Annotated in this window: 40 protein-coding genes and 1 pseudogene (1 of these 41 running past the window's edge); 24 read left to right on the forward strand and 17 right to left on the reverse strand. The window is 34.9% G+C overall.

Annotation, left to right across the window (positions count from 1 at the left end; translation table 11 throughout):
• The 3 genes and pseudogenes from K8B81_RS02510 to K8B81_RS02520 form a co-directional block, all read right to left on the reverse strand.
• Positions 1–1,165: pseudogene (locus K8B81_RS02510) on the reverse strand (IS1182 family transposase); the annotation flags it as partial.
• Positions 1,166–1,324: 159 nt separating this feature from the next.
• Complete coding sequence (locus tag K8B81_RS02515) at positions 1,325–1,777, reverse strand: MauE/DoxX family redox-associated membrane protein (RefSeq protein WP_223678646.1); 453 nt, start codon at positions 1,775–1,777, stop codon at positions 1,325–1,327.
• A gap of 370 nt (positions 1,778–2,147) precedes the next feature.
• Positions 2,148–2,597, reverse strand: coding sequence for a nuclear transport factor 2 family protein (locus tag K8B81_RS02520; RefSeq protein ID WP_223678647.1), 450 nt, complete (start codon positions 2,595–2,597; stop codon positions 2,148–2,150).
• 126 nt (positions 2,598–2,723) lie between these two features.
• On the opposite strand from K8B81_RS02520, the gene K8B81_RS02525 reads away from it, so the two are divergent.
• Positions 2,724–3,086 (forward strand): winged helix-turn-helix transcriptional regulator, encoded by a 363-nt coding sequence (locus K8B81_RS02525; protein WP_223678648.1) that lies wholly within the window; start codon positions 2,724–2,726, stop codon positions 3,084–3,086.
• 914 nt (positions 3,087–4,000) lie between these two features.
• Here K8B81_RS02525 and K8B81_RS02530 read toward each other — a convergent pair.
• The 3 genes from K8B81_RS02530 to K8B81_RS02540 are packed head-to-tail and all read right to left on the reverse strand — an operon-like array spanning position 4,001 to position 12,771.
• Positions 4,001–5,938 (reverse strand): OmpA family protein, encoded by a 1,938-nt coding sequence (locus tag K8B81_RS02530; RefSeq protein ID WP_223678649.1) that lies wholly within the window; start codon positions 5,936–5,938, stop codon positions 4,001–4,003.
• 2 nt (positions 5,939–5,940) lie between these two features.
• Positions 5,941–6,849: a PorP/SprF family type IX secretion system membrane protein gene (locus K8B81_RS02535; protein WP_223678650.1), complete on the reverse strand. Its 909-nt coding sequence runs from the start codon at positions 6,847–6,849 to the stop codon at positions 5,941–5,943.
• Between the two features lie 57 nt (positions 6,850–6,906).
• Positions 6,907–12,771 carry an Ig-like domain-containing protein gene (locus tag K8B81_RS02540; protein ID WP_223678651.1) on the reverse strand — a complete coding sequence of 1,955 codons (5,865 nt, stop codon included), beginning with the start codon at positions 12,769–12,771 and terminating at the stop codon, positions 6,907–6,909.
• Positions 12,772–13,674: 903 nt separating this feature from the next.
• Here K8B81_RS02540 and K8B81_RS02545 point away from each other — a divergent pair.
• From K8B81_RS02545 to K8B81_RS02590, 10 genes are all read left to right on the forward strand, one after another.
• Positions 13,675–15,219, forward strand: coding sequence for a helix-turn-helix domain-containing protein (locus tag K8B81_RS02545; protein WP_223678652.1), 1,545 nt, complete (start codon positions 13,675–13,677; stop codon positions 15,217–15,219).
• 175 nt (positions 15,220–15,394) lie between these two features.
• On the forward strand, positions 15,395–15,619 hold the full coding sequence (locus tag K8B81_RS02550) for a hypothetical protein (protein ID WP_223678653.1): 225 nt from the start codon (positions 15,395–15,397) through the stop codon (positions 15,617–15,619).
• 352 nt (positions 15,620–15,971) lie between these two features.
• Positions 15,972–16,880 (forward strand): alpha/beta fold hydrolase, encoded by a 909-nt coding sequence (locus K8B81_RS02555; RefSeq protein ID WP_223678654.1) that lies wholly within the window; start codon positions 15,972–15,974, stop codon positions 16,878–16,880.
• Between the two features lie 102 nt (positions 16,881–16,982).
• Positions 16,983–17,855: a helix-turn-helix domain-containing protein gene (locus K8B81_RS02560; protein WP_223678655.1), complete on the forward strand. Its 873-nt coding sequence runs from the start codon at positions 16,983–16,985 to the stop codon at positions 17,853–17,855.
• A gap of 68 nt (positions 17,856–17,923) precedes the next feature.
• Positions 17,924–19,912, forward strand: a complete 1,989-nt coding sequence (locus K8B81_RS02565) for a GAF domain-containing hybrid sensor histidine kinase/response regulator (protein WP_223678656.1) — start codon at positions 17,924–17,926, stop codon at positions 19,910–19,912.
• Between the two features lie 83 nt (positions 19,913–19,995).
• Positions 19,996–20,361 carry a response regulator transcription factor gene (locus K8B81_RS02570; protein ID WP_223678657.1) on the forward strand — a complete coding sequence of 122 codons (366 nt, stop codon included), beginning with the start codon at positions 19,996–19,998 and terminating at the stop codon, positions 20,359–20,361.
• Between the two features lie 10 nt (positions 20,362–20,371).
• The gene (locus K8B81_RS02575; protein WP_223678658.1) at positions 20,372–21,208 is read left to right on the forward strand and encodes a hypothetical protein; all 837 of its coding nucleotides are present in this window, start codon (positions 20,372–20,374) and stop codon (positions 21,206–21,208) included.
• Positions 21,205–22,638, forward strand: a complete 1,434-nt coding sequence (locus K8B81_RS02580) for a glycosyltransferase family 2 protein (RefSeq protein WP_223678659.1) — start codon at positions 21,205–21,207, stop codon at positions 22,636–22,638. Before K8B81_RS02575 ends, K8B81_RS02580 begins: the two co-directional genes overlap by 4 nt.
• 81 nt (positions 22,639–22,719) lie before the next feature.
• Positions 22,720–23,940 (forward strand): DUF763 domain-containing protein, encoded by a 1,221-nt coding sequence (locus K8B81_RS02585; RefSeq protein WP_223678660.1) that lies wholly within the window; start codon positions 22,720–22,722, stop codon positions 23,938–23,940.
• A gap of 187 nt (positions 23,941–24,127) precedes the next feature.
• Positions 24,128–24,334 carry a hypothetical protein gene (locus K8B81_RS02590; protein WP_223678661.1) on the forward strand — a complete coding sequence of 69 codons (207 nt, stop codon included), beginning with the start codon at positions 24,128–24,130 and terminating at the stop codon, positions 24,332–24,334.
• A 54-nt stretch (positions 24,335–24,388) separates the two neighbouring features.
• Here K8B81_RS02590 and K8B81_RS02595 read toward each other — a convergent pair whose 3' ends face one another.
• From K8B81_RS02595 to K8B81_RS02610, 4 genes are all read right to left on the reverse strand, one after another.
• Entirely contained in the window at positions 24,389–25,750 is a 1,362-nt protein-coding gene (locus K8B81_RS02595; protein WP_223678662.1) for a pyridoxal-phosphate dependent enzyme, read from the reverse strand.
• Positions 25,751–25,799: 49 nt separating this feature from the next.
• Entirely contained in the window at positions 25,800–27,767 is a 1,968-nt protein-coding gene (locus K8B81_RS02600; RefSeq protein ID WP_223678663.1) for a putative porin, read from the reverse strand.
• 203 nt (positions 27,768–27,970) lie between these two features.
• Positions 27,971–29,404: a RagB/SusD family nutrient uptake outer membrane protein gene (locus K8B81_RS02605; protein WP_223678664.1), complete on the reverse strand. Its 1,434-nt coding sequence runs from the start codon at positions 29,402–29,404 to the stop codon at positions 27,971–27,973.
• 10 nt (positions 29,405–29,414) lie between these two features.
• Positions 29,415–32,573, reverse strand: a complete 3,159-nt coding sequence (locus tag K8B81_RS02610; RefSeq protein ID WP_223678665.1) for a SusC/RagA family TonB-linked outer membrane protein — start codon at positions 32,571–32,573, stop codon at positions 29,415–29,417.
• Positions 32,574–33,174: 601 nt separating this feature from the next.
• On the opposite strand from K8B81_RS02610, the gene K8B81_RS02615 reads away from it, so the two are divergent.
• Positions 33,175–33,843, forward strand: coding sequence for a ribonuclease HII (locus tag K8B81_RS02615; RefSeq protein WP_223678666.1), 669 nt, complete (start codon positions 33,175–33,177; stop codon positions 33,841–33,843).
• Between the two features lie 86 nt (positions 33,844–33,929).
• Here K8B81_RS02615 and K8B81_RS02620 read toward each other — a convergent pair whose 3' ends face one another.
• The 5 genes from K8B81_RS02620 to K8B81_RS02640 form a co-directional block, all read right to left on the reverse strand.
• Positions 33,930–34,781: a nuclear transport factor 2 family protein gene (locus tag K8B81_RS02620; RefSeq protein ID WP_223678667.1), complete on the reverse strand. Its 852-nt coding sequence runs from the start codon at positions 34,779–34,781 to the stop codon at positions 33,930–33,932.
• Between the two features lie 122 nt (positions 34,782–34,903).
• Positions 34,904–35,644 (reverse strand): SDR family oxidoreductase, encoded by a 741-nt coding sequence (locus tag K8B81_RS02625; protein WP_223678668.1) that lies wholly within the window; start codon positions 35,642–35,644, stop codon positions 34,904–34,906.
• 62 nt (positions 35,645–35,706) lie between these two features.
• The gene (locus K8B81_RS02630; RefSeq protein WP_223678669.1) at positions 35,707–36,282 is read right to left on the reverse strand and encodes a Crp/Fnr family transcriptional regulator; all 576 of its coding nucleotides are present in this window, start codon (positions 36,280–36,282) and stop codon (positions 35,707–35,709) included.
• A 20-nt stretch (positions 36,283–36,302) separates the two neighbouring features.
• Positions 36,303–37,001, reverse strand: a complete 699-nt coding sequence (lipB, locus tag K8B81_RS02635) for a lipoyl(octanoyl) transferase LipB (protein WP_223678670.1) — start codon at positions 36,999–37,001, stop codon at positions 36,303–36,305.
• Positions 37,002–37,159: 158 nt separating this feature from the next.
• A complete protein-coding gene (locus K8B81_RS02640; protein WP_223678671.1) occupies positions 37,160–37,915 on the reverse strand; it encodes a hypothetical protein in 756 nt (251 codons plus the stop codon).
• Positions 37,916–38,239: 324 nt separating this feature from the next.
• Between K8B81_RS02640 and lysS the strand changes: the two genes are divergently transcribed.
• The gene (gene lysS / locus K8B81_RS02645) at positions 38,240–39,943 is read left to right on the forward strand and encodes a lysine--tRNA ligase (RefSeq protein ID WP_223678672.1); all 1,704 of its coding nucleotides are present in this window, start codon (positions 38,240–38,242) and stop codon (positions 39,941–39,943) included.
• Between the two features lie 158 nt (positions 39,944–40,101).
• Positions 40,102–40,581: a hypothetical protein gene (locus K8B81_RS02650; RefSeq protein WP_223678673.1), complete on the forward strand. Its 480-nt coding sequence runs from the start codon at positions 40,102–40,104 to the stop codon at positions 40,579–40,581.
• A 4-nt stretch (positions 40,582–40,585) separates the two neighbouring features.
• On the opposite strand, the gene K8B81_RS02655 is transcribed toward K8B81_RS02650, so the two are convergent.
• Positions 40,586–41,185 carry a hypothetical protein gene (locus tag K8B81_RS02655; protein ID WP_223678674.1) on the reverse strand — a complete coding sequence of 200 codons (600 nt, stop codon included), beginning with the start codon at positions 41,183–41,185 and terminating at the stop codon, positions 40,586–40,588.
• 94 nt (positions 41,186–41,279) lie between these two features.
• A complete protein-coding gene (locus K8B81_RS02660) occupies positions 41,280–42,305 on the reverse strand; it encodes a 2-hydroxyacid dehydrogenase (RefSeq protein WP_223678675.1) in 1,026 nt (341 codons plus the stop codon).
• A 333-nt stretch (positions 42,306–42,638) separates the two neighbouring features.
• Here K8B81_RS02660 and K8B81_RS02665 point away from each other — a divergent pair, with 333 nt between their 5' ends.
• From K8B81_RS02665 to K8B81_RS02710, 10 genes are all read left to right on the forward strand, one after another.
• Entirely contained in the window at positions 42,639–43,088 is a 450-nt protein-coding gene (locus K8B81_RS02665) for a CopD family protein (protein WP_223678676.1), read from the forward strand.
• 26 nt (positions 43,089–43,114) lie between these two features.
• Positions 43,115–44,059, forward strand: coding sequence for a quinolinate synthase NadA (gene nadA, locus K8B81_RS02670; protein ID WP_223678677.1), 945 nt, complete (start codon positions 43,115–43,117; stop codon positions 44,057–44,059).
• Positions 44,059–45,594, forward strand: coding sequence for an L-aspartate oxidase (gene nadB / locus K8B81_RS02675; protein ID WP_223678678.1), 1,536 nt, complete (start codon positions 44,059–44,061; stop codon positions 45,592–45,594). The genes nadA and nadB overlap by 1 nt, the downstream gene beginning before the upstream one ends.
• Positions 45,595–45,762: 168 nt before the next feature.
• Complete coding sequence (locus K8B81_RS02680; RefSeq protein WP_223678679.1) at positions 45,763–46,212, forward strand: hypothetical protein; 450 nt, start codon at positions 45,763–45,765, stop codon at positions 46,210–46,212.
• 476 nt (positions 46,213–46,688) lie between these two features.
• Complete coding sequence (locus tag K8B81_RS02685; RefSeq protein WP_223678680.1) at positions 46,689–47,234, forward strand: RNA polymerase sigma factor; 546 nt, start codon at positions 46,689–46,691, stop codon at positions 47,232–47,234.
• 77 nt (positions 47,235–47,311) lie between these two features.
• A complete protein-coding gene (locus K8B81_RS02690) occupies positions 47,312–48,370 on the forward strand; it encodes a FecR family protein (RefSeq protein ID WP_223678681.1) in 1,059 nt (352 codons plus the stop codon).
• Between the two features lie 159 nt (positions 48,371–48,529).
• Positions 48,530–52,108, forward strand: coding sequence for a SusC/RagA family TonB-linked outer membrane protein (locus K8B81_RS02695; RefSeq protein WP_223678682.1), 3,579 nt, complete (start codon positions 48,530–48,532; stop codon positions 52,106–52,108).
• 17 nt (positions 52,109–52,125) lie between these two features.
• A complete protein-coding gene (locus tag K8B81_RS02700; protein WP_223678683.1) occupies positions 52,126–53,481 on the forward strand; it encodes a RagB/SusD family nutrient uptake outer membrane protein in 1,356 nt (451 codons plus the stop codon).
• A 10-nt stretch (positions 53,482–53,491) separates the two neighbouring features.
• Positions 53,492–55,465 carry a TlpA family protein disulfide reductase gene (locus tag K8B81_RS02705; protein ID WP_223678684.1) on the forward strand — a complete coding sequence of 658 codons (1,974 nt, stop codon included), beginning with the start codon at positions 53,492–53,494 and terminating at the stop codon, positions 55,463–55,465.
• Positions 55,466–55,489: 24 nt separating this feature from the next.
• Positions 55,490–57,671, forward strand: the 5' portion of a protein-coding gene (locus K8B81_RS02710) for an alpha/beta hydrolase family protein (RefSeq protein ID WP_223678685.1). Its footprint extends 416 nt past the window's final position; the window shows 2,182 of its 2,598 coding nt (coding positions 1–2,182); the start codon lies at positions 55,490–55,492; its stop codon lies beyond the right edge, outside the window.

The following is a 57,671-nucleotide window of genomic DNA, read 5'->3' on the forward strand; positions in this document are numbered from 1 at the left end:
TTTTGTCCCATCGGGCACACAAAAAAATCTTTTTCGTGGTTGTAAAAAAGGTTTTGAACCAAAAACGGATTTTGCTGTTGCCTGCGCTTTTGTTCTTTATGAAAGTAATTGTATTTCACATACGCCTCAATTGCTTTTGCTTCCATTAACTCGTAATTTTCTTGGCTGCCGTACCCCGCATCTGCCACGATTTCTGAACTTTGAGTTTGATATTGGCTTTCAAAACCATTCAAATGCCCTTCTAGAGTAGTGGTGTCCCCTGGGCTTTGATGCAGCCTAAAATGAGTGATAAACTGCGATTCGGTACTTATTTGCGCATTGTAAGCCGGTTTTAGCTGTCCGTTTTGCATGTGATCGTCCTTCAAACGCATAAAAGTAGCATCCGGATCGGTCTTGCTATACGAGTTTCTTGGGCCCAAAATCTCAAGCTGTTGCTCGTATTTTTCAAGTCTTGGAAGATGTTCTTCTTGTAATTTATCAAGTTGTTTTTGAGTAGCTTTAGAACGTTCTTTGAGCTTAGAATTCAGTTCTTGCAACTTTTCTTGTAGCGCCCTACTATCAATAGCACGTGGGGTTTCGGACTTATTAAGCGATTTTTGATCGATTTTGACCTGGCTCTCGATATCGGCGAGGACCGATTGGATTTTGGCTTGGAGCTTCTCTTTGTATTTCTCAACTGAACCTTTCCAAACAAAAGTATAACGATTGGCCGGGGATTCAATTTTCGTTCCGTCGATATACTGGACCTCCAGGCTTACATAACCCATTTCTTGCAACATACGCACCACATCAGAAAACAATTGCTGGATTTTTCCGCTTAATCTTTTTCCACGAAAATAATTTATCGTTCTAAAATCAGGGGTACTCTGGCCACTGAGCCACATAAAATGAATGTTCTCGTGGAGTGCTTTTTCTATTTTTCGACAAGAATAAATATTGCTTAAATAGGCGTAAAACAGCACTTTAACCAACATTCTTGGGTGGTAACTACTGGTGCCCCCACCTTTGTATTGCTCAATTAAAGTATCGTGTTCAAGTGGTTGACCACTTCATTTACCAATCGAACGGGATGGTTTTGAGGAATTTTATTAAAAATATCTTCCGGAAAAAGACTTGGACTATTGGCTGGTAATGCCTTAAAATGTATTTTTGAATTGTTTGTCATAGCAACCTCAAAATACTATTTTTGAGGGATAAACACAAAAAAAATCCCGAAAAATTTCGGGATTTTTGCCTTTTGAGACTTTTTAGACAGCCTCTTCGGCGTTTATAGGGCGGAGCTTTTATTTTCGAACCCGGCATCCAAAAACACGGATCAATAGGATCAATGCGAAAACCTGTGGGATTGAAAAATTAAGCATAAATATTTGTTAGCCATTGCTGTTACTGCTAAGGCTATAAATAAACAATTGAAAATAAAATGTTCTTTCCATACCATTTTTTCCAGTATTCCACCGCATGAACAAGGCACAAAAGAGCTGAAGTTTAAGATGAAACAAATATATGCCGTAAACAACACCATTAGTGCAAAAGCAGCCAGAAGACCTACTTTTCTGTATTTGGGAATTGTCAATAAGACTGCTGTCAGGATTTCAAATAAGGGTACTGACCATGAAATTTCTCCAGCAAATGCACTCAATAAAGGCGACTGCCCCAACTGTACCTGAAAGTTTTCGAAATCCAATAGCTTGCTGACTGCTGCATAGACGAACAACAGGACATACAGATAACAGATTATTTGTATCACCATACTTTTAAGACTTTTTTTTGACTCCATACTCTTATCTGTTTACTTTTTATAAATTTGTTCCTAAACTCTAAACAAATTTAGATGGGTGGTTTTTAAAAAGTGTTGTGAAAAACAGGACAAAAGTTGTGAAAAACGCGCCTATTTAACCCTTAAAAATATTCCTGCGGTTTTTTACTATTACCATTGTTCTTTACTGTAATTTTTCAAGCTGAATAAATAAGGAAATACAAAAGCCCATTCCTTAAGAAATGGACAACTACGTTGTCTTACAACTTTTAGAATGGGCTTTAACAGACTCCAATAGACAGATAGCATGAGAACTATCGCGATGGCATGATTTCAAATTAAACTTCCCATACGCTTCAAACGAGTATTTTCGAAGTCAATTACAATATAATCACTGAATTCCGGATTTTTTCTCGATTACGAATGCTTCTAACTCCGCCATTTTACCCTCTTTAAATCGCCAGATGTCACAATAAGTATAGTGAACGTATTCTCCATTTTTATTTTTTAAGGCAATGTTACCTGTTGCGGTTACAAAGTCACCCTCCTCTATTGCCCTTTCCATATCAAATACCGGTGGTGCCAGATAGAATTCGTTTATATATTGTCTTACCGCTTCTTTTCCTAAAAGGGTCCTCTCTCCCACAAAGACCCATTTGGTATCTTCTGTAAGATAGGATAAGTATGCTTCGTATTCCCCTTTTTTTACATGTTCGTTTGCCTTAACTAATATCGTTGTATTTTTCATGTCGCTTTTCTTTTTTAATTTTAGATTTTCATTTTGAGAATACGTATTGAGTACTGTCATCAATACTACTATTTGTGATACTTTTTTTATCATTCCTTTTTTTGATTTAATTTTGAATTTTAGATTATTTAAACAGAAATAGTTCTGCGAAGCTATAACATAAAAGTGATATTGGCTGTATAGACAACCCATTGTAAGGTACTATCAAAAATGTAAGTTATGTCGAAAGTTAAGGTTACAAGCACAAATTTTGAAAATAAAAAAATCCTGGAAGATGAGTGCGCTGAGGTATATGCAGCAAATATCATTGGCGGCCAATGGTCCCTTGTAATTTGTTCCTGGCTGTTACAAGGCAAAATGCGTTTTGGCGAAATAAAAAAGTCTATCCCCAATATCACCGAACGTATGCTAACCCTACAACTGCGGAAACTGGAACAAGATAATATCATAAAAAGAAAGGTATATGCTGAGGTCCCTCCTAAAGTTGAATATGAGCTAACAGAAATTGGATATGAACTAAAACCGATAATCCAGCAAATGGAAGAATGGGGAAAAAGGCACAAATATTTGTATGCTAAATGATGATGTAGAAAATTGTTTATCGACCGAAAGAAAATGGAAAACTTGTGGGGCTGTTTAAAACCCCAGCCTGGGAAATCCACACCCCTTATTTTGAGAAGCGGAATATCTATTTTTACGTAAACAAATGCGAATTTAGGATTGTGGATTTTTTAAACCCACATCATCAGGATCCTAGTCTATTAGGCGGCAAACCTGTTTTTATGAGAAATTACTCACTTCCTGCAACAGTTCTTATTTTAATTATTTAAAATACTGTACGAAACCCACTCTGTACTCAAAGAGGCACGAAATTACTTCTTTTTATTTTATCTAAGATGAAGATACTATTGATTATGCAATCATTTGCCATTTCATTTTTACTTCAGAACATACTTATAAATAATCAAATTTAACTCTATTTGAAAAGGGTTCAACTTTAATTAAAAAGTCGAACCCCTTTATTTTAATTTTGTCTGCTTTTTTTATGCAACTTCCAACTTTTGAAAAGCCCACCATATGCGTCAATCTGCTTTTAAAAGTTGAAATCACTTAATTGTTTTAATTTTTTACAGAACAATTATAAATAATCCCTAATGAACTCAATAAAATTGCTTGTACCAAATTCAGTAAAAAAGACCTGTATTAATGGCTTTGCCAAATCTATTATTAATGAAGCCCAGAAAAATGTTCCGATAAAAATAAGGAGCCAGGTAATTCTATTTATGTGTCTCATAATTTCAATATCTTAATTATATGAAAAAATCTTCAGTTTTTTGAATGCTCACAGAAGTCCGATTAAATAAAATGCCTGATAATTTATCTTCGACGCATACACTTTGACTCCCTTTTAAAATTAAATTAATACGGATAGTTAAATAAATCTGACAAAATGCTAAGTCCTAAATAAGCCTGTCTTTTTGTACCCTATAATTTATTTACTGCATGGAAACAATTACGAATTCGCTTCTTCTGTTTAACTGGTGTTCTTCTTCTGTACAATTTACATTATCTGAACATTTATTGATCAGCTGACTTTCTCCATAACCCCTGCCTGATATTCTTTTAGCAGCAATTCCTTTTTGGATTAACCAGTTGATTGTGGCTTTCGCTCTTTTATTAGACAATGCCATATTGTATTTTTTAGTTTGCCTGCTATCGGTATGGGAACGAACGTCAATTTTCATGGATGGATACTGTTTTAGTACAGCTAAAATCTTTTCTAACTCAAAAGCAGCATCATTTCGGATAAAGGATTTATCCAGATCAAAATAAACAATAGGAATTTCAAGAGTCTTCGCCAAATCAGTCCCCACTCCTATTTCCTTCCTATTTTTTACCAATGCAATATTCAATTCTGATTTATCAGTTGGATGAATTGAAATTTTGGCTTCATTAGTTTCATATTCCTTTTTTGCCGCCCTTACATAATACGTTTGATTGCATTTTACGTTAAAGCTGTAAGTTCCGTCTGCAGCTGATACTACTTCTGCAATTTGCTGAAACTTATCATCAAGCAAAATTACTTTTGCAGTACTCAGCATCTCATTTGTATCAGAGTCTGATATTATACCCACTAATTGTTTATCGCAATTGAGTTTTCTCGTTTCTGTGAATTTATATATATCGTCATTTCCAATTCCTCCTTCTTTATTGGATGAAAAAAATCCTTTTCTGGTATTACTGTCCATTATAAAGGCAAAATCATCAAATTTGGTATTAACCGGTTCCCCTATATTTTGCACCTGACCGAAATCTGAATCAGTATTGATTTTTGAAACAAATATGTCAAGTCCTCCTAACCCCGGACGTCCGTCGCTGGCAAAATAAAGTTCATTTTCTGCGGATATAAAAGGGAACGTTTCACGTCCTTCTGTATTAATTGCCGCGCCAAGATTTTTAGGTTTTCCAAATGTACCATCTTCGTTAATTACAACACTATACAAATCAGACTGCCCAAAACTTCCCGGCATATCGGATGCAAAGTATAATTTTTTTTCATCGGGACCCAAAGCCGGATGTGCCACACTAAACTGATCACTATTAAAAGGTAATTCTGTAATATTGGTCCATTTATCATTAATGAAATCAGCTTTATACAATTTTAACAATGTAATTCTTTTTTCATCTTTTCCTTTTTTTCCATTTAAAAAATTGTTTCTGGTAAAATACATTGTCTTTCCATCTTTGGTAAAAACAGGTGTAGATTCATTAAATTTTGAATTAATTTTTTTCTGAAACCGGATTGGATTCCCTAAAGTCCCATCTGTTTTTAATTCTGCAGCATATAAGTTCGTAAAAGACCTGTTTGTCCATCTAAATGTTTTTTTGCTAACCGTTCCGGTATCACGTGAAGAAGCAAATATTAATTTATTATTTATTATTGCACTTCCGTAATCTGACTGAGTGGAATTAATACCCGTTTCTGATATATCAAACCTACCCGAATTTAACTTAATCTGTTCTAAATAGTTTTTATTATTCTGATATAAGACTCCTCTTGTATCCGTTTTAACTTTTTCATTAAAAGCAGCAAGCATTTCATCTGATTTAGCGTAATCCCCTGTAGATTTAAGAGTCTGCGCATACCTGTAAAAATATTCAGGCTCCTGTTGACTATTTAATGAAAATAATGCATCATACCACTTTGCAGCTTTAGTGAGTTCAGCATTGAAATAATAGGCATTTCCCAGTCTCTGAAACATTTTTTCATCCTTATATCCATTTTCGGCTACTTTTTCATAAATAGAAATAGCATCTATATAAGCATATTGATTATAGTTCTTCTCTGCTTTATTTAGGGCTGTCTTTTGCGCTGTTCCACAAAAAGAAACAGAAGACAAAAAAACGGTATATATTAAATTTTTAATTTTCATAATTAGAAAAATCTTGGTGAAGTTATTCTGCTATACTTATTTAAGAACTCAAAACGGAGGAATATTTCATGCGATCCTGAATTATAATTTACTAACCTGGTTGTTTCACGATCATAAGCATACCCCAGATACAGGCCATCAGTTATCTGAAATCCTGCCATTGCACTCACAGCTGCACTCCATCTGTAAGCAACACCTAAAACAAACTTGTCGTTAAACATAAAATTAGCCGATGCATCAACCTGAAGAGGTGAACCCTCAACCATTTTGGTCAATACTGCCGGTTTAAATTTTATCATTTCATATTGGTCTAAGTTGAATACATAACCTGCTATCAAATAATAATTGATACGACTTTTGTATATAGCCACCTCATTATCGTTATACTGATTTGTCTGGATAAAATTAGGTACAGACAAACCTACATAAGCTTTATCTGTGTGCCAGTAAACACCTGCACCAATATTAGGTGTAAACTTGTTTTTTAAATTCTGAAATTGCTGGTCCCCCTGATCTTCAGGTGTCAGCCTGTTTGGATCAAGATTGAATAGATTTGCTGATCCTTTTATACCAAAAGAAAGTTTAGCTTCAGCCGATGTTGGTATAGAATAAGAAAAATCAGCTGATAAGTTGTTTTCATTGGTGGGACCAATCTTATCGTTTATTAATGAAAGTCCGAGCCCAACATTTTCACCTACTGGTGCATTGACAGAAAAATTACTTGTTTCCGGAGCTCCATCTAATCCAACCCATTGTGTACGATACAATCCAAAAACGCTTATAACTCCTCTTGAACCTGCGTATGCAGGGTTTATATTAATAGTATTGTACATGTATTGTGTGAACTGCGCATCTTGCTGAGCAAAACTGGCAACCGAACAAAACAATAAGATTAAAACTAATTTTTTCATTTATTTTATTTTTAAATAATGGCTTAGCTTTTCACTAAGCCATTTCATTATAAATTATTATTTAGTAAGGTATAAATAGCCTGCTTTCTGTTGCGGATTTGATTGCTTATCTTTATATCTAACGACATAATAGTACGTACCCTCAGGCAACCCGTCTGATGTTTTAATAGTAGCACGACCTTCTGATACACCTGTAAAAGCAATGTCATTATTATTGTAATGATCCCTTTCAAATACTAAAACTCCCCAACGGTTGTAAATCTGCACGGTATTATCAGGATAACATTCCAGCCCTTGTACATAGAATTTTTTGTTCTTTTCATCACCATTTGCGGAAACAGCATTAAAGATTTTAATCACACATCCGCTTAATTCTAAAATGGTTGGTCTTTCTCCTTCATCATCACTAAAATCTGACTTATCTGAAACACTTATTCCGCTTTGGGTAATTCCAGATACTGTTGCCTGGTTACTTATGCTTCCGGAATTCACATCTGACTGAGTTAAAGTATAAGTTCCTGTGATTGAAAAGTTATTGCTTTCGCCAACTGCTAAATTGATAGGGCCTCCGCTCATAATAATGCCCGGCAATGGGTCGGAAACTACTATATTTTCAAGATCAACATTACCTTTATTTGTTATCGTAAAACTATACGTTAACGTTTCTCCGGCTTCCGCATATCCGTTTCCGTTGCTATCGTTTAATATTCCTGTTTTCACTATTGCAATTGCAGGCACTTCAACAAAAATCTCCGCTGTTGCAGTACTACAATTAGAAGGATTAGCCACTTCACATATTTGGTATGTTATGGTGTGTTGTCCTGCTGCCGTAATCGGTGCAACATCTATTGTCCCATCAGCATTAAGGGAAATACCGTTTGGTAAATTTACCCCTGTTACAATAACATCTGAAGGCACAAGAGGATTTCCGTTTAATGTATCATTATCCAAAACATTGACAACTTCTAAAGAACCATTAATTCCGTCTGCTAATTTTACCGGATCTGCTACTGCCTGCAGTAAGGCTTTTTCAATTATTAATGTTATCAATGCAGGACTGGCATCAATACCTCCTTCATTATCAGTAGCAGTAAATGTAAATGTATCATTACCCACAAAGGCTCCATTAGGATCATAAGTAAGCTGTGCTGCCTCAGCCGGTGTTAAAATCTGATTGGCTGTTACCGGAACTCCTGATAAAGCTAAAACTCCATGAGCAGGTAAACTTACTATAGTATAACTTACAATAGTTCCATCTATATCTGTTGCTGTTAATGCATTGATTAATGTTGGCCCTGCTGTTGATAAAACAGGAGTATTTGTGTCATCTAATGCTATTGGCGCATCATTCACCGCATTCACGGTAATGACAACATCGGCTGTATCAGTCAGCACACCATCAGTTAAGGTATAAGTGATCGTTGGCACTGTTCCGTTGTAATTGCTTGCCGGCACGAAAGTCATGCTTCCGTTTGCTAGTATGGTAATATTTCCAACGCCCGGGATGGCAACTGGTGAACCTACAGACTGTGTGCCTGTGATTCCCGCTATGGTGTAATCCTGAACCGTAAGCACGGCAGAGTCGATATCGCTGTCTACTCCTGCCACTGCATCAATATCAGTAATTATGTTTCCGATAATCGAAGCTGCATCCTCAAGGCCGCTGTAGGAATTGTTTTGCGCAACAGGTGCATCATTCACCGCATTAACGGTAATGACAATATCGGCTGTATCGGTCAGCGCACCATCAGTCAATGTATAAGTGATCGTTGGCACTGTGCCGTTGTAATTGGCTGCCGGAACGAAAGTAAGGCTTCCGTCTGCCAGTATGGTAATGTTTCCAACGCCCGGGATGGCAACTGGTGAACCTACAGACTGTGTGCCTGTGATTCCTGCTATGGTGTAATCCTGAACCGTAAACACGGCAGAGTCGATATCGCTGTCTACTCCGGCCACTGCATCAATATCAGTAATTACGTTTCCGGTAATCGAAGCCGCATCCTCCAGGCCGCTGTAGGCATTGTTTTGTGCAACAGGTGCATCATTGACCGCATTTACGGTAATGACAACATCGGCTGTATCGGTCAGCGCACCATCAGTTAAGGTATAAGTGATCGTTGGCACTGTGCCATTGTAATTGGCTGCCGGCACGAAAGTCATGCTTCCGTTTGCCAGTATGGTAATATTTCCAACGCCCGGGATGGCAACTGGCGAACCTACTGCCTGTATGCCTGTGATTCCCGCTATGGTGTAATCCTGAACCGTAAGCACGGCAGAGTCGATATCGCTGTCCACTCCGGCAACAGGATCGGTATCAGTAATCACGTTTCCGGTAATCGAAGCCGCATCCTCAAGGCCACTGTAGGCATTGTTTTGTGCTATTGGTGCATCATTCACCGCATTTACGGTAATGACAACATCGGCCGTATCGGTCAGTGCGCCATCAGTCAAGGTATAAGTGATCGTTGGCACCGTGCCGTTGTAATTGGCCGCCGGAACGAAAGTAATACTACCGTTTGCCAATATGGTAATTTGTCCAACGCCCGGGATGGCAACTGGCGAACCTACTGCCTGTATGCCTGTGATTCCTGCTATGGTGTAATCCTGAACCGTAAGCACTGTAGAGTCGATATCGCTGTCTACCCCTGCCACTGCATCAATATCAGTAATTATGTTTCCGGTAATCGAAGCCGCATCCTCCAGGCCGCTGTAGGCATTGTTTTGTGCAACAGGTGCATCATTGACCGCATTTACGGTGATAAGCTGATTAGCTGTAGCCGTCCCGCCGTTTCCATCGCTGATCACGTAAGGAAAACTGATCGCTGTGCCAGAGTTGAAGTTGACATCAGGCGTAAAGGTAATGACCCCTGCAGCTGATATATTTACTGTACCGTTTGGCACTGTTATGCTTTGGGCTGCGCCAGTCAATGCGGTTCCGTTGATAGAGGTAATTGTAAGGGTATCTCCGTCAGCGTCTGTATCCAAGGCAAGAGGGTTCAGGTTAACGGTACTGTCTTCTGCAACTGTATAAGTATCATCAACTGCAACAGGATTGTCATTCACTGCATTCACGGTAATGACAACATCGGCTGTATCAGTCAGCACACCATCAGTTAAGGTATAAGTGATCGTTGGCACTGTTCCGTTGTAATTGGCTGCCGGAACGAAAGTAAGGCTTCCATTTGCCAGTATGGTAATGTTTCCAACTCCCGGGATAGCAACTGGCGAACCTACTGCCTGTATGCCTGTGATTCCCGCTATGGTGTAATCCTGAACCGTAAGCACGGCAGAGTCGATATCGCTGTCTACCCCTGCCACTGCATCGGTATCGGTAATTATGTTTCCGGTAATCGAAGTCGCATCCTCCAGACCGCTGTAGGCATTGTTTTGTGCAACAGGCGTATCATTTACAGCCGTAACAGTGATAAGCTGATTAGCTGTAGCCGTCCCGCCGTTTCCATCGCTGATCACGTAAGGAAAACTGATCGCTGTGCCAGAGTTGAAGTTGACATCAGGCGTAAAGGTAATGACCCCTGCAGCTGATATATTTACTGTACCGTTTGGCACTGTTATGCTTTGGGCTGCGCCAGTCAATGCGGTTCCGTTGATAGAGGTAATTGTAAGGGTATCTCCGTCAGCGTCTGTATCCAAGGCAAGAGGGTTCAGGTTAACGGTACTGTCTTCTGCAACTGTATAAGTATCATCAACTGCAACAGGATTGTCATTCACCGCATTCACGGTAATGACAACATCGGCTGTATCGGTAAGCGCGCCATCAGTCAAGGTATAAGTGATCGTTGGCACTGGGCCGTTGTAATTGGCTGCCGGAACGAAAGTAAGGCTTCCGTTTGCCAGTATGGTAATTTGTCCAACGCCCGGGATGGCAACTGGCGAACCTACTGCCTGTATGCCTGTGATTCCCGCTATGGTGTAATCCTGAACCGTAAGCACGGCAGAGTCGATATCGCTGTCCACTCCGGCAACTGGATCGTTATCAGTAATCACGTTTCCGGTAATCGACGCCGCATCCTCAAGGCCGCTGTAGGTGTTGTTTTGTGCTATTGGTGCATGATTATTACTAACTACAGGAGTTGATGTTGAGGTATTATTTCCAATAATTGGATCGTATAAATTACTTGTAATAGTTGCTGTGTTGGCATAGTTTCCTGTGGCATTTACAGTAGCAGTTATTGTCATCGTGGCATTCGTACCATTATTTAATGTGCCAATTACCCACACTCCTGTTCCAGGATTAAATGTTCCAACACCTGGTGCAGCACTCACAAAGGTATATCCATTCGGCAATATATCGGTAACTTCAACACCATTGGCATCGTTTGGTCCTGCATTTTCTGCGGTCAGCGTAAAAGTCACGCTATCACCAGGTGCGGGAGTGGTATTATCCACTATTTTATCAATACCTATATTAGCCTGCAAAACTGTTATTTGTGCAGAATTAGAAATTATTGGACAAATTTTTCCACTATGAGAAACTATAGCTCTAAACTGAATTTCGTTTTGACCAATTGTTATATTATTAACTGAAAGTGAGGAAGTAGTTGCTCCACTGTATTGTCCTCCATTATTTACATTAGCCCATGTCGAACCATTATTCGTACTCATCTGCCATTGATAAACAAGACCAGCATTTGTATTTGTTGCTGGCGGAACGTTATAATTGGGAATACCTCCACTAAAAGTAGTCGTATTTCTACCGGTTGCGGTTATTGCAAAAGTAGTATTTGCTCCAACATTTACTGCTGAATTCGATGGATGAGATGTAATATTAAGTTGTGTGGCGACAATTACATTGGCATAATTACCGGTATATGATGCCGTCGTAACCTTTCCTTCCGAGTCTACTCCAGGTGTTCCTGTACCATAAACACCTCCATCTCCTCCATCTGCACTTGCTGAATTATAATATTCATTTGCATCCGAACAGCCATCATTATCAGAGTCTAAATCAAGATAATTTGGCACCCCATCCCCGTCACTATCTACTATAGAATAGTCTGAACAATAAATCATACTTGTAATTCCGGTAGTAACCGTATTACTATTCGTTCCTGTAAGGTTTTTATAAGATCGGATCTCAATTCGTGTAACTTCTCCGGGAATTGTAGTCGTAAAAAAGTTAGCATCAACATTGGCACCACCTGTTGTAACAGCATTTGTAATTTTTAATCCATCTCCTAAATCGTAAACTGTCCAAGTACCAGCCGTACCAAGTGCAGGGCTAAAATTAGAAAGATTGGATGGATTTAATGGAATGGGAGTAGCTCCATTAAAAGCATAAATTTCATAAGCATCATCAGAATTCAATCCGGCAGAAATAAACTGAAAGCCATCTGTTTTGTAAGGAAGCTGCATGGTATATACTGCATAATTTGAAGTATTGGCAGCTGCACCTGTATTATTGGTTCTGGTATTTATAGGCTGCAAATAGATATAATCACCTACAGCTGAGAAGTTGTCTTTTATCTGAACACCTCCTGCGCGGTTTGCATTACCAGACGTACCCGAAGCTGCACCCCAAGTCGCGGTCCCTACCAATGCAGCACTAAAATTTAATGTCCCATTGGAAAGATTGTTAATTGTAACAGGTGTGGTAGTTTGTGCGGCATTAAACAGCGTGTTAAAAGAATATGGAACAGTATTCATACTTGTTGTTACAGAATTTATACACGTATATCTACCCTCGACAATATCTGAAATACCATCATTATCACTATCTGTATCACAACTGTTTGCAAAACCGTCACCATCGGTATCCGGATTAGAGCCCGATGATGCACATTGTGCATTAGCATTAATTGATGTGAAAAAAAATAAAACTATTGTAAAAATAATTTTTGCACAATCAAACAAAAAATCTAAGCTTATATGATTTTTTTGTTTCTTGTTCCTCGTAATTTTCATAGTTACTGCTTTAAGATTATAGTAATTGTATAAAAAATGGATTTTGCGTATGTGAAGTTTTTGCAATTTCCTTCCTGACAGTAGAAACTGTTTCATTATTGCGTATAAGATTTACCTTATTCTCCTGAAAAAAGAATAAATTACCCGAAGAAGATGTTACCTGAAATCCGTGTACCGGAGAGAGAAATAAATACGCTTTTGCGTAACTTTTATTAGCACATACCAGCAATAAAAAGCAGACCAGAAAAATATTAAATTTCCTGTTTTTGATATTTATTAAAATTTTAAAAAAAGTAAAGTTCACCATATATTAATTTAGATTTTGTTGAAAGCAATTTGAGATTCTGATTTAGACCAGTATAAATTTTATGTAGTATTGCGATATCATCTTTTCGCCAGCACATAATTTTTAAAACGACTGCAAAACTGATGAATCTCTTTATACAAAAAGATTAAAGTATTTTACATATTACGTAATAAGTAAAACATAAGGTCTGCAAACAAAAAATTAAAAAACTAACAATCAACACATTAAAGAAAAAAGACTAAAAAACAAAGCTGGAGACGAAATCTTAATTATCATGTATAAAGTCGTACATTTTTATTTTTCTGATGAAGAAAAGAAGTTAAAATGGTTTCATTTTCAAGTGAAGTCGATTGTTTTTTCGACAGGAATTTTATGAAAGTCAGTACTAATAATGAAGTAAAAAGCACATAACGAATCTATATCGTTAAATTATTTAGAGTAATTACAAATAAAAAGCGTTATTTTTGCCCTGTTAAAAATTGATCAGATCATTTGATTAAAAATTCCACTTACTAAAAATTCTACAATCCTGTTATATACTTAAAAAGAAGCTGTTACAATATTTGTAATCGTTCCTTATTATATTTATTTTTTATATGCGCTTAAAATCATTTATCATCCTTGCACTTGTAGTTCTGTCACATCAGGTAAGTTGCGCTCAAGATTCTAAATACGATCGTATTTTCTCAGAGACGTCCCAGATATTGCTTGCTTCAAATCCCAAAAAAGCTTTACAAAACACAGATTATCTTTACAAAATTTCCAATAATAATTCAGAACGCATCAAAGCATGTATGCTAAGAGCTACACTTTTACGTCAGTATGGTTTACGAAACGAAGCTATTTCAGCATTAAAGCGTGCGGACAGTTTAAGCTTAACCGACAAAAACTATAATCTGCAGGCTAGAATCAATGGGTTTATGTCAACAATCTACCGTGAATATGAAATATATAACTTAGGTAAAAGTCATTTAAAAAAGGCAGTTGCTATTAGTAAAAAAATTGAAGATAAAAATGAGATGTATAAATTTCAGGGAAATTTATCCCAGGAAATAGCTTATTATGAGATGAATGATTCTAATTATTCAAAAGCAATCAGCAGCCTCAAAGCAGGAAATAAGTTATTTAAGAAAGCTGGAAAATCTATTGATCAAAATTTTCACACAGCAGTAAATAACGAACTAATTGCTAAAAATTATCTATCATTACATGAGCCAGATTCTGCTTTAGTTTTTTATAATGAAGCGCAAAAAGAACTTATGGCATCGCAGTCTTCAAATAGCCCTCTTAAAGGATTCATCTATAATGGTTTTGCAAATGTGTACATTGCTACTGGAGATGAGAAGAAAGCAATGCATCATTTTAAAATGGCTGAAGAAATAGCAGAAGCTTCGAATTTTTTCACATTGAAGCAAGAAGTTTATAATTCCTTAATGGATTATTATAAAAAAACTGATACTAAAAAATATATAAAGTACAATGAGCTAAACCTGAAATTAAATAAAGATGAAGAACACAGCCGTAAAATTATTGCAGATGATTTAATTAAAACACTCCGCAATAAACAAGTTGTCAACCAATCAAATTACCAAAAAAGTAAAATCATTATTATTGGAAGCTGTATTCTAATTGTTTTGTTTACAATTGGCATCTATATTTATAAAAGAAAGCAAGACTATAAAAAGTTTAAAAAATTCATTACAAAAAGTGAGGTACAGCCTGAAATTGAGAAACCAATAGTCGCTAAAAAAGATAGTACAAGGGAGTATATATCAGAAACAACTGAAAACAGTATCTTAAAAAGTATACAGGAACTTGAAAAGTCTCATTTTTATCTCAATAAGGATATATCCCTAAATTCTGTCGCTGCAGAGCTATCCATCAACCAGCGTTACCTATCTTATGTAATTAACAAACATACCGGTAAAGATTTTGCCAGTTATATAAATGAAATGAGGATTAACTATATCATTGATCGCCTGAAAAATGACAACAGTTACCTAAAATATAAAATAAGTTATCTCGCAGACCAATGTGGTTTCTCATCCCATAGCAGATTTACTGTAACCTTTAAGAAAGTGACCGGCATCTCGCCCATGAATTTTATAACTTATTTACAACAGGAGAAAAACGAAATTTAATCCATTCAAATTAAACAACTTACAGATTCATATTCGAATATATCATAGAAATGCAACTACAATTTAAATAGGGTTGCATTCTTTCTTAAAAAGAACCTACCCTTATAATTATTTAAAATGCTGACTGGATACCCTCTCAGCATTTTTTTATACCTCAAAAGCCAAATACATCATAATGGTTAATCTTATCAGAGTAAAATACCAAACTGATTTTGGGACATCGAAATTAAAATCAATTTACGATCCTATGGTGTACTCAGGAAAAAGTATGGAACAGACAATTGGTGCTATTAGTACTAATGATCATATATGCCTTACTGCTACAAGCTATAATCCTATTTCTGGGATATTGAAAGAAATGCAGCACATTTTGTCTGAATCCTGTAATGTGAGTATTTAGAAATCTATTATTTAAACTAATAATCCTATAATGTGCTAACAATATAGGATTGTTTTTTTATAGGAATAAGTGATATAAATATTGCAGCAAATGCAATCACTTGTCTTTTTATCAGTATTTCATTTCCCTATGGAATCATAATTCCACACTTTTTGTGAACTCGCATGTTCGAAACCACATATAACAACTCAAAACAAGACAGTTAGGTTCGTAAAACCCTTACTTTTTTGCTTTAGGGAAAAATGTACAACGAACTTGCACAATCGTCCATTTCGGCGCCTGTTAGTATTGCTCATCTTTGTACTGTAATAATTAATCAAATAAATAATAGTAACAATTAATCAAAAACAAGATGAAAACATTTTTTTTAACACTAAGCTTTTTATTTATCTTTACTTCAAACCAAACAATCTTCTCTCAGTCAAAAAGAGTTCCTGCATCTGCCGGAAGATTAGAATTTATTGAAGTTGAACCTAATGTAAAACTTCACGTAACAGATTTAGGAGAAGGCCAGCCAATTGTATTAATTCATGGGTGGCCATTAAATGATGCAATGTACGAATATCAATATCAGTATTTTGTACAGAAAGGATTCAGAGTAATAGGAATATCCCTGAGAGGATTTGGAAAATCTGACAAACCATATGGTAAATATGATTTCGATGTTTTCTCAGATGATATAAAGGTCGTACTGGAAAAACTTAAAATAAACAATGCTGTTCTTGGCGGTTTTTCTATGGGCGGTGCAGTAGTTTTGCATTATATGGACAAATACAAAGGTGCGCATGTGAATAAACTGGCTCTTTTTGGTGCAGCGGCCCCTTCCTGGAAACAGCGCAGCGATTATCCTTATGGTGCAACAGATGAGGCAGCTGCGGGACTGATACAGACTACACGAACTAACAGACAACAGTTAATTGAGGATTTTGGTAAAGCTTTTGGAGCATCTGAAACGTCACTTTCCCCAGCGATGTCACAGTGGCTGGCAAGTATTAACTCCGATGCTTCACCTTATGCAACCACTCAATCTATAATTGCCTTAAGAGACCTTGATCTTCGTCCGGCATTATCAGGAATTAACGTACCTGTCGCCATATTTCATGGAGCAAAAGACAAACTGTGTGATTTTGTATTTGCAGAACAATTACATAAAGGTCTTAAAAATTCTTATATTGTGAAATTTGAAAACAGTGGTCACGCCTTGTTTATCGAAGAAATGGAGAAGTTTAATACCGAACTTGAAAAATTTGCAAAAAAATAATTTTCTGGCAAATTTATAGTGTCAGAAGATAATGATAATAAGTTATTTTCAATAACCTGGCCGGTCTTTAAAACAGACCGGCTTTTAATACGAAAAAAAATAATGAAGCACCACCTTTTTGATTTAAACCTGAAGAAAATAGGCATGTTAAGAATCGATAATGACAGCGTTGATATCATCAATTCTGAAACTTATAAGTCTTATATAAAAGTACTTTATCTTCCGTCAGGCTGTGAAATTAAAGTAGATTTCAGCTTGTATACAACTTCTTCCCCTTCCCTCTTTTTTATAAGTCCCAATCAGGTTTTAAGTATCAATAAACATGGTGATGAATCAGGCTACTTCATATTTTATAACATGGACTTTTATTGTATTCAAATCCATGATGAAGAAGTAGCATGCGACGGATTACTTTTCAATAATATTCATAACATGCCCATGACAATTGTACCAAAACAGGAGTCTGCATTTATAGATTATTTATTTGTTCAGATGGAAGACGAATTTATTTTAAAGGATTCTTCACAGGAAGAAATGATTCGTACTTACCTGAAACAAATCTTTATAAAGTCAACAAGATTATGGAAACTCCAACACCTTGATGGTGTATTGGCGCAGCAGCATAATGATCTTGAATGTTTCAGAAAATTTACTCAGTTAGTTGAGGCCAATTATAAAACAAAGCATACTGTCGCAGATTATGCAGATCTATTAGCTATGGCACCAAAGACCTTAACCCATAAGCTAAAGAGAATGAATCTGCCCCAGCCCAACGAAATTATCAAAAGCCGGATTATCCTGGAAGCCAAAAGATTATTAGTTCATACTTCTAAAAGTGTAAAAGAAGTCGCATATGATCTTGGATATGAAGATCCTGCTTATTTTAGCAGACTTTTTTTCATAAAGACCAATGAAACCCCTTTTGGATTTAAAAATAAATACCTGAGCCTTCAAAACTTAGAAGAAGAAATGTAACATTTCAATTTCGAATTTATTGAAAGTTCAATATCAAATTATTATATTTATACATTTACCTTTGCTAAATGAAAAATATAGAACTTCCAATACCTCACAACGAAAAAGAACGCTTAGCAGCATTAAAAAGATATAACATTCTTGATTCATTACCTGATCATGCTTTTGATGACGCCACAAAACTTGTTTCCTATATTTGTGGTGTACCCATCGCCTATATCTCCTTTATAGACGAGAGCAGACAATGGTTTAAATCGGAAATTGGTATAGGTGTAACAGAGGTCCCTCGCGAAATTAGCTTTTGCCAGTATACCATTATGGAATCAAAAATGGTTGAAATCCCTGACACACTTTTAAACGAAAGATTTAAAGAAGACCCTAACGTTACAGGAGGTTTTAAAGTAAGGTTTTATGCGGGTATCCCGCTAACAACACCAGACGGTTATAATATAGGAACCATTTGTGCTATCGACCACATCACTAAGGAACTCAACGAAAATCAAAAAAATGCACTGTCAATTATTGCCAAACATGTAATAAATCAGTTAGAATTATCAACGAAAAACATTGAGCTGGATGCCCAGAAAAAAATTGCTGAACGTGCTGTATTAGCAAAAGATAGTTTTTTGGCTAATATGAGCCATGAAATCAGAACACCTTTAAACGCTATAATTGGTTTTACAGACCTTTTGGCGCAGACAAAATTAGATACTACCCAAAGAGATTATATTGATAGTGTGCAAATTGCAGGTGAGAACCTACTTCTGATTATCAACGACATTCTTGATCTTTCTAAAATCGAATCAGGCAATCTGACTATTGAGGCTCAGCCATTCAATTTAAAAAAGATACTTAAACATGTCTATAATTTATTAAAAATCAAAGCATCTTCGGCGGTAGAATTCAATTTATTCGTAGATACCGAATTGCCTGAATTGGTCATAGGCGACCAGGGGCGATTGAATCAAATATTGGTTAATCTTACTGGAAACGCCCTTAAGTTTACCGAAGAAGGAGAAGTTACAGTATCAGTAAAAAAGGTTAACGAGACCGATGATGATTATTCGCTTCGGTTTTCGGTTAAAGATACCGGAATAGGGATACAAGAGGAAAAACTCAAGACTATATTTGAACGTTTTACCCAGGCCGAAGAAAGCACAACCCGAAGATTTGGCGGTACCGGACTTGGCCTCAGCATTGTAAAACAATTAGTAGAACTGCAAAACTCTGAAATCCATGTAAAAAGCAAAGAGGGCCGTGGTTCAGAATTCTCTTTTGTCCTTACTTATAAAAAAGCGGATTACGTTGAAACTCCAATTGAAAAATTGCTGGAAGAACATCTGGGCAAACTGAAAATCCTTTTGTGTGAAGACAATGCCCTGAATCAGAAACTTGCAAAAAGTGTCATTGAAAATTTTGGATTTGAATTAGATATTGCCGAAAACGGCGAAGAAGGAATCGATTTGTTATCCAAAAACAACTATGATTTAGTACTAATGGATCTCCAGATGCCTGTCAAAGACGGATACCAGACAACAGAGTATATCAGGAAAGAAATGAAACTAACCATTCCGATTATAGCTATGACTGCACATTCGCTTGTAGGGGAACAGGAACGCTGTTATGATGTAGGAATGGATGCCTATGTACCTAAGCCTTTTAAACAGGCAATGCTTTTAGAGACTATAAAAACAGTCCTGACGAAAGATACCAACCAGCCGCCAAAGAGAAAGATCGATTTATCTTTTTTAGATGAAATGTCCTGTGGTAACCCAAACTTTAAACAGGATATGATAGATTTATTTATACAAAAAATCCCAAATGAGCTGGCCCAGCTGGAAGAGGCTTTTAATAGTAACGATATGGAAAGTGTAAAGAAACTGACTCATAATATGAGATCCAGTCTGGATATTTTCATGCTAAAAGATCTGTCTAATTTCTTATCCATTATCGAACAGGAAGCAATTATGGGCAAATTTACCACTGAAAGTTTAGATAAGATAAATATTTTACATTGTGGAATTATTGAGGTCGTTAAAATTTTAAAGGAACTATGATAAAAAGAAAATATGCTATAGCTTTACGTATTCCCATATTTTTTTTATTAAATTAATTTGTTCAAAGATAAATATTCAAACCAATGAAAATAGTTTTAGCTGAAGATAACGAAATCTTACGCAAATCATTATCTTTTTTCCTGACTTCTAAAGGATTTGCGGTTGATCAGTTCTCTGATGGTCAGGAGGCACTAGATGCTATTGAAAAGAATACTTATGACCTCATCCTTACAGATATTAATATGCCAGGCAAAAGCGGAATGGAAATTACACAATATGTGAGACAAAATATCCACTCTGACATTCCGATAATTATATTTACATCATCAGGGGTTGAACAAACAGAACTAGACTCTTTTGATATAGGTGCAAATGAATTTATTGCCAAACCTATTAGCCCCGCTGTACTCTTAATACGAATTAATAAATTACTGAATATCCGTTTGTAATAAAGTCAATATGATGAATATCTGGGAGCTTTATAAAAACAGTAACTGGGTAGAACCTTTTCTAATGGGTTCAATTTGCTTATTTGTTAGTCTATCAGCTATCCTGTATTTATTAATTATAGAAAGCCGCAACAGAAAAATAAAACAGGAAAAACTCAGAAATGATTACGAGCAAGTCATTGTAGAGTTAATGTATTCAGTAGTTTTTATGGATACTCCTTTTTCTTTGGTGAAAGAAGATTTAAATTATGCGCCTTTTTTAAAGAATACTTACTTCAGAACAGTGCTGGCCGAATCTGTTATCAATCTCCACAAAAATTATGATGGCGTTTATGCCCTAAAACTGGAGCAGTTTTATAAAGATTCTAAATTAATAAATAATTCTTTTAGAAAACTTAAAAGCCATAAATGGGAAGTAAAATGCAAAGGAATTACGGAATTGGCTGAAATGAATATTACAGAAGTCTTTGATACTATCATTTCTATTTCCAAATCCAAAAACAAAACCTTAAAAATCACAGCGATCAATGCTTCCATTAAGCTAGAAGGAATAAAAGGAATCATACATCTCACTGAACACCCCTATCCTGTTGATGACTGGACGCAGCTCAATATTATAAATGCTTTCAAAAAACACGACATTGGTGATGTCCAGGGCGTAGAATATTTGCTTGAATCGAAAAACACAACAATTGTGGCGCTGGGGCTGAAACTCATCAAAGAACTTAAGCTTACGCAAAAACTACATCATGTAGAACAATTGACACAAAAAGCTCCCAGTACACTCATACAATATGAAGCACAAAGTGTATTACAAGCGCTAACCGTAAATCTTGCAAACGAATGAGTTTTTTTACTAGTGAAACCATATGGTTTTTAGATGCTTATATACTTCTAATTCTTGGATATGCCATCCTAATCATGTCATCTTATCTCATATTAGCCTATCTATCTACAAAAGCGCTAAGGAGTTATCTTAAAAAAAACAGTTTTGTAGATTACGAAGTATTGCTCACCAGTGAATTTGCACCAAAACTTTCGCTGATTGCCCCTGCGTACAATGAAGGGTTTACTATTGAAGAAAATGTAAAATCATTACTTTCTTTAAATTACAATAATTATCAGGTAATTGTGGTCAATGACGGCAGCAAAGACAATTCGATGGAAATCCTGGTTAATACCTATGACCTTGTACTGACAGAACTTGAAGTAGATTTAAAAATCGAAACCAAAAAAGTCAGAGGAATATATACTTCCAGAAATTCTGCATTTAAAAAACTGATTGTTGTCGATAAAGAAAACGGAGGTAAGGCTGATGCTCTGAACGTAGGCCTTAATATTGCACAAAATCCTTACGTTGTCTGCATCGATGTTGACTGTATCCTGGACAAAGACTCTTTATTAAAATTAGCAAAACCTTTTTTAGAATCTCATGGCAAACGTATCATTGCTACCGGCGGTGTTGTAAGGATAGCGAACCAGTGTGTGATCCGGAATGGCCGTCTTGTAGAAGTACACATTCCTGATGCTATTTTACCAAGGATACAGGTTTTAGAATACCTTAGGGCTTTTCTTTTAGGAAGAATGGCCTGGGGCAGACTTGACGGACTATTGCTTATCAGTGGGGCATTTGGGGCATTTGACAAAGAAATAGCATTACTATCAGGCGGTTATGACACCAAAACGGTAGGTGAAGACATGGAGCTTGTAGTCAGAATGCGCCGATATATGGTTGAAAACAAGCTACCCTACTCTGTTAGCTACATACCCGACCCGCTTTGCTGGACAGAAGCGCCAGAAGATTTCAAAATATTTAAAAAACAACGCAGCCGATGGATGAGAGGAACAATTGAGACACTTACAATTCACAAAAAAATGTTCCTGAACCCTAAATATAAACTTCTGGGCATCGTTAGCATACCATACTGGACATTTTTCGAATTTCTGGCTCCTGCCATAGAGTTTATAGGGCTAATTATAACCTTATTATTTATACTTTTTGGTTTTATTAACTGGCATTTCTTCCTATTGCTAGTGCTTTTTGTTTATACCTTTGCTGTGTTCTTTTCAGTTATAGCCTTGTTTAGCGAAGAGTTTACTTATCATAAATATCCAAAACAAGCCGATTTTTTCAAGCTTCTGCTGGCTGCTTTCATAGAACCGTTGTACTTTCATCCGCTTACAGTATATGCTGCCTTAGTGGGGTATAAAGAAAAAATTAGGGGAACTAAGGGCTGGGGTGAAATGACAAGAAAAGGTTTTACAAAAAAAGAATAATTCATATAAATTAGTCCAATTGCTGCTTTAATACATTAAAAACATTTTTTCGTATTTTTACAGCATCCAAAATCCCTTCTCATGAAACGTTCCGGAACAGCAGATCTTCCATTGCATTATGGACATGTACCTTTATGGCTTGCCGAACGTATGTCTAAACTTGGCTTCGCAATAGTTGAAACTATTGCAATGGAGTTTTCTACATCAGAAGTGATCAGTAAGCTGAGTAATCCTTTCTGGTTCCAGAGTTTTGGTGCTGTTATGGGGATGGACTGGCATTCGTCCGGTATTACAACTTCTGTACTGGGTGCCTTAAAAAAATCTGTAAATCCACATTCAAAAGAACTGGGCATTTATATCTGCGGTGGTAAAGGCAAACATTCTATGCTCACACCTAAAGAACTTTTATTTGTAGGTGAAAAAACTGGGCTTGATGGCACTAACCTGGCAAATTGCAGCAAACTAACTGCAAAAGTTGACAATACAGCCATTCAGGACGGATTTCAATTATACCAGCATAATTTTATTGTTGACAACAAAGGACAATGGGCTGTTATTCAGCAAGGGATGAATCCTGACTCTAAAACAGCCAGAAGATATCACTGGCATTCTCAAGACCTGAAGTCTTTTATCAATGAGCCGCACACTTTTATATATGGCGAAAATCAGGGAACGATTTTAAATCTTACAGCAAAAAATGCTGAAAAATCCAGAGAAGGAATTTTAGAACTTTCAAAAGAATCCCCTACAAAAATCATGAAAGAAATGCAACATCTTAAAATGCCCGCACATCATGATGTCAGGATGGAAAATGTCAATATGAAAAGGCTCGGAGCTATGTTATGGGCAACCCATGAGAATAATCCGGAAGATTTTGAGGAACTTTTACTTTTAAAAGGTATGGGGCCAAGAGCTCTTCAGTCATTAGCATTAGTAAGCGAAGTAATTTACGGAACTCCAACCAGATTTGAAGACCCTGCCCGATTTTCATTTGCGCACGGTGGAAAAGACGGACACCCTTTTCCTGTTCCTGTCAAAATTTATGACGAAACAATTGACACTTTACAAAGAGCAATTAACCGTGCTAAAATTGGCAATAGTGATAAAATAAATGCCATACAGAAATTATCAGAAATTTCCAGAAAGGCCGAGGAAAGTTTTACACCCAACTCTAACTTTGATGCACTGATTCAAAAAGAGCGGAATGATTCGTATAAGTATGGTGGAAAAACTGTTTTCGGCGATGCTAAACCTTCTAAAAACAAACCTATTAATCCAAATAACCAACTGGAATTATTTTAGTCCCAACAATAAAAACTCTTAAAACCATTTCAATATTAGTCTCATAATTATATAAATACAAATTTCAATCTTATAAAAAAAGAACCTGCTTATCCATTTAATTTTACATTATGCACAGAATGGTTTGAACTTAAATGGCAAAAGAAGCTTTTAAAAATTCAGCCAAAAATAATTAAAATTAAAAGTCATGGTCGAAAAAAATTATGATCCGGATAATGATAATTGTCCTGAAAAAGACACAATAGAAAATCTTTATTTGCAAAAGCAATCAGAGAAAAATAAAAACATACAGACAGTTGAAGAATTTATAAACGATAGTCCAAACGGAACTTCAAAAAAAGATAATCCGAACCATACCGTTTCTGATTATTATGAAGAAAAAAGCAATAATTAAAAAAAGGCATACCTGTTTAGAATGTATGCCTTTATAATTTCCGGAAAGACTGTTTTATTTTATAGCCCCTATAATATCGTATTTCGTAATAATATGATGATTTCCATTTCCTAAATCTATCAAAACAGCATCATTTTCCTTTGTAAACAGCTTTGAAACCTCTTCAATTGAAGTACCTAATTTGACAATCGGAAAAGGTTTTCCCATTACTTCTTTAATTGGTTTTTCGGCAACATTTTTGTCAGCTACATAACTTCTGAACAAGTCTGTTTCGTCAACTGACCCCACAAACCCGTTAATATCTACTACCGGAATTTGTGAAATTTTGTATTTACGCATACGCTCAATAGCATGCGAAACCAATTCTTCTGTACGAACAACAATTAATTCTTTGTCAATATGATCTTTGATAACATCTTCTGCTTTTGTTACATTTTCATCCAGAAAACCACGTTCCCGCATCCAGTCATCGTTAAACATTTTACCTACATAACGGCTTCCCGAATCGTGAAATAATACCACTACAACATCATCTGTCTTGAAATGTTCTTTTAACTGCAACAATCCTTTTATACAGGCTCCTGCTGAGTTCCCAACAAATATCGCTTCTTCTAATGCAAGTTTTCTGGTATAAACCGCAGCATCCTTATCTGTTACTTTTGTAAAACCATCAATTAATGAAAAATCAACATTCTTAGGCAATATATCTTCTCCAATTCCTTCAGTGATATAAGAATAGATTTCATTTTCATCAAAAATACCTGTTTCATGGTATTTCTTAAATACAGAACCGTAGGTGTCGATACCCCAAATTTTGATGTTTGGATTTTTTTCTTTTAAATATTTCCCCACTCCTGAAATAGTTCCACCGGTTCCTACTCCTACTACAAAATGGGTGATTTTTCCATCTGTCTGTTTCCAGATTTCAGGTCCTGTCTGTTCGTAATGCGCAAGAGAATTTGATAAATTATCGTATTGGTTTACATACCATGAATTCGGTGTTTCTTCTGCCAGTCGCTTTGAAACCGAATAATAAGATCTTGGATCCGTTGGCTCAACATTGGTAGGACAAACAACTACTTTGGCACCCACAGCACGCAAAATATCCATTTTTTCTTTAGACTGTTTGTCTGATATCACACAAATCAGCTTATACCCTTTTATGATTGCCACAAGCGCCAGTCCCATCCCGGTATTCCCTGAAGTTCCTTCAATTATGGTTCCGCCCGGTTTTAAACGTCCATCTGCTTCAGCATCCTCAACCATTTTCACGGCCATTCTGTCTTTCACAGAATTTCCCGGATTAAAAGTTTCGACTTTTGCCAATACCAAAGCATCAATCCCAGCCACAACTTTATTAAGTTTCACTAATGGTGTATTGCCAATGGTTCCTAAAATATTATTTGAAAAGTCCATATCTGTATCTGTATAATTTTGCTTTAATATAAAAAACAAATTTCGTTTTTTATTGAAAGAAATTCCAAACTAAACCAAAGCGGATAGTAAAATCGCGATATGGGTTATTTGGAGCTGAATAATAATTGCTTTCGCCAAAAGTCGAATTAAAATGCTCTGCTTTTAAATAAATTCTGGTCTGGCGAATTTTTGCATTCAGGAAAAAATCAAAAGTTGGATAACCTCCTATCTTTTTAGTGTTCTGAACAAACATTTCTGCCACTACTGGATTGTAATCATTTGCATAGTATTTTGTAAAGTAATTAAAAATAATTCCGGTTTGGATAAACAGTGCCTTATCAAAGAAATAGGCCGAATAATAAAACGTATTTCTGGTTACAAAATCCGGAACATTTAAAATCAGTGCTGATTGTGTTACCTTCTGATATAAAAAGGTATTATCGAAACCAAAATCCCCAAATTTAAATTCTCTGTTTGCTTTTACGGATAAATAGTTAATTGTGTTCCCGTATTGCGCCGGATTTACGATTTGAGTTCTGCTTTCTTTTTGTTCAGGCGTTGCGACATCTTCAAAATACAAATGATCGTTTAATACAGAATACTGAGCCTCCCCATTAAGCCATGGTGTATAAATTTTTCCGCTGAACGAATTAATTTTTTCATTTTTAAAATCTTTCCCCCAATTATACTGTACATAACTGCTTTGGTAAAGTTCATAATTATTATTGGGCAGTTTGCTTATGTTTTGGTAACGAAAATCAAACTGAATTTTTTCGTTTAAATTATATCGCAGCTTAGCATCTAAATCTGAAATGGTTTCTTTTGTAATAGACCTTGTCAATAAAAACCTTCCGTTCCATTTGTTTTTTTGATATTCATACTGCCCTCCAATATTATTAACCTGTCTGTATAAATTGTCATTAACAGCGACATTTCCTTCCTCATCAAGAATAATACGGTAATATTTATAATTTGAACGGTAATCATCAATGAAAAAATTAAATTTCCCAAGCAGTACATTCTCATAAGTCAACCCTGCTTTATTATACAGTTTTTCAAAACGGGTTTGATCCTTAATGTTACTTGTAACGTACGATTCCCCAAATCGCTCTACTAATGTATTTTCTACTGTTGATAAAACTGTAGGCTGTTTGTATTCAAAAAATTTATTTTCAAAATTAAACTGGTGCGTAACGTATAAATTATTGCTTGCTTGTTTAGGATTTATCCTGAATGCATGATCAAAAAACAGCCTTTTCCCTTTTAAGAAAGATTCGGCATCAGTAAGATAAACCTCCAGTCGCTGACGATTTGTAAAAGTTGGATCCCCGCTTTCAAAATCATCAGGCGTTGTAATACCTCCATTTTCTTCATTTAAAACATCCTGGTAGGTATAATGGGTATATAAAACATAACGTTTATCCGTTGTATTATAACTTGCTCCAATCCTGAAATTTCCAATACTGGTTAACTGGTTAATATATTTCCCTTCTGATCGCAAACCCCTGTAAGCTGCAAAAAAATTGAGATTTTTTGAAGTATTCAGGGTAATGAAAGAATCTACATTTTGTCCTTTCCCAATAGAGGTATTAAAAAACAATTCTGTCAGTGGTGTTGCTACATGGTAGTAACGAATATCACTGGCACTCATAAAATTAAAATGCTTTCCCTGAAAACCCATATCAGGATAAGGAGAAAAATCAGTCAGGCTGTATTGCAATACATTATAGGTTTGCCCAATATTAGAAAAAGGCAAAAGTCCGAAATTATCTCTTCTAAGGTAATTTTGTCTATAGGCACTCTTTATCGTTAAAGAAGTATCTACAATAGTCGTATCATGTTCTATCGTAACAATTTGATATTGCTCAATCTTAGCTACAAGCGCTTTTTTCTTTTTTACAGTATCCGTAATACTTGAATATTGCGAATTCATATCTAAATTCTTTTTAGGAGTTACTTCCTGAGAAAACAATAAAGAAGGCAGAACTAACAGATATAGAAAAAAAAGTATTCTCATTTTATAGCGTATGTATGTGTAATGATTCAATAAAATTGCTAAAGCAAAGGTAAATTATAAAAACGATTAGACACTTAATAAATTATAGATTTGCATTGCAAATATAAGTCAAAGCTTAAATTATTACTAAGTTTACTTAATACAATAAAAAAAACCGAATTTGAAATTCATCAAATTCGGTTTTTAAACTAATTACAAAATATTTATCTACCGTCATTTACTGATGGTTCAATAAATGGATTAGCATCAATTTCGGCCTGAGGAATTTTAAGGAAAAATTTCTTGTCATCCACCGTTAAATTAGCAGCTGCTCCTACTCTATGATTGCCTGTTCTGGTAATACCCCTTCTTAAACGTTTTGCATCAAACCATTCTATTCCATTTTCAGCATACAATTCTTTACGTCTTTCAACTAAAATTTCATCTAGAAGAGCAGCTCCAGTATTTGTAGATTTCACAGCATTGACATCTCTGTTTTTTTGCAAAATGTATAATAAATCATGAGCAGGAGATGTTTCACCTTGCATGTATTTAGCTTCTACCTCAATTAAAATCATTTCAGGAGTTCTTATAATTGCATTATCTCCATCAAAACTAAATTTAAATTTAGTTGTTATCCAATATCTAAAATCGTTAATATTGGTAATTGTAGCGCTTTTTCTTTGAAATCTGGCACGAACATCTGTTGTAGAAAACAAACTAACGAATTCTCTGTTAACATAGGTAGCTGAATATGATGTCGTTAAATGATCAGTCATGGAAGCTGGTGCATTATAATAATAATTTGATTGGTCAACACTTTGAGCACTACCCCAAATCCATTCTGTGTTTTCAATATTATCGAAACCTGTACTATATTGAGCTGCATTTAATACTGCTGTTGGATTACCACCATAAGCAGCGATTGCAGCCTCCTCAGCTTCCTGCCATTTACCCATTACCTGATAAACTTGTGCCAAAATAGCATTAGCTACGTTTTTATTAATATATGATTTACCTAACCTATCTTCAGTTAATCCAGCGACAGCTTTTTTAAGATCCTCTACTATAAAATTATAAACCTCACCAACAGTAGACATTGGATTTCCTGTTATAGAAGTTTCCGTATAAATCGGAGGAGCAGGAAAATTAGCATCAATAGAGTATGTAGGACAAAATTCTAATGCTAACTGATGATAGAAAAAACCTCTTAATGCATATCCGTAAGCCGCCAATTCAACTTTATCTGATTGACCTAAAGCCGTACTTTGTTCGACTCCTTTGATTAAAACATTCGCCTGATTGATCATATAAAAACAATAATTCCATGAAAAAGTTGTTCTTCGATAAGTGGGTTCACGGTTATCATTAGCATAATCAAAACCGAACCAGTTATCAGCCTGAATTATATCATTTCCTTTTACCGATCTGGCAAAAAAGATAGAATTTAATCCTGCTGCATCTGTATTTGTGTATTGACCTCTAAATCTTCTCATAATTCCTGAGATAAAAGCCTCAACCCCTTCCCTTGTTCCAAAAACAACATTTTCAGAAACGGCATCTGTTGGCTGCGGCTCTTCCAAAAACTCGTCGCTACACCCAGTTAACATCATCACAGCTAAAAAAGTGATGAAAATTTTTGATATAATATTTTTCATAATTATTGTTTTAAAATTCCAAGTTCAATCCAAATGACAATACTCTTAAGTTATACGATCTACTGTCTGTAGTACCCGCTATACTTTGTTCCGGATCAATTCCTTTATGTGTTTGATATGTCCATAAATTATCTGCCTGGAAGTATAATCTAAGCTTAGACAAATGAACTTTTTCAGTTAAACTTGCAGGGAAATTATACCCAAAATTTAAAGCTTTCAATCTCACATAATCATTTTTATATAAGAAGCGCGTAGATTGTGTATTAAAATCATTGTTAGAAGCTAAAACCAATGGAACATCAGTAATATCTCCAGGATTTTGCCATCTATTTAAGATATCAACACTAGCTACTCTGCCTGCTGACTCGAAACCTCCCATTAAACTTGCATAATTACTGTCATATACATAAGAACCAAAACTGAAATTGAATAAAATATTCAAATCAATATTTTTATATCTGAAATAGTTTGTAAGTCCTCCAACAAAGTCTGGCAGTGACTCTTTTCCGGTATAATATCTCGTTGCTTCAGAATATAACTTAGTAGTTACTCTCTCGCCAGTAGGTTTTCCGTCAGCACCCAAAACATCCTTATACCACATTCCATAACCTGTTGCAGGATCTACACCTGCCCAATCCTGCAAATAGAATTCATATAATGATTTTCCAACTTCCCAACGCTTTGTCCCATTGATGAATGATGCTTGCGTTAATTCAGTAATTTCATTTTTATTCAAAGTCACATTTATATTTGAGTTCCAAATAAAATCTTTAGAAACAATATTTCTGGTATTCACCGCAAATTCCCAACCATAATTTTTCAAACCTCCAACATTTGTTGTGACACCAGTATTTCCAGTTGATCCTGGCAATGGCTTATTATAAATCAAATCAACTGATTTTTTTTGGTAATAATCAACAGTTCCTGTAATTCTGTTATTAAAAAAACCAAAGTCAAGACCTAAATCTGTAGAAGCTGTTTTTTCCCAAGTTAACCTAATATCTGCAGCTGCCCCTAAAATCACTCCTGTATTCGCTAATTCATTCCAACCTGTTTCAAACAATTGCTGGTAAGGAAAATAATTTTGTACATTTCTTCCATCTCTTGGATCAGTATTTACTTGTAATGTTTGATTATTTCCTAATTGACCGTATGAAGCTCTTAATTTTAAAGCACTAATCGTGTTACTATCCTTCAGGAAATTTTCTTCAGATATCAACCATGACCCTCCAACAGAATAGAAGTCACCCCATCTTACAGCACTATCGAAGCGTGAGGAACCATCTCGTCTATATGAACCTTCAACAAAATACTTCTCGTTATAGTTGTATGCTAAACGTGCCAAATAACTCGAAATTCTATCTTCTGCAGTATATCCTGAAACACTAGATGGTGTAGTACTTCCTGTTAAAACATAAACTCCAGGCAAAAAGCCTTCACCCTGAGCTCCCAGCGCATCATATTTATATTGGTAAGACTCCTGTATTAAATCAGCGCTAACATTATGTAACCCAAAAGATTTTTTATAGTTTAAACTATTAATAAAGTTAACTCCGGTAGTAATATCCCTATCTTGGGTGACACGGCCTCCTGCACTTGCAGCATAACCAACTTCATTACTAGCATATTGATACGAATCATACAAATATTTATCATAAGCTAAATTTGTCTTAAAAGTTAAATCATTTGTAATATTAAATTCTAAATAACCATTTGCCGTAAAATTATCACGTTTGTAACCAATTTTATACATATATAGCGAACCATAAGCATTTTCATTGTTAAATACTGGTCTTGTTGCATTTAACAATTGCCCTGGTACACCAGCTCCATAGTCATAAATCTTATTACCGCTTGCATCAAATACTAAATCGCCATTTCCATCATGTCTGTATACCGGATAGATTGATGGCACGTTATATATCCACTGAATTGCACTTTGAAAACTTGACCCGCTTTGCGAAGGAAAATTCTGGTCTGAAGTAGAATAAAACATCGTTGCTCCAGCTTTCATCCAATTATTAATCTTGCTGTCAACACTCAAACGCGATGTTATACGCTCGAATTTAGATGTAACTACATTACCTTCCTGGTTTAAATAATTGGCATTAAATGAATATCTTGTATCACTACTACCACCTGAAAATGACAATGTATGTTCTTGTCGTACTGCAGCATCATTTAACAGTAAATCTTCCCAATCAGTATCCCATTTTTTATTTGTAGAAACCAAATTACCATTTGCATCAACAGGAACTGCTACATTATAAGGATTATATCCTAAATTTGCTATTAAGTTAGTAGAAGCGTTCTGACCTGCTAAAGCAGAATTTTGTCCTGAGACATATTGATTAGCATTTCTGATTCCTTCCCAGCTTAGTTTCATGTAGTCATCTGTACCTAATCTTTTATGCAAAGGAACGGCATTATTTGCAAAACCCACTAATGTATTAAAACTAACTTGTGGCGCACTATTATATTTACCTCTTTTGGTTGTAATTAGAATAACCCCATTTGCTCCTCTGGATCCATATAACGAGGTAGAAGCTGCGTCTTTCAAAACACTCATACTCTCAATTTGATCTGAACTTATTGTATTGATATTTCCGTTAAAAGGTGCTCCATCAACAACAATTAGAGGCTCAGCAGACGCATTAATAGAATTAACACCACGTATGCGAATAACGGGATTTTCACCTGGCATACCACTTGGCGCAATAATATTAACCCCTGCAACACTTCCTTGTAATGCCGTCATTACGTTAGTTGCTTGTTGCTTTTCCAAAACATCAGCACTAAGTGTTGCAACAGAACCAACAATTTCCTTAGCCTTCTGCTTACCATAAGCAACAACAACAACTTCATCTAATGTCTTAGTAGAAGATTCCAGTGCTACATTCAATTTATCTGATGTTCCCACAATAACTTGTTTATCTTCCATTCCAACATATGAAAAAACTAATACATCTCCTGTTTTAGCTTTGATAGCATATCCTCCATCAAAATCTGTTTGCGTACTAGTGTTTGTTCCCTTAACAACAATATTTACACCGGGAATGGCAAGTCCGCCATCTGTTACTACTCCGGAGATTGTTTTCTCTTGTGCAAAAGAAAACTGCATAGATAACGCTATAAATAGCGTAAAAATCCATTGTAATTTCAATTTCATCTTAATTTATTTTGAATTAGTAAGATGTAAAAATCTTAATTATTTATTAAAATAACAAATATCAATTACGTTTTTTATTGAAATAACTTTAAAGAACTCAAACTTTAATTAAATAAAATCAACTAAAAACAGTTAAAAACGAGATATTTTTCAATAAAACGGAAAAGAAAGTTATGTCTTACTTTTTTAAATTAACACTAAGTTAACAACGATTTAATTTTTAAATTTTAAATTTTTTATAACATTTTAATAATTTTTAGTGATTTTCCCAAATTAACTCCACAGCTATTTTATTTTTAAAACAGCATCAAATTGTTAAAAAAGTATTATAAATTAATTACGGTGTTTTAAAAAAAAATTACTTGATGAGCATGTTTTTTATTCTATAAGTAATTTTTTCATCAGTAATTCATACCGCTAACAAGAAAAATCTTTATTAAAAAATAATCTCTTTTCTTAGAATATGTCATCATTTCCTCCCTCACTTGACATTTTTATAAATTCCAGCTAACTGATTCGCAACTCTATAAAACAATGATTTATTTCAAGATGTATCGTTTTAATTATAAAAAATATATTTTTGCTACTTAAAACTATAAGAATGCTTCAGAAAAATTTTTCAGGATATGTTTTCGAAACTGGCACCGATGAAGCCGGGCGAGGTTGCCTGGCAGGTCCTGTTACTGCTGCAGCTGTAATTTTACCTGCCGATTTTGAGCACTCATTTTTAAATGACAGTAAGCAGTTATCTGAAAAAATAAGGGAATCCTTAAAACCGATTATCGAAGAAAAAGCAGTTTGTTTCGCCGTAACACATTTACATCCGGATGAAATCGACGAAATTAATATCCTGAATGCTTCGATGAAAGGAATGCAGGAATGTATTTTGAAATTAAAACAAACACCCGAGTTTATCATTGTTGACGGTAATCGTTCACTGAATGCAAAATTAGGCCTGAAAAATACTTTTGGAAGACAGTTTTCTGCTACTGAAATTGAGTTATTAAAATCAATTCCAAATCAAAGCATTATAAAAGGTGATTCAAAGTTTTTAAGCATCGCTGCAGCTTCTGTACTGGCAAAAACATACCGTGATGAATTTATGAACGAAATTCACAAAGAATTCCCGATGTATAACTGGAAACAAAACAAAGGTTATCCAACCAAAGAACATCGCGAAGCCATAAAAAAATACGGAACTACAAAATACCACCGAATGAGCTTCAGGCTCTTGCCGGAGCAATTGGAACTGGATTTTTTTGAGGTATAAAAAAAGTACTTGCTGTGTTTTTTTAATCAAAATGATGCATTTTTTACCCTACGAATACTGATTATTCTTTTAAATTTACGTATCCATTATTTTTTGCTCTTCAGAAATTCAGCAAATTGTTTGGTGTCAAAATAAAAAGGCGTGATCCCAGTAATTTTTCCGTTTTTCAAATCAAAATGTTCGGAGATTGGCATCGAAAGTGACTTACCTGATTTTTTTGCCTTGCAGTTTATGGTAAAATAAACAATGACCTCATTTTTGGAAGCATCACTAAAATAAACAGGTTCTTTTTCTATCTGCAAATCAAAGAATTCAGCTGATTTTGCAAACATTTTAGTCCATTGATCAAAACCTTTATACGTTCCGCCGTATGGAAGTCCTGTTGCCTGGTTGTAAACTGCACCGTCTTCGATTAAAGAAGCTATCGCATTGAAATCTTTAGTTTTAAAAAGGCTTTCAAAATATTTTTCAACTACTTTCAAATTATCAGCTTCCAGATTCTTTAAAACATCCGCCTCTGACAAGGTTGCATCTTTGTTCCAGAAACTAATTATCTTACTGATTTGACCTTTTCCGTTTAATCGGGCAAACTCACGGCCTCCCATTATCAGTTTATTTTTAGAATCCTGGATTTTCCAGTCCCAGCTTACATAATTGTCTTTTACGATTTTTGGTTCTGATGTCAATACAGCATCCGGATATTTTTTATAAAATTCATTAATCACATTATTAAATGCAGTAATACCTTTTACTGAAGCTGAAGGATCTTCAAAAGTACTGTCGTCAAGCCAGATTGTTTTTATCATTTTTAATCTTGCATCGCTGTTACGCTCCTGCCATATCTTTTCATACATCGTAACCGGATATAATTTATCCTTTTTTTGAGCCAAAATCCCATTACAAATAAAAAGCAAACAGATAAAGTAAATTTTTCTCATAAGTCAGACAAGTTTGATTGATAGAAGATTATAAGCATGAATAATCTCAAATTTACCACAAATACCGGGAAGAATTGCAACAAATCAGTAAATTAACTTTTAAATCCTGTATCCATAAAAAATTAGCTAACACTATTTATTTTTTTGAAAGCAAATTTGGGCGCTAATCTGTAAATAAAATAGAGCAGCTTCACTTTCGAAACCCTGATTTCAGTTTTGTTGCTGCTGATTCCTTTTAGCATTTCAGAAACCGCTTTCTCAGGTGTTATTGCTATTTTAGGAGGATTTCCATCGTGCCATGGCGTATCAACTACCGGAAATAGCACTTCTATGACCTGAATATTTTCGCCTCTAAGCTGATATCTTAAAACTTGTGTGAAAGAATGTAATGCCGCTTTTGCCGAATTATAAAAAGTATAAACCGCTCTTGGCACATACACCAAACCTGTTGTAATATTTATGATTTTCGAATGACTGTTCTGAATTAATACCGGATATAATAATTTAGTCAGGCGAAGCGGGGCAATAAAATTTGTGCAAATCTCTTTATTCAGATTTTCCAAAGCTAAGACATCTTCAATAAAATTGTTTTTAGTTACAATTGCGGCATTATTGATCAAAACATTCGCTTCAGGATGATTTTCTATAATCCAGTGTGCGAAAGATTTACATTCTGTTTCCTGAGCTATATCACAATGATAAATAATTAAATCGGGCAATTGTTTTTGTGCAGCAGCAAGTTTCTCCAGTGAGCGACCACAAGCAATTATTTTATTACCCTTTTTGATAAGCTGTGTGCACATTTCGAATCCAATACCAGAACTTCCGCCGGTAATGATAACAGTACTATTTAAGATTTCCATAATTGTTTTTTAAATTATGAATCAAAAATAGTTTACTACCTAAAGGCATGCATTGACCTATGTTAAGTCCTGATTTTTCTTTTGAGCCGGCTGAAGGATTCCGGCTGAATGCCTAAATAAGACGCGATGATTTGCTGTGAAACACGATTTTCAATATTCGGAAATTCAGCAGTAAAGATTTCGTATCTTTTTTCTGCGTCCAAAAGCAGTAATTCTCTTTCTCTTTTTTCTTTAATGTAAAAAGCTTTTTCAAGAATTTGGACTAAAAATGCATTCCAAAACGGATTCTCTTCTTTTATAGCTAACCAATCAGCATAATCGATTTCAAGAATTTCGGAATTTTCCATTGCCTCAACAGCAAAATAGGAAGGTGTATTATAAATCATAGCCGAATATGAACTGACAAAATTATTTTCGGCTATAATATTTTTAGTGAATTGGTTTCCGTTTTCGTGCGTGTAAACATATCGGAATAAACCTTTGATTAAAAAAGCCATTTTGTGAGGCACCTGACCTTCTTTGATAAAATAATTTCCTTTCTGAATTATTTTGTGTTGTGAGATATTTGCCAACTCCTGTAATTCCTTTTCCGGCAGTCCTAAGTGACTTAAAAATGATTTTTTATCGTCATCTTCCATAACTGAATTACTTTTAAATCTTAAATAAATTCCGCTTCGAATAACTCCTTAAGATGTTTGATGATTTTAGCTTTCACTTCTTCTTCATTTACTTTTTCAAAACCTAGTTCAACGTTCAGAGAAGTAACGCCTTTTCCGCGGATTCCACACGGAATAATATTATCAAAATACCCTAAATCAACGTTTACGTTTAAGGCAAATCCGTGCATGGTTACCCAGCGGGATGCACGAACGCCCATTGCGCAGATTTTGCGAGCAAACGGAGTTCCAACACCTAGCCATACACCTGTTTCTCCTTCGCTCCTGCCCGATTCTAATCCGTATTCTGCCAGAGTTAAAATAATTGATTCTTCAAGTAAACGCAGGTATTTATGAATATCAGTAAAGAAGTTTTCCAGATCCAGAATAGGATAACCAACAATTTGCCCGGGACCGTGATAAGTAATATCGCCACCCCGGTTGATTTTATAAAAAGTCGCTCCTTTGGCTTCGAGCTGTTTTTCGTTTAACAGCAAGTTTTCAAGATCGCCGCTTTTTCCTAAAGTATAAACATGCGGATGCTCTACAAATAATAAGTAATTTGGAGTAGGAATTTCAGTTTCTTCCCTTCTGTTCTGGATTTTCAAATCGACTATTCTTTTGAATAATTCTTCCTGGTATTCCCAGGTCGTTTTGTAATCTTTAGCTCCGAGGTCTTTTAGCTGGATGATTTTGTTCATTGTATTATTTTGAAGTGCAAAAATACAATTAAATATTGTGATTCAATATGTAAGGTCTTAAAGGTACAACTTACATAAATTTTACCGCAAATTCGCAAATTCTATTTTAAAGCCAGAAACAAAATTTGAGAATTTGCGGTTTTAAAAAAATTCTCATATTATTTTTCAAACTCAACATCAAAGTTAAGTTTGTCCGGGTTCTCCATATAATCCGTAAAAGGGTATTGAATTGTAATTGTTTTTCTGTCTTCGCTGAACAAAGCATTCGGATTCGAAACTTTCTTTATTTTTTTAGGAAAATGATACTTTAAAATATAATTAGACGATGCAAAGATCATTTTTGACATATCAGGAGCAGAATCTTTTGCTTTTTCAGCCAGTTTTTTGGTATCGATAACTGCTTTTCTGCTAAACTTTTTTCCGTCATAAGTATAACTTAATTTACTGTTGTTATTGCCAAAATTACTCCCAAAAGGCGATGATGCATTTCCGCCTTTTTCTAATTGTTGTAACACACTTAAAGTTTGCAGAATATCCTGCATTTCGTTAACATTTTTAAAATCACTTGAAAGTGTCATTAAAAACTCTTTCTTTTCAGAACTCATTTTAGTATTCACCACAAAATTTTCTAATTTTTTCAGCTCTTTCTGAACTTCCGGGGAAAGTTTTGCTATAGTGTCTTTTTTCGCTTCGAATAATTGTTTGAAGGTAAAAGAAGAGTCAATTTCTTTTTTTGCTTCGGCCCCCATTTGCTGGGTCATCTGGTCTCCTGCCATAGCCATTAATGATGAACCGTCCATATCTACAGAGAATTTTCCGGTTCCGTTATCGTTGATTGTAATGTTTTCAGTAAAAGTACAGCTTGTAAGTGTTGACAGTAAAAAAGAAAAACTAAGTAGTTTGTATAATTTCATCGCTATGTAATTTTTATCAAAGATACGAACTTTTTTAAGCTACTAAGGTTCTGATATTTTAAGTTGCTAAGTTTTACAGCCAGTTCAATACTTTTATTGGTAACACCTCCAACTAAAACGTGTTTTGAAAATAAAAATCTCTAATCTAGCCCCGATAGAAATGGAAATCCTTTTATGCCGGGGTTCGGCATGAAAGATTATAATGGATAGCGGGACAAAAGTTCATGAAAAAACCTCAAATTTCTGCTGCAAAAAACCTTAACACTTTGAGTTGAAACTTGAAACAAAAATTTTATCTTTGCAGACTTAAAAAAAGAGCACAAAATGGCATTATCAGAACAAGAAATCATCAGAAGAGAAAAACTTCAAAACTTACGCAACTTAGGAATCAATCCTTATCCGGCAAATCTTTTTCCTGTAAATCATACATCTAAGCAGATAAAGGAAACTTTTGAAGAAGGTAAGAAGGTAATTGTTGCAGGACGTTTGATGAGTGTTCGTGATCAGGGTAAAGCTTGTTTTGCTGAGTTACAGGATAGCGAAGGACGTATTCAATTGTACGTGAACCGCGATGTTTTGTGTGAAGGTGACGATAAAACTTTGTACAATCAGGTTTTCAAAAAATTAACCGATTTAGGTGATTTTATTGGTATTGAAGGAGAATTGTTTACGACTCAGGTTGGTGCAAAATGTATTCGTGTAAGCGGTTTTACTTTTTTGAGTAAAACGTTACGCCCGCTACCTTTGCCAAAAGTGGACGAAGACGGAAAAGTATTCGATGCTTTTAACGATGCTGAATTGCGTTACAGAATGCGTTATGTAGATTTAACGGTAAATCCGCAGGTTAAAGAAACTTTTATCAAGCGTACCAAGTTATTTACTGCAATGCGTGGTTATTTTAACGATGCAGGATACCTAGAGGTTGACACTCCAGTTTTGCAATCGATTCCTGGTGGAGCTTCTGCACGTCCATTTATTACGCACCATAATTCGCTTGATATTCCGCTTTACATGCGTATTGCAAACGAATTGTATTTGAAAAGATTAATTGTTGGTGGATTTGAAGGTGTTTATGAGTTCTCCAGAAACTTCCGTAACGAAGGTATGGACAGAACGCATAATCCTGAGTTTACCGCAATGGAAATATATGTAGCTTACAAAGACTACAACTGGATGATGGAATTTGCAGAAGGCTTATTGGAGCATTGTGCAATTGCTGTTAACGGAACCAGCGAAGTGACTTTTGGCGAGCACACCATCAACTTTAAAGCGCCTTACGCTCGTGTTACGATGACCGATTCTATCAAACATTTTACTGGTTTTGATATTTCTGGTAAAACAGAACAGGAATTGTTTGAAGCTGCACGCGGCATGGGAATCGAGGTTGACGAAACAATGGGTAAAGGAAAATTGATTGATGAAATTTTTGGAGCGAAATGCGAAGGAAATTATATTCAGCCTACTTTTATTACTGATTATCCAAAAGAAATGTCGCCGCTTTGTAAAGAACACCGCGATAATCCGGACTTGACGGAGCGTTTTGAATTAATGGTTTGCGGTAAAGAAATTGCAAATGCGTATTCTGAATTGAATGACCCAATTGACCAAAGAGAGCGTTTTGAAGACCAAATGCGTCTGGCTGCAAAAGGTGATGATGAAGCAAACGGAATTATCGACGAAGACTTCTTAAGAGCTTTAGAATACGGAATGCCTCCAACATCAGGAATGGGAATTGGAATGGATCGTTTGATTATGTATCTGACGAATAATGCTTCTATTCAGGAGGTTTTATTGTTCCCGCAAATGCGTCCGGAGAAAAAACAAACCGTTGAACTATCTGATGAAGAGAAATTTATTATTGATTTATTGAAAGGAAATGACAATAAAATGGATCTTCAGCAATTGAAAGTTACGGCAAATTTAAGCGGTAAAAAATGGGATGCCTCTATGAAAAATTTATCTAAACACGGTTTGACTAAGGTTGCTGTGGAGGGTGAGTTTAAGTTTGTGGAATTGGTGGGGAATTAAAATTCCAATTTTAGAAAATTCCAAATTCCAAAACTGGACTTTATAATATTCAAACCCGACAGGTTTTAAAAACCTATCGGGTTTTTTATTTAAATTCGTAAACAAATAATTTGATTAAAAAGTATCGAATTAGAAATAATAAATTTAAACACCTCAGAATGTCTTACTTTACGATAGCTCTTGTCATCTTACTATTTGCTTGTTATATTTTTTATGTACAGCAAAAATTTGAAATGCATCCTGCTTCAGAAAGAAGGCAAAAAATGTTTGAATTATTAAACCAGCAGTATGAAGGACTAAAAGAAAACAATCTTGGTTATTTTGAATATTCTATAAATAATAAAAATATCTTGTTTGAATACAAAACCTATAGATCTAAAACTGTTGTAAATATTTTAAAGGTTTATGTTGACATTTCAAATATAGAAGAAGACATTAGAAAACTTTGCAAAATTCATTTTTACTGTGTAAATATTGATAATAGAGATTGGGTAGAAATGCCTGTAGATGTTATCTTTGATACATTAAATAATTTAGCAAAAAAATCAAACAAAACCGTCTCTAAAATAATCTCTGAAACCGAAATCTATATTTCAGAAAAAAGAACAGAAAGAGATAAGAAAAAGCTATTTGCTTAGAATTTTAAAACGAATACTGCTCCAATTTCTTCCCCTGAATATCCAAAACCTTTGAACTTCTTTTCGGGAAATCTCCTACATGTTCGGGCTGGACAGATGGATTTGATGGATATTTTCCGTTTTTGAATTTTATATGATGAAACTTTCCGCTGCTTTGCATGATTAAATCATAAAACTTTTCGGTTGGATTTGTCGTGACATAAATCGGGAAATCGGTTACGGTAAAAGAATTAATCAGGTTTCCGTCATTGTTCAAAATATAACCGGAACAGCCGCCGCTTCCGCAGAAGTACGAATTTGAGAAACCTACAAAATATTCGTGTTTCTGATCGTTATTTAAATCGAAAGCTTCGTAGTAAAAGTAGCGGTCTTCCTTCGTCATTGCAGGAAGATCTTTTTTTAATAAAATCTGCAATTGTTTACGAATCAATTCGACCGCTTTCTGATCATTTTGCGCATCATCACTTACATCTGCTGTACCGCCGAGTGTTTTCGATAACGTATCCTGAACAATGGCTTTGATTATATTTTTAGATTCCTCTCCTTTGTTTCGGCAGGAATATAATATTGAAATCCCGGTTAAAATTAGAATTATACGCTTCATAATTTGTATTTTAAGTAATTAAGATACAAAAAATATCCGAAATACTAAATCTAACAGGTTTTGAAAACCTGTTAGGTTTCTTCCACAAATTATTTTAAACCAATAACGCAGCTTTATTTTCAATATCATGCTGTGTCAAAAGAGATTTTATAGTATTGAAAGTGACCAATGCAATCTGAGTCAAAGCTTCATTGGTAAAAAACGCCTGATGGGCTGTAACGAGAACATTCGGGAAACTCATCAATCGCTGGATTGCATCATCCTGAATAATATCATCTGACAAATCCCTGAAAAACAGTTTTTCTTCCTGTTCGTAAACGTCAATTCCGAGATACCCTATTTTTCCTTGTTTTAAACCTTCGATCACACAGGCTGTTTCGATTAAACCGCCACGACTGGTGTTGATAATCATCACATTTTCTTTCATTAAGGCAATAGAATCTTTATTGATGACATGTTTGGTCTGATCGTTCAGTGGACAATGCAGGGAAATAATATCACTCGTTTTGAAAATCTCTTCTAAACTTACAAAAGAAATTCCATCTTTGATCATTTCATCGTTTTCTACAATATCATACGCTAAAACTTTACAACCAAAACCTAAAGCGATTTTAGCGAAAGCTTTCCCGATATTTCCCGTTCCGATGATTCCGATTGTTTTTCCGAATAAATCAAAACCCAGTAAGCCATTTAAGGCGAAATTTTGTTCACGAACTCTGTTGTACGCTTTATGTGTTTTTCTGTTTAAGGTTAAAATCATCGCCATGGCATGTTCTGCAACTGCCTGAGGGGAATAAGCTGGCACACGACAGACTTTTATATGGTATCTTTTTGCGGCTTCTAAATCGACGTTGTTAAAACCGGCACAACGCAGAGCAATAATCTTTACGTTCTTTTCTGCCAGTTGCCTGATCACTTCTTCATTGACAATATCATTTACAAAAACACAAACAATTGCTGCGTTTTCAATCAGGATTACTGTTTGCGGATTCAGCTGTGTTTCAAAATAATCCAATTCATAACTAAATTCATCATTATACTTATTGAAAAAAGTTTTATCATACGGCTGAGTGGAGAAAAAAGCAATCTTTTTTTTATTATAAATAGAATTTACGCTCATAATTACTGTTTTAAAATTTTTGATTACCCCATGACACATCTTATCATCAAGCCGTAATTTACTTTTTTCCAGTACCAACAAAGTTACTAATTTACAATATTCTAAATCAGAAAACAATAGAATTACTCCTGTTTTTACTTAACTGATTAAAACAAATTAATACCATTTTTAAAAGGAAAAACATGATAAAAGTCATTTCTTATTCCTTTTTAAAATTGTAAAATTACATTCCTAAAAAAAATATAATTCAACATAAAAACCATGAAGAAAAACAATTAATAATTAAGATAAAACATCTTAAACCCTGAAAATAATTCCCGAAAAATAAAAATTATGAACCATCATCTTCTCTTAATCATTCATCTTTTGGGCGCAGCCATTTGGGTTGGAGGTCATATACTGCTTTGTGTCGCCTATCTCCCGAAAGCATTAAAAGAAAAAGACCCAAACATTATTCTGAATTACGAAAAGAAATACGAACCTGTAGGCATGACTTCCTTGTTTTTACTGGTCGTAACAGGTATTTTGATGACTTATAAATATGGCGTAACCTTAGATTATTGGTTTCAGTTTGATACTCCAATTGAGAGCGTTGTTTCATCAAAATTAATTTTATTGCTCACCACTGTAGCTTTTGCCTTAAGCGCCCAATTTCGGGTTTTGCCTAAACTGAAAACCAATCCGCGTAAATTACCAGAGATGACTTTTCATATCGTATCGGTTACCATAATCGGTATTCTAATGCTGATTTTTGGTTCCTTTATTGGGTTTGGAGGTTTCTAATCATTAAATAAATAATTTTTTAAAAAATGGATACAATCGAAATACAAAATTTAAAAGAGCAGATTATAAAACTTAAAAAAGAAAAAAACGCTGTCCTTTTAGCACATTATTACCAGCGGACCGAAATTCAGGAAATCGCAGATTATGTTGGCGACAGCCTGGGATTATCTCAGGAAGCTGCAAAAGTCGATGCCGATATTATTCTCTTTGCCGGAGTTCATTTTATGGCAGAAACAGCAAAAATTTTAAATCCTTCCAAAAAAGTAATTCTGCCGGATGAAAATGCCGGATGTTCACTGGCTGAATCGTGTCCTCCTGATTTATTTAAAAAATTTACGGATCAGCATCCTGACCATCTTGTGATTACGTATGTGAATTGTTCTGCAGAGGTCAAAGCCCTGACAGATATTGTAGTGACCTCTGCTAATGCCGTAAAAATTGTAGAATCGATTCCCAAAGAAACGCCGGTTATTTTTGCTCCGGATAAAAATCTCGGGAAATATGTGATGAGCAAAGCAGGAAGGGATATGGTTTTGTGGGATGGTTCCTGTGTCGTTCATGAAGCTTTTTCATTAGATAAATTACTTGAATTGTATAAAGAACATCCGGATGCCAAAATCATTGCGCATCCCGAATCTGAAACTCATATTTTGGCTGCTGCCAGCTATATTGGCTCCACTTCCGGAATGATCGATTATGTAAAAACCGATTCCTGTAATAAATTTATTGTCGCTACCGAATTTGGGATTTTACATAAAATGCAAGAGGAAGTTCCTGAAAAAATATTGATTCCCGCTCCTGCGAAAGAAGACAACACCTGTGCCTGCAGCGAATGTGGTTATATGAAAATGAATACGCTCCAAAAAGTATACGACTGTTTAGTAAATGAAAGTCCTGAAATTACCGTACCCGAAGCTATTATCCAAAAAGCATTAATTCCGATTGAAAGAATGCTTGAGTTATCCAAATGATGATACATACAAATTACTTAATTATTGGCTCCGGTGTTGCGGGACTGACACTTGCCCTTCGACTGGCAGAAAAATTTCCGAAAAAAAATATCACTATTGTTACTAAATCAAACGCTGACGAATCTAATACGAAATATGCCCAGGGCGGTATTGCCATTGTGATTGACACAAACGAAGATTCCTATCAGAAGCATATAAGTGATACGCTTATCTGCGGAGACGGATTGTGTGATGAAGCCGTCGTAAAAATGGTGATTACCGAAGGGCCAAAACGGTTAAAAGAATTGATTGAATGGGGTGCAAAATTTGACAAAAATCCTGATGGCAATCTTAATTTAGGTAAAGAAGGCGGCCATTCTGAAAATCGGGTCGTGCATCATAAAGACCAGACAGGCTATGAAATTGAACGGACTATTTTGAAGCAGGTATTCCAAAAACAAAACATTACTGTTTGCGATCATCATTTTGCTGTCGATTTAATTACCGAAGAAAACTGCTGTCTGGGAATTACTGTTTTAGATGAAAAAACAAAACTGCTGCAAACTTACAAATCAGACTTTACAACATTGGCCACCGGAGGAATCGGTCATCTTTACGGACATACAACTAATCCTGTAATCGCAACGGGTGACGGAATTGCCATGGCTTATCGTGCCCGAGCAGATATTAAGGAAATGGAATTTATACAATTTCATCCTACCGCTTTTTATGAAGCCTATAGCGGTTCTAAATTTTTGATTTCAGAAGCAGTTCGGGGTTTTGGCGCCTATCTGCGTACCAAACAAGGACATCGTTTTATGATGGATTATGATTCAAGGCAGGAATTGGCTTCAAGAGATATTGTATCGCAAAGTATTGACCTTGAACTAAAAAAATCAGGCGATGATTGTGTTTATTTAGATTGTACCCATCTTGATTTGGAAGCTTTTAAAAATCATTTTCCGATGATTTACAAGCACTGCTTAACAGCCGGAATTGACATAGAAAAAAAATGGATTCCGGTAGTGCCTGCACAGCATTATCTTTGTGGCGGAATTGGAGTTGATACTAATGGTAAAACATCTGTCCATAACTTATTTGCCTGTGGCGAATGTTCTCAAACCGGTCTGCATGGAGCAAATCGATTAGCATCCAATTCATTACTGGAAGCTTTAGTCTATTCCGGCAGAATTTTTGAATATTTAGCCCATCCTGATTTAGAAATAAAAACAGCTGACTACAAAATTTCAGAACAGAAAAAAACAGATAAACCTGAAATTGATTCTGAATACCTGAATGAATTGAAAACCAAACTTCAGCATTTGATGCGAAAAAATGCAGGGATCGTAAGATATGATAGTGATTTACAAAATGCTAAAGAACAGCTTTTAAAATGGAAAAATGAAATGGAGCAGATTGAAAGAATGCACCAAATTAGTGCGACTTTTTACGAATTATTAAATATGATTACTATTGGAATTCTAATTGTTTCACAATCTTTAGAACGACAGGAAAACAAAGGTGGATTTGTTAAACTTAAGAAGCTTTGCGTTTAAAAATCCTAAAAAAAGTATTTATTGAATCCCTTACAAATAGAGAACATTCTAATCAAAAAACCAATTTAACCAACCTTCAGCTAAATAAAAAAATAAAATTATGTTAAATAATTAAACCTTTTGTTGTATTTATTGTCTTACATCTGTAAACCAATTAAAAAACAAATTATGAAAAAATTAGTTATGGCGGCTTTACTATTCGTTGGAATAGCAAGTTTTGCACAAGATGGTGATGGAGAAATGGATCAAAAACCAATGCGTGAACAAAGAGAGCGAATGACTCCGGAACAACGTAATGAAAGACAACTGAAAAAATTAACCTCTGACTTAGCCTTAGACGCAAAACAGCAGGAACAGGTAAAACAACTTATTGCTGAAAGAAGTGTTAAAGCTGAAAAACTGAGAGAAGCCAGAAAAGAACAAAGGGAAAAAGGCACAAAATTAACTACTGAGCAAAGAGAAGCTCTCAGAAAAGAAATGACAGCTGAAGCAGATGCAAATGATGTTAAAATGAAAGAGATCCTAACTGCCGACCAATACACCAAATGGAAAAAAAATCAGGAGGAAAATAAAGATAAGGCAAGAGACAGAATGAGAGAATACAGAAAAGACAACTAATAATTTAATTAAACCTTCCCGGTTAACTGAACTGGTTCCTGCAGATAAGCACTCCTCATGTCAGGTTTAAAATAACAGTTAAAATCATATATTAAATTTCCCATATATCTCGTTTCAAACAGGACGATTTATATGGGTTTTTTAGTTTCAGATGTTTTTAACTCATTTTTGTTCGTATAATTTTCCACTTTCTTCTAAAAAAAGCTTGGACAAATTAAAGCTTTAGAGTATTCTGGCAATAAAATTCCTGTAACAATCGCTTGTTTAAAATTTAAAGTTTACTTCAAAAACGTATTTATCGTAAGTATAGGGTCAGAATAAAATCATTGTAATAAAAAAACAATTGATTTTAACAAAATAATCTTTATTATTTGAATCAAAACAAAGAAAATCATGCGAAATATTTGAAACATCCCCCATTTAACTGATAAAAGTTAGTAGATTTGCCAGTGAATACCAAACAATTCATTCCATAAATGGAGAATACCATTACAGATATATATTTATGGCAACAGATTAAAAAAGGCGATATTCCCGCTTTTGAAACGCTGTATGATATCTATGCTGATGTTTTGTTAACCTTCGCTTTACAGTACACTAAAGATACTACAATTGCAAAAGATGCTATTCATGATGTTTTTCTGGATATTTACAAATACAGAAGCGGTTTGGCTGAAAGTGTAAACGTAAAGTCTTATCTCTTTAAAATTACCCAGCGAAATATTCTAAAAAAAAATCAGGCCTCTCAGAAAATATTCCACTTAAATACTGAATACGATTATATTACGCCCAAAGAAGCATCATTTGAAGATGCTTTAATAGATCAGGAAAACACTCTTGAACTAAATTCAAAACTGGCTTTTGCCATGCAGGAACTTACCGAAAAACAGCGTAAAGCATTATTCTACAGATTTAACGAGGACAAACCTTATGAAGAAATTGCTTCTATTTTAGAAATCTCAATCGAATCTTGTAGAACACTGATATACAGATGCTTGAAAGAACTTCGAAAAAAACTTTAAAAAAAGGTTATTTTTTTGTCTATGTTTTTGACTTTTGGTTCTCTATGTAATTATAGAGAAACTAAAAGAAGAATATTTTGCACCCAAATTTCAAAATTTTACCAAAAGAAGTCAAAGCTGATTTAAAATCAAAAATTGCAGAAAGTATTGCTTTTGAAAAAAAACGAGCCCGACGTAAAAAACTTTATGTGCTTTCATCGAGCGCCGCAGCTGTATTTTGTCTGCTTTTTGGACTTGTTACAATTTTTAAACAAAAGTCACAGTCGTTAGAGATAAATGCAATTGAGGAGTTTGCAAAAAACACTGCCAATGAAGTTTCTTTTGAAAAAAACAATAAGGTTAAGTTATTACTCTCAGATCATGAGGCTGTAACGGTTGGAGACAGTACCACAATTGCTTATGATGCTTCAGGAAATAAAATTAATGTAAACAACAAACAGATTAAACAGAAAGTTTCTAAAAAATCTCAATACAATACAGTTTTAGTTCCTTATGGTAAACGGGCACAGCTTAGCCTTGCAGACGGAACACAGGTTTGGCTGAATTCAGGATCTAAGTTAATTTATCCGACAACTTTTGATGCCGAAACCAGAGAAGTATTTTTAGAAGGAGAAGGAATTTTTGACGTATCACATAATGCAGCAAAACCTTTTTTTGTAAAAGCTGCTAACAGTTACAGTGTACGTGTCTTAGGAACCCTTTTTAATGTAAGTTGTTATGCTAAAGATGCAAAAGTTTCGACTGCTTTATTAAGAGGAAAAGTAAAAGTAGCGTATGCCAAAAAAGGTTTTTTCGGAACAGATACTATTCAGACCATTCTTAAACCAGGAATGATTGCTGCACTGGATAAAAAGAAAGAAACAATGAAAGCAGTTGTACAAGATGTTGAACCTTTGTTTTCATGGAGAAAAGGATATTATGAATTTTCGCAGGAAAGATTATCGCTGGTATTAGACAAATTAACACGCTATTACAATGTCGATTTTGTTTTAAATAAAAAAATAATTACAAACGAAACCTACTCCGGGGCTTTTAAACTGAATGATGATTTGGATAAAGTAGTTGAAACATTAGAAGCTACAACAGGCTTTGAATTTGTTTACAATGAAAGCACCCGGGAAATAACTATTAACTAATATTAACAACAAAAAACATAAATGCCTATGATTTAAATGAAGACCTGAAATAAGCTAACATAACCTACCAAAAACAAAAAAACCAAAAGATGCTGGAACATCTTTTGGCTATGTAAAATTTTAATTGCAGATGCAATTATTGATAACTAAAACAAAATTATGAATAAAAATCATGATAAAGGCTTTCTATTGCCTAAAAAAATCATCAACCTTACTTTTATTTTCCTTATGAGAGTATTCATTTTAGTTCTGTATTTAGGAATAACCAGTATTTATGCAAATGGCGTAGAGGCTCAAAATGAAATATCGGTAAAAGTACAGGGAGCTTCTCTGAAAACTCTTTTTACGACAATTCAGCAAAAAAGCGATTACGTCTTTTTTTATAATGATGATTTGCTGAATACTTCTAAAAAAGTGAGTATAAATCAATATAGTACTGTTCCGGAAATCTTAAATACGGCTTTAACTGATACAGGTTTGACTTATACTATTATTGATAAGCAGATTGTAATTAAAAAAAGTAAAATTAAAACTTTATCAAACGAACTGGAACCTTATGAAATTAAAGGAACGGTAACCGATAAAAAAGGAAATCGTTTAGTAGGGGTGAATGTTATGCTGGTAGGAACCCAAATTTGGGATATTACCCGCGAAAAAGGAGATTACAGAATAGAAGTTATTGCTACAGACTCGCTTAGATTTTCGTATTTAGGTTATAAAACAAAAACGCTGGCAGTTAAGGATAAAAAAGTGTTAAACGTAATATTGGAGCCTCAGGTCGAATTACTGAAAGATTTAGTTGTTGTAGCTTCAAACGGATATACAGATTTACCTAAAGAAAGAGCAACAGGATCATTTGGAGTGATTGGAGCCAAAGAACTGGCTGAAGTTCCAACCGTAGATATCCAATCAAGAATAGAAGGAAAAATGGCGGGTGTAAAGGTTGACCCTAGAACAGGCTCTATATCTGTAAGGGGAACTAATAATTATGGTGGTACAGGTAGTCCTTTAATTGTAGTTGATGGTTTTCCTCAGCCCGAAGATTTTGCTTTTAGTAAAAGAGGAGTTCCGGGATCTTCTATTTTGAGTTATATGAATCCTGATGATGTAGAGAGTATTACCGTATTAAAAGATGCAGCAGCATCTTCAATATGGGGAGCCCGTGCAGCAAATGGAGTAATTGTAGTAGTGACTAAAAAAGGTAAAAAAGGAGATCCAGTTATTAGTTTCAATACGACTACTTCTATAAGTGAGAGAATGGATTTAGGCAAACTTCGTGTTATGAATACAGCTCAGTATATTGATTACGAGAAAGACTTGGTTAATGGTGGGTTTGTTGCAGATAATATTAATAATACAATAGGTTCTGGTAATGATAAAAACCCTAGTGCTGCTCAGGAAATTATGTTCAGACAGAAGAGAGGGGAAATTTCTTTGACACAAAGAGATCAGTTACTGGATCAGTTAGCACAAAATGATAATTTAAGTCAGATAAACCGATATCTGCTAAGGAGCTCAATCACCAGACAATATGACTTGTCTGTAAACGGAGGAACTGATAAAAGTACTTATTATTTGTCGTTAGGATATAATAATGATGAAGCAGTGTTCAGAGGCAACCAGTCTGAATCTTACAATATTACATTAAATAATTCATTTCAGCTTAAGAGCTTTTTGAAATTAAATACAGGCGTAAACTACGTAAATTCAACTTTTCAGGTAAATAATACGGCAAATGAAGCGCTATCTAATGTTTCAGACTTTGCTTTGCGCCCGTATGATATGATTGCTAATACTAACGGAAATGGCATTGACCGTTATATTTCTTTGAGACCAGAAGTTGCAAAAAAATATGAAGCTAAAGGATATTTACCATGGGCTTATAATTATTTAGATGAGTTAAACTATTCTAATGTAGTAACAAAAGGCGGAAACATCAGATTGAATGCCAGTTTAACAGCTACGGCTACCGACTGGTTAAATTTTGAAGCTTCTGGAATGTACAATTCGATAGGAAACAAAACTAAATCACTGAGCGAATTAGATAGTTATTATACGAGAAACATGATTAATCTTGCTACTTCGGTTAATACAACAGGTAAATTAGTTTACGGCATACCTGTTGGTTCCTATTTGTATAATACCACAACTGCAAATGAGTCGATAAGCATGCGTCTTCAGATGAATATCAATAAAAACTTTAATGATAATAATAGTTTACACTTTCTTGCTGGTGCTGAAACCAGAGAAGAAAAAAGAGAAGGTTCTAGTCAAAGATATTATGGCTACAATATAGATACAAATTCAGGAGCTGCAGTAAATCCAACAGCATATTATACAACTATTTACGGATGGCAAAGTATGATTGGAAGTTCAGATAACAGTATCAGTAGATACAGAGACCGATTTTTATCTTACTACGGTTTAGGATCTTATGATTTTATGAACAGATATCATATATCTGGAAGCGCCCGTTTTGATGATGTTAATTTATTAGGTGCCACAAGAAAAGACAGAGCTAAGCCTTTTTGGTCTGTAGGAGGTAAATGGGATATTAACAAAGAGTTTTTCTTAAGAAACGTAAATTGGTTAAACGACTTAAACCTGAGGGTTACCTATGGTATGGGAGGAGCTCCTCCAGGAGGAGGTTTTGGTAGCACCAGAGCTGTTATAAGTGTAGGATCAGTAGATAACGCTACCAACTTGCCAACTGCTTCTATTTCATTACCGCAAAATCCGGATATTACATGGGAGATAACCAAAACAATAAATTTTGGTTTAGATTACGGTTTATTCAATAATCGTTTACGAGGAGTTTTTGATGTTTATTCTAAAAAAACAGATAATATCTTAGCCACTGTCCCTTTTAATCCAACAACGGGTTGGTCAAATTTATATTATAATACAGCTTCATTAAAAGGCCATGGTTTTGATGCTACTTTGTCTGGTGTAATTGTAAACTCTGGTTTTAAATGGAACAGTAGTATTAATTTTTCGTACAACACGAATGAAGTAACAGATTCTCGTTACAAAGTTACTTCTGCTAATCAATATTTAGGTTCGCAAGCTATTTTAGGAGAGATGATTGGAACTATTTACGCTTACCATTGGGCAGGTTTAGATGCTGCAGGACAATCTACTGTTTATAAAAAAGATGGTACAATTGTAAACCCATCACAAGGTATTAACAATATTGATAAAGACGATCTGAAAAAAATGGGAACTACTTTCGCTCCTTATTTTGGAGGAATAATGAATGATTTTTCATATAAAAATTTCAGATTAGGCGTTCAGATTACATATTATGCAGGTCACGTATTTAGAAATACGGTACTACAAAACTATCCTTCTTATTCAGGACTTCAGTATGGAGCTGTTGCTAAAGACGAATTAGTTGCACAAAGATGGAGACAGGCTGGCGATGAGGCTTCAACAAATGTTCCGGGACTTGCAAACATTAGTTATAATAGTTTGAACCGTTATCAAATGGCAGATATTAACGTGCTTCCGGCTGATAACGTAAGATTACAGCAAATTTCATTAGGATATAATGTTCCAAATAAATGGATAGAAAAAACTTTTATTAAGTCGTTAAGTTTCAATTTTGCGGCTAGAAATTTAGGTTTGTTATGGGTTAAAAATGATTTAGGAATCGATCCGCAATTTCTGTCAAACAATAACTATAATACGCTTGCACCACAGCGTAACTATACTTTACAGTTTAATTGCAGTTTTTAATTTAAAAAAATAGACTTATGAAATTTCTAAAATCCACACTATATATATTACTTCCGGTACTTTTATTAAACTCTTGTCGAGATTACGTAGAAGTAGAACCGATTGGAAACAACAGAGTTTTAAAATATACCTCTGATTACAGAGGCTTGGCTAATAATTACAGCACGATAGCAGCTTCTGGAGGGATTTATTTATTAGCTAATGCCGATGTCGAATTTCCTGTAACCTATCAAAATACTGTAAATACAATTTGGGCAAACAGTTATACGTGGCAGGACAAAATCTACGATCCTTCTCAGGGAGACTCAGACTATATAGGATTATACAAAGCCGTTTATTACAGTAACGTGATTCTTGATGGGGTATGGAGCAGCGAAAAAGGAACTGATGCAGAAAAGAAAGAAATTTATGCCGAAGCTTTTGTGCACAGAGCCTTTGCCTATCTGCAATTAGTTAATACTTACGGACCACAGTTTGATCCGGCTTCTACTAATTCAGAAAAAGCAGTTCCGTTGTTATTAAAACCTGAATTATTTTCATCATTAGACAGAAATACAGTACAACAAGTTTATGATCAGATCATTTCTGATTTAAAAAGTGCTTTAGCAAATGATATTCAGGACACTCCTGATTTCAATGTACTTCCTTCAAAAAGAGCTGTTTATGCTTTATTAGCAAGAACTTATTTATTAATGGGTCAATATCAATTGAGTCTTGAAAATGCTGAAAAAGCATTGCAAATGCAAAATGGATTGATTGATTTAAAAACATTTGCTTCTGGTTACAGTTATCCTGTTTTAATTCAGAATCCTGAAGTGATATTTTCTAAAACTTTATTGTTAGGATATAATGGAGCTCCTCTCGCTACTGAATTATTAAATAGTTTTGAAAACAATGATTTACGTTATGATTATTACACCATTGCAGGAAATTCATTCCGTCCAGTTTATACAGGACGAGGTTTTGGAATTGCTACCTACAGTAATACAAACGGAATTAACGTAGGCGTTTCGGTTCCAGAGATGTATTTAATCGCTGCTGAATGTTATGCCAGAGCGGGACAAACTCAAAAAGCTGTAGATTACCTTAATATTCTCAGGGCAAAAAGATTCAAAGCCAACACTACATATGAGGTAAGTGCGGCAACAAGTACTGAAGCTCTAAATCTTGTTTTGACAGAAAGACAAAAAGAATTCATAGGAAGAGGTTTCCGCTGGTTTGATCAGCGAAGATTAAACCTTGATCCGGCTTTTCAGAAAACATACACACGAACTTTTAAAGGAAACACATTTACCCTGGCTCCTAACAGCGATGGATATGTATTTCCAATTCACCAAAATTACATCGATTTAAACCCGGAACTGGGTAACTAAATACATTCCAATGTTAAAAAAAATAAATATCAAACTTTTGGTACTAGCGTTTTGCGCCCTTACCATACAAATTACCGCCCAAGAAGCTACATCCAGATTGCAGGGAATGGTAGACATTCCCATACCTGGAATGACTTTCAGCATGACGTATGATCCAAAAGGAGGCCCTTTAGAAAACGTCAAAAATATCAACGGCTACGCATATGTTTTCAATGATTACAGATGGGAAATCGAAGATATTAAAATGAAAAGAAATGGCGCTGTTTACAGCGCCGATTTTACAGTTCCGAAAAACTGTGCTTTTATGGCTTTCAAATTCTACGGAAATACCGAAAATGGATTAGTTACGGATACAAACCAGGACAAAGGTTATATGCTGGTGGCATTTAAAGAACCAAAAGTAAAAATGCCCGGGGCAGATTTGGCATGGGCAACCTTTAGAAACAAAAACTTCAACGGAGAATTTAATGGTTATTTCAAAGATTTTTCTATTGATGCAGATGCGACTGAATATTGGTTAAAAAAAGAAGTTCAAGACCATACGGACAGATTTCCAGAATTTTTTGATACTTATATTAAAATCCTGAAAAAACAAAAACCGGAAAAATTTGATGAAATTGCTCCTAAAATTTTAACGCAATTTTCAAAAAATACTACCGGAATGCCAGAAGAAGTTTTCGTTAAACTTCGCAGCATTTATTTGTATGATTTAAAAAACACAGCAAAAGCAGATTCTCTGGAAAATATAATTCAAAAACAGTTTCCAAAAGGCGCCTATTTCAGATTCAAAGCTTATCAGGTATTTAGCCGAATTCCTGACGTCAATGAAAGATACAAAGCAGCAGAACAATTTTTAGCTGAATTTCCATACAGCAATGAAGTACCGACTGAACAACAGTATCTCTATGATAACATTGCAAAAGCAAAGTTCGAATATTTTTTCCAGGCCAAAGATTACAAAAGTATCCTGAATTTAATTCCAACGATGAGATTTGCTTCATTGAAAGATGCGTATCATCAGAACATTTCTAAAGCTTTGTATTTAAAAACCGTTACACCTGAAGTTTTAGAAACAATGGCTGTTCCGATGATCCAATTAATGGAGCAGAAAATAAACGACATGTCTTACATTCAGGGAATTTACTGGTCGCCAAATCAGGCAACCGAGAACGCTAAAAATCAATTAAATACCGAATTGATTATCCAGATTCGTATGTTTGATATGCTGAAAAAATACAAAGAAGTAGTAGAAACATTCGAAAAACTACCAATCGAAAACCGTTATGAAAAAGCAGGTGTCAATGATATTCATGTGAGAGCTTTAGAAGCATTAAATAAACCCATCATTGAGGTCTTAAAAAATGCAGCAAAAAGAAACACTTTATCTGAAGGAATGACTGCTAAACTGAAAGAAGCTTATTTAAAAGAAGGTAAGAAAGAAAGTGATTTCCCTGCTTATTTAGAGCAATTGAAAAAAGAAAACAATTCTGAAGAAAAAATCGTTTTAATTGATATCCCTGCTCCTGCCATTAAAGTTCAGGGAACTGACGGAAAAACAAAGCAACTGGATTTAAACAGCGGTAAAATTATCGTAATCGATTTTTGGGCAACCTGGTGCGGTCCTTGTAAAAAGGCTTTTCCGGCGATGCAGCAATTGGTTACCAACTTCAAAGAAGACAAACAAGTTGAAGTGTACTTTATCAGTACACAGGAAAATCATGAAGGGTACAAAAAAGCAGCTGTTGCTTATTTAAAAGAAAAAGGACTAAAAATAGATACTTATTTTGATTTAATGCCAAAAGGCGGTGCCACAAACACTGAATCATTCTCGAAATATGCAAAAATTTTCAAGTCAAGCGGTATCCCTAGAAAAGTAGTGATCAAAAATGGTAAAATTCGTTTTACTTCTGAAGGTTATTCTGGAAATCCGGGACAATTAGTCGATGAACTTACAGCAGTGATCAACGCTTTAAAGAATGAATAATTCGCTTTCTGAAATCTAACTTATATGAAAAAAATATTCTTACTATGTACACTCGCTTTGGGTGTACATAGTTTATCTGCACAGAAAAAAACAGTTGACGAATCGGCTTACCAGTCATGGAAGAGAGTTGACAGCAAATCTTTATCCTATAATGGAAAGTGGATAGCTTATAATACCGTATTTCAGGATGAAGGAAAAGAAAACAAAAAGCAGCTTATTGTTCAGCAGGCTCCAAAAGGAAAACGTCTGGTTTTTGATAATATCAGTGATTTAAAATTCATCGGGAAAAAAGACTGGATTCAGTACACTAAGAATGACAGCACACTGCTTCAAAATTTAAAAACAGGAGTAAAAAAACTTTGGAAAACCAAGCATTATACCAATGCGCTTGAAGGAACTGATTTTTTATATTATACTCGGCCGGAAGCTGAAAAAGGACCGTTTTTTCTACAGCGTCTGGTTTGTTACAATTTAGAAAGTAATGACAGTATTGCTGTTAAGAACATCAAATCATCCCGTTTTTTGAAAAACAATTCAATTGTATATACACAAATTGAAAAAGATCAGGTATTGCTAAAACATGGAATGCCAGGCGGTAAACAAGAAATCATATTTACTGGTAAAGCTTCTGAATTTGGAGATTTTCAATTAAACGATAAAGAAAACGGTGGAACTTTTACTTTGAAAGGAAGTAACAGTGCCGATTTTAATATGGTTTATTATTTTAATCTGAATAACAAGTCAACTAAAGCTTTATTCAATTATGATGATATTAAGTTAGGTGAAGCTGGTTATTCGGTTTCAAAAATGGCATATGGATTAAATGAAAACAGCCGTTTTATAACATTATCTGTAAATTCTAACAAGCGCCCGGAAAACACACAGATTGCAAAATTAGGTGTTGAAATCTGGAAATCGGATCAGGCTACTATGGCACGCAGACAGGAATTGTTGAGAAATTCAAAAACACTGCCAAGCGAGCAGAAATTTCTTTATGACATCCAAAATAAAAAAGTAGTTAAAGTCGCTTCAACTGGCGAATTTGATCAGGTTTTAATACCTGAATCGGGTAACTATAAAGGTGTTTTTGCGATAGATAAAAAACCTTATACTGTAGAAGTTGACTGGACTTTTAACGAACGTAATGATGTTTACTGGATTGATACTGAAACTGGAAAATCTACAAAAGTACTAACAGGTGTTTTTGGAGGCCCAACCTGGAATCCACAGGGAAGTTTTGCTGTTTTTTATGATGAAAAAGAAAAAGTATGGACGGTTTTTGACAGCAATTCAATGCAATTCAAAAATATCAGTTCACAGATTCCTTTTCCTGTTTCAGATGATAACGTAGATATGAAATCGGCGAACACTGCTTATGGATTTGCAGGCTGGTTAAATAACGGAAATACAGTCGTTTTATACGATCAGTTTGATATGTGGGCCATTGACCTGACCAATCAAAAAAAGGCGTATTCGATTACACAGCAGTATGGTAGAAAAAATAATATTGAACTGCGATACGGAGAACAAGGCTATATTGGAAATTTAGACAACAGAAAATTCATTACTTTAAGTGGTTTCGATACGAAATATAAATCGAAAGGTGTTTACAAATTAGTTGATACCAATGCTGTTACAAAAGTATTTGCTAATTCAGAATACAGCGTAAATATTGAAGCCGTTTCAGGAGATAATTCAAGTGTTTTATTTTCTAAAAAAAGCTATACTATTTTTCCGGATTTATGGTGGGGAACAGAAAATTTCAAATCACAGCAAAGAATTACCGACATTAATCCACAGCAGAAAGAGTATGCATGGGGAACTGCAAAGTTGCTGACATGGAAGAGTTTTAACGGAAAAGAAAACCAGGGAAACTTATATCTTCCGGAGAACTATGACAGTAAAAAAACATATCCTGTAGTTGTTCATTTTTACGAAAAACATACCGAAGATTTTAATCAGTATCATGAACCTGAAACGAGCACTTCTAATATAAATATCCCAACTTTTGTAAGCCAGGGTTATATTGTGTTTCAGCCAGACGTGCATTACACTTATGGTGATGTTGGAAACAGCGTTTACAATGATGTCATCAGTGGCGTTGAATATTTAATTTCAAATGGCATTACTGAAAAAGGTAAAATTGGAATTCAGGGACATAGCTTTGGGGGTTATGAAACTTCTTTCTTAACTACAAAAACAGATT

This window comes from Flavobacterium hibisci (assembly GCF_020026925.1).
GTDB lineage: Bacteria > Bacteroidota > Bacteroidia > Flavobacteriales > Flavobacteriaceae > Flavobacterium > Flavobacterium hibisci.

Coding starts and splice junctions, on each gene's coding strand:
- K8B81_RS02515 (WP_223678646.1), bottom strand. CDS start 1,777: ATGGAGTCAAAAAAAAGTCTTAAAAGTATGGTGATACAAATAATCTGT.
- K8B81_RS02520 (WP_223678647.1), bottom strand. CDS start 2,597: ATGATAAAAAAAGTATCACAAATAGTAGTATTGATGACAGTACTCAAT.
- K8B81_RS02525 (WP_223678648.1), top strand. CDS start 2,724: ATGTCGAAAGTTAAGGTTACAAGCACAAATTTTGAAAATAAAAAAATC.
- K8B81_RS02530 (WP_223678649.1), bottom strand. CDS start 5,938: ATGAAAATTAAAAATTTAATATATACCGTTTTTTTGTCTTCTGTTTCT.
- K8B81_RS02535 (WP_223678650.1), bottom strand. CDS start 6,849: ATGAAAAAATTAGTTTTAATCTTATTGTTTTGTTCGGTTGCCAGTTTT.
- K8B81_RS02540 (WP_223678651.1), bottom strand. CDS start 12,771: ATGAAAATTACGAGGAACAAGAAACAAAAAAATCATATAAGCTTAGAT.
- K8B81_RS02545 (WP_223678652.1), top strand. CDS start 13,675: ATGCGCTTAAAATCATTTATCATCCTTGCACTTGTAGTTCTGTCACAT.
- K8B81_RS02550 (WP_223678653.1), top strand. CDS start 15,395: ATGGTTAATCTTATCAGAGTAAAATACCAAACTGATTTTGGGACATCG.
- K8B81_RS02555 (WP_223678654.1), top strand. CDS start 15,972: ATGAAAACATTTTTTTTAACACTAAGCTTTTTATTTATCTTTACTTCA.
- K8B81_RS02560 (WP_223678655.1), top strand. CDS start 16,983: ATGAAGCACCACCTTTTTGATTTAAACCTGAAGAAAATAGGCATGTTA.
- K8B81_RS02565 (WP_223678656.1), top strand. CDS start 17,924: ATGAAAAATATAGAACTTCCAATACCTCACAACGAAAAAGAACGCTTA.
- K8B81_RS02570 (WP_223678657.1), top strand. CDS start 19,996: ATGAAAATAGTTTTAGCTGAAGATAACGAAATCTTACGCAAATCATTA.
- K8B81_RS02575 (WP_223678658.1), top strand. CDS start 20,372: ATGATGAATATCTGGGAGCTTTATAAAAACAGTAACTGGGTAGAACCT.
- K8B81_RS02580 (WP_223678659.1), top strand. CDS start 21,205: ATGAGTTTTTTTACTAGTGAAACCATATGGTTTTTAGATGCTTATATA.
- K8B81_RS02585 (WP_223678660.1), top strand. CDS start 22,720: ATGAAACGTTCCGGAACAGCAGATCTTCCATTGCATTATGGACATGTA.
- K8B81_RS02590 (WP_223678661.1), top strand. CDS start 24,128: ATGGTCGAAAAAAATTATGATCCGGATAATGATAATTGTCCTGAAAAA.
- K8B81_RS02595 (WP_223678662.1), bottom strand. CDS start 25,750: ATGGACTTTTCAAATAATATTTTAGGAACCATTGGCAATACACCATTA.
- K8B81_RS02600 (WP_223678663.1), bottom strand. CDS start 27,767: ATGAGAATACTTTTTTTTCTATATCTGTTAGTTCTGCCTTCTTTATTG.
- K8B81_RS02605 (WP_223678664.1), bottom strand. CDS start 29,404: ATGAAAAATATTATATCAAAAATTTTCATCACTTTTTTAGCTGTGATG.
- K8B81_RS02610 (WP_223678665.1), bottom strand. CDS start 32,573: ATGAAATTGAAATTACAATGGATTTTTACGCTATTTATAGCGTTATCT.
- K8B81_RS02615 (WP_223678666.1), top strand. CDS start 33,175: ATGCTTCAGAAAAATTTTTCAGGATATGTTTTCGAAACTGGCACCGAT.
- K8B81_RS02620 (WP_223678667.1), bottom strand. CDS start 34,781: ATGAGAAAAATTTACTTTATCTGTTTGCTTTTTATTTGTAATGGGATT.
- K8B81_RS02625 (WP_223678668.1), bottom strand. CDS start 35,644: ATGGAAATCTTAAATAGTACTGTTATCATTACCGGCGGAAGTTCTGGT.
- K8B81_RS02630 (WP_223678669.1), bottom strand. CDS start 36,282: ATGGAAGATGACGATAAAAAATCATTTTTAAGTCACTTAGGACTGCCG.
- lipB (WP_223678670.1), bottom strand. CDS start 37,001: ATGAACAAAATCATCCAGCTAAAAGACCTCGGAGCTAAAGATTACAAA.
- K8B81_RS02640 (WP_223678671.1), bottom strand. CDS start 37,915: ATGAAATTATACAAACTACTTAGTTTTTCTTTTTTACTGTCAACACTT.
- lysS (WP_223678672.1), top strand. CDS start 38,240: ATGGCATTATCAGAACAAGAAATCATCAGAAGAGAAAAACTTCAAAAC.
- K8B81_RS02650 (WP_223678673.1), top strand. CDS start 40,102: ATGTCTTACTTTACGATAGCTCTTGTCATCTTACTATTTGCTTGTTAT.
- K8B81_RS02655 (WP_223678674.1), bottom strand. CDS start 41,185: ATGAAGCGTATAATTCTAATTTTAACCGGGATTTCAATATTATATTCC.
- K8B81_RS02660 (WP_223678675.1), bottom strand. CDS start 42,305: ATGAGCGTAAATTCTATTTATAATAAAAAAAAGATTGCTTTTTTCTCC.
- K8B81_RS02665 (WP_223678676.1), top strand. CDS start 42,639: ATGAACCATCATCTTCTCTTAATCATTCATCTTTTGGGCGCAGCCATT.
- nadA (WP_223678677.1), top strand. CDS start 43,115: ATGGATACAATCGAAATACAAAATTTAAAAGAGCAGATTATAAAACTT.
- nadB (WP_223678678.1), top strand. CDS start 44,059: ATGATACATACAAATTACTTAATTATTGGCTCCGGTGTTGCGGGACTG.
- K8B81_RS02680 (WP_223678679.1), top strand. CDS start 45,763: ATGAAAAAATTAGTTATGGCGGCTTTACTATTCGTTGGAATAGCAAGT.
- K8B81_RS02685 (WP_223678680.1), top strand. CDS start 46,689: ATGGAGAATACCATTACAGATATATATTTATGGCAACAGATTAAAAAA.
- K8B81_RS02695 (WP_223678682.1), top strand. CDS start 48,530: ATGAATAAAAATCATGATAAAGGCTTTCTATTGCCTAAAAAAATCATC.
- K8B81_RS02700 (WP_223678683.1), top strand. CDS start 52,126: ATGAAATTTCTAAAATCCACACTATATATATTACTTCCGGTACTTTTA.
- K8B81_RS02705 (WP_223678684.1), top strand. CDS start 53,492: ATGTTAAAAAAAATAAATATCAAACTTTTGGTACTAGCGTTTTGCGCC.